Genomic DNA, 48,669 nt, shown 5'->3' on the forward strand with positions numbered 1-48,669 from the left:
AGGAGTCCACCCACGAGCGGACGGCCTGGCCGTACACATGTGAGGGGTCAGGTGCCGGGGCGGACGAGCCGGTTCTCGTAGGCGAAGATCACGGCCTGGATTCTGTCCCGCAGGCAGAGCTTGGCCAGGATGCTGCGGACGTGGGATTTCACCGTGCCCTCAGAGACGAACAGCCGTGTGGCGATCTCGGCGTTGGACCGGCCGAGCGCGAGCTGCTGGAGGATCTCGCGTTCTCTCGGGGTCAGCGCGGCGAACGGGTCGGGGCCCTCGTCGGGCACCGGCAGGTCGGCGGCGACATGGTCGAGCAGGCGCCGGGTGGCCGAGGGCGCGATGACCGCGTCGCCGTGGTGCACGGTGCGGATCGCGGCCAGCAGGTCCTCCGGCGGCGCGTCCTTGACCAGGAAGCCGCTGGCTCCGGCGCGGAGCGCGGCGAAGGCGTACTCGTCCAGGTCGAACGTGGTCAGGACGATCACGCGCGGCCGGTGGCCGGGCTCGGCGAGCAGGCGGCGGGTCGCCTCGATCCCGCTCACGCGCGGCATCCTGACGTCCATCAGGACCACGTCCGCGGTGGTGACCGCCAGCTTCCGCAGCGCCTCGGCGCCGTCACCCGCCTCGCCCACGACCGTCATGTCGGGTTGCGCCTCAACCACCATGACGAATCCGGCGCGGACCATCACCTGGTCGTCGACGAAGAACACCCTGATCACGCCCGCGTCTCCCTTCGCTGACCGGGAGCGTACGGTAGCCGCGCGGACACCAGGAAACCGCCGCCGGTCGTGGGGCCGGCCGTGGCGGCGCCGCCGAACGCGAGGAACCGCTCGCGCATGCCGACCAGGCCGTGCCCGGCCTCCGTCCCACCAGCGTCGTGCCCGTGACCGGGGCCCGCGTGACCAGAGCCGTCATGACTGGGGGAGTCTCGGACGTCCACGGTCAGTTCGGTCTCGCCCCAGCGCAGCAGGACGCGGGCCCGGTGTCCCGCGCCCGCGTGCTTGAGGGTGTTGGTCAGCGACTCCTGAACCATCCGGTAGACCGCGAGCTCGGCCGCCGGACTGAGCCGCCGTTCGACGCCCTCCTGCTCCATGGTGACCTCCAGGCCCGCGGCGCGGGTCCCGTCGATCAGCCTCGGCAACTCGTCCAGCGTCGGCTGGGAGCCGTGGGAGTCGGGTTCGAGCGGCGTCTCCGCGCGCAGCACGCCGAGCAGGCTCCGCATGTCGGTCAGCGCGTGGCGTCCGGCCTCGGCGATCGTGGACAGGATCTCGTGGGCCCTTCCGGGGTCGGATCGAACGGCGTAGGTGCCGCCCTGGGCCTGGCTGATCACCACGGACAGGGAGTGCGACACCACGTCGTGGATCTCACGGGCGATCCGCGCCCGCTCGGCGCTGACCGCGCGCCGCGCGCGCTCCTCCCTGTCGGCCTCCGCGCGCCGCGCCCGTTCCTCGACCGAGGCCAGGTACACGCGCTGCGTCCGCCGCCACACCCCCAGGCTCCATGCCGCCAGGCAGACGGCCAGCAGGAAGAGTGCCACGAAGCCGGGCGGCAGCCCAGCGCTCTGGTGCGGGTTGAGCCAGAACTTCACGCCGATGACCGCGGATCCGAGTACGGCCACGGCCAGCGCCCAGGCGGCGGCCTCCCGGCGGCCGTGGGCGCACACCGAGTACAGCGACCACGGGAAGACGATCATTGAGGGGGGTAGCAGCGCCACGCCGCCGACCGTCAGCATCACCGCGCATCCGGCCGAGACCGCCGCGAACGACCACCACGGCGCCCCGCGGCGTAAACCCATGGCGACATGGGCCATCAGCGCCCCCACCAGAGCGGGGGACACCGCCCCCAGCACGAATCCGGTCCAGACCAGCAGGGGCAGGCCGAACAGCGCGGCGAGGGCGACGTCGAGGAGGGCCCGATGCCCTTGTCCCCACCTGACCAGGTGGTTGATCCGCGACATGCGGCCAAGTCTAGGCACGCTCGCGGCGCCGCCGGCTCTGCCTCGAGAGGGATCAGGTGTGGCCGGCAGGCAGATGTGGCGGCAGGGGCGCGGCCGCAAGGGTGGGAGCACCGAACAGAATCCGGACGGAGTGCTCATGAGGAGAAGGACCACCAGCCTGCTCGCCGCCCTGGCGGTGACCGCGGCCCTCACCGCCGTGTCGCCACCGGCTGTGGCGCGCGCCGCTTCCTGCGCGCAGGCCGCCGAACGCTGCGACGGCACGCTGGAGGTGCCGCTGGACCCGGCGAACCCGCAGGGGGACAAGCTCTCGATCGCCTACACGTGGGTGCCGGCCAAGGACCGGACGCGGCAGGCGACCGGCACCGTTCTCGTCCTTCCCGGTGGGCCCGCGCCCTCGCTGTGGGCGGTCGACAACACCCGCGCCTGGCTCGGGTCCGCCCTCGACCATCAGAACCTGCTCATGCTCGACCAGCGGGGCTGGGGCCGATCGAGCCCGTTGTCGTGCCCGGGGCTCGACGTGACCGACGCCGAGACCGTACGGCGATGCGCCGCCAGGCTCGGAGAGCGCGCCCGCTTCTTCGGGACCGCCTACGCCACGCACGACATCGAGGCGCTGCGCGCCGAGCTCGGCGTGCCCGCGCTGACCGTCTACGGCTACTCGTGGGGCACCCTGATCGGTCAGGCGTATGCCGCCCGGTATCCCGGCAGGGGGACCCGCGCCGTCCTGTTCGACAGCGCGCTGACGGCCGGCCGGGACGGCTACGCGGACATGTCGCTGGCCTCCGCCGCGCGGCGTGCGGCGGCCGATCTCGACGCCGTGTGCCGCCCGTCGGCCGCGTGCGCGAAGCTGCCAGGCACAGCCGCGAGCCGCTGGGCGAAACTCGTCGCGCGGCTGCGATCGCATCCTGACGCCCAGGTGAAGGTCGCGGATCTGGCCCGGCTCAGTGGCAACCTCGCCGATCCCCTCGTCGGCAGGCAGGCCAACGCCGCCGCTGCCGCCTACCTGCGGGGCGATGTCGCGCCGCTACGACGCCTGGTCACCCGGTTCCCCGCCCCTCCGGCGATGCCGAGCGATCCGGCGCTGCTGGCCTACGCCTGCGCCGACGCGGCCCTGCCGTACGGCAGGCAGGCGGGGCTCGATGAGCGCCGCGCCCAGCTCGCCCGCTACCGGGCGGCGCGGCCGGCCCGCCCCTACACCACCGGCGAGGCGCTCGGCGCGGGCGGCGAGGCGGCCGACTGGTGCCTGGAGTGGCCGACCCGCGAAGGCAACCCGCCGCTGCCGGACACCGCCCGCCCCCCGCGGGTGCCCGCGCTGACCATCGGCGGGCAGCTCGACGCCGTGACCCCGCCGGCCAACGCGACACAGGTGGCGCGGAGATTCGGGGGCAGATTCGGGGGCACGGCCGTCACCGTGCCCTTCGGCGCGCACGTCGGGGCCTCCTTCGGGCAGAGCGAGGTCCACACCTGCCTGCGCTCGGCCGTGCGCTCGTTCCTCAGCGCGCCAGGCCCGGTGTCGGACGTCCGGTGCACCGCGGAGAACTACCGCGCGCTCGGCCGCTTCCCGCGCACGTCGCACGACCTGCGGCGGGCCCGCGTGGACGGACTCGACGCGCACCGGCGGCGGCTGCTGGCCGCCGCCTTCGCCGCCGCGGACGACGCGGTGGCCCGCCGCAACCCGAACGGCATGCCGGCCGCCGGTGACCTCTCCGTCGCGGGGCTGCGTGGCGGCCGGATCGACTACGGCGCGGATGCGACGCGGTTGTCCGGGGACCGTTTCGTCGCCGATCTCGCGGTGAGCGGTGAGATCCGGCTCGACGCGGCGGGCCGGGCATCCGCCACCCTCGACCTCACCCGCGGCCGGTCCACGGTCCATGCCGTCATCGAGTGGAAGCCGTTCGAGCCCGCCGACTCCGCCGCCGTCAGCGGCACGCTGGACGGCGTCGCCTTCGATGGGGTCGTGCCCCGCTCCTAACTCAGCGGAACGGCGCCTACCGCACGCGTCCGTGCAGCAGTTCGACCAGCGTGCGGTGGGTCTCGTCGAGCGGGCGTCCGGGGTGCAGCGCCCGCCGTTCGATCGCGACCGTCAGCACCATGCCGAAGATCGCGGTCGCCGCGGTCTCGACGTCGAGGTCGTGCCGTACCGCGCCCTCCGCCACGGCCCTGCGCAGGACGTCGGTGTAGACGCCGAGCACCTGCGAGCGCAGCTTGGCCACCGCCTCCTGCCAGGCGGTGCGCCACATCTCGGCCAGCAGCACCCTGGCGAAGGCGCCGTACTGCTCGAAGAACTCCAGCTGGCCGCGCACCGTCGCGTCGAGCGCGGCCAGGCCCGTGTCGCCGACCGCCGCCTGGCCCAGCGCGTCGGCCAGGCGCTCGATGCTGTGCTCCAGGAGGGCGGTGAACAGCGCCTCCTTGGTGCCGAAGTTGTAGAAGACGGTGCCCTTGGCCACCCCGGCGCGTTCGGCGATCGCGTCGACCGTGGTGGCCGCGTAGCCCTGCTCGGCGATCAGCTCGATCGCCGCGCCGAACACCTTAATGCGCGTCTCCGCCCTGGTCACAGGGACAGCTCCGGGTGCAGGCGGCTGACGGTCCAGGTGCGGCCTTTGTTGACGGCGAGGACCGTCAGCGCGAGGCCGAGGAGGAGGAACAGGGTGAGCACGCCGCCAGCCTGCCACACGACGGTCAGATCGCCGCCGCTGATCAACCGGCGCAGCGCCGACACCAGCCAGCTCATCGGCAGCCACGGCGAGATCGTCTGGAAGAAGCCGGGCGAGGTCTCGATCGGGTAGGTGCCCGCCGCCGAGGTCAGCTGCAGCATCAGCAGGGCCAGCGCGACGACCCTGCCGGGCGCGCCGAGCAGCGCGTTGACCGCCTGGACGATCGCCATGAACGCGCCCGTCGCCAGCAGCAGCAGGCCCGCCACCCCGGCCCAGTGCGCCGCCTCCAAGCCCAGGGCGAACCTCAGGACGGCCAGCAGCACGCCGACCTGTGCCGCGCCCAGCGCGAAGGCGGGGACCCAGCCGGACAGCGCCACCCGCAGCGCGCCTGCCGTACCGGCGAGCAGGCGCGGGTTGAGCGGACGCAGCACCATGTAGGCGATCATCGCGCCCACCCACAGGGCCAGCGGCACGAAGAACGGCGCGAAGCCCGTCCCGTAGTTGGGCACCTCGTTGTCGACGGAGGTGGCCAGCCTGACGGGGTCGCTCATCATGTCCGTGCGCCCGTCGCGCTCGGACGTGCTGTAGTCGGGGATCTGCTCGGCGCCGTCGGACAGCCCGTTCGCGAGGTCCTTGGAGCCGTCGCTGAGCTTGCCCGAGCCGTCGTGCAGCTTGCCGACGCCGGAGTGGAGCTGGTCGGCGCCGTCGTTCAGCTGTCCGACGCCGGTGCGCAGCCGCGTCGCGCCGTCGGTCAGTTTGACCAGCCCGCCGCCGAGCTTGCCGAGCCCGTCGCCGACCTGCTGGGAGCCGTCGGCCAGCTTGCCGACGCCGGTCGTCAGCTTGCCAACGGCGGTGCCGGACTTGGCGATGCCCGCGTTCACCTGGGCCGCGCCGTCGGTGAGCTTGGCCAGGCCCGCGTCGAGCTGGTTGTACTGCTCGCGCAGCGCCTCTACCTGCGGCCCCACCTTGGGCGCCGCCTCGGCCACCTTGCGCGCGTTCGCGGCCAGTTCCCTGGCCTCCCGCCGCAGCTCGGCCAGGCGATCACGGGTGTCGGACCCGGTGTCCTGCCGCTGCCCCGTGGTGGCCGCCCGGTCGACGACCGACTGCGCCGACGAGGCTGCGGCCCTGGCCAGGCGGCGCAGCTCGGGGTCGGCCTCCGGGTGGGCCTCCAGATAGTCCTGTACGGCCTGCGCCCTGCTCGCCGCCTGCTCGGCCGCCCCGCTGACGCGGTCGGGAGCCGGGCCCTGCACCGAGCCGAGCCCGTCGGCGATCGCGTCCAGCCCGTCGGCGAGGCGGTCGGCGGCCTCGCCCACCCGCGGACCCCACTCCTCCAGAACCGGGACGTACTTGTCGGCGGCGGCGTTGACCTTGCCGGAGTTCGCGTGGACCTGGTCGTAGACCTGCTTGTTGCCGTCGGCGACCTTCTGCGCGCCGTCGCCGAGCTTGGTCAGCCCGGTGCCGAGCTTGGTGAGCCCGTCCTGGGCGGTGGCCAGGCCCTTGGTGACCTTGGCCGAGCCCGCCGCGAGCTTGCCCGTGGCGGTGTTCGCGCTGCCCAGGCCCACGGTGAGCTGCTGGGCGCCATCGTGCGTCCTGCCCAGGCCGGCCGAGAGCCGCTGCGTGGCGTCCTCCGTCTTCCCCAGGCCCTTGTCGATCTTGTTGGCGCCCTTGTGCAGCTCGTCGGCGCCGTCGGCGGCCTCCGTCGTCTTGTCGTGCATGTCGCCGATCGAGACGAAGACCTGGTCGAAGTAGTCGCGCACGGCGGTCTGCGCCGCCGCCGCCCTGACCTCGTTGAAGACCGCGTCGGAGATCGAGCTCATGATGTAGGAGCGGCCGGCGTCCACCTCGACGCCGAGCTGGGCGGGAGTGGGCGTGCCGTCCTGGGAGGGCGAGGCCAGGCGCGCGCTGAAGTCGGCGGGGACGCTCAGCGACAGGTAGTAGCTGCCGTCGCGCACGCCGTCGGCCGCCTGCGCGGCGGTGGTCGCGTGCCAGTCGAAGACCTCGCGGTCCTTCAGCTCGTCGGCGAGGTCGCGGCCCGCGTGCAGCGTCCTGCCGTCGGCGTCGGCCGGACGGTCCTCCATCACCAGGGCGACGGGCACCCTGTCGAGGTGGCCCTGCGGATCCCAGAACGACCACAGGTACAGGCCCGCGTACAGCAGGGGCAGCATCACCACACCCGCGATCGCCGCCCTGGTCAGCCGGGACCGTGAGAACCGGCGCAGCTCCTTCATCACAGCTCCACGAGGTGGTCGTAGCGGGCGGGTGGGCTCACGCAGGAGGCGACCACGGCCGTGCGCTGGTCTCTGAGCAGGTTCCACAGCGCGATCTGCCGCTCGTACGGCAGGCCCGCGTCGATGTTGTCGGCGACGATCAGGGCGGGGGAGTCGAGGAGCGCGAGCGCGACGCCGAGCCGTACTCGCTGCTCCCTGTCGAGCTCCCGCACGAGCGTCCGCGGGTCCACGTCGAGGCCCGCCCCCTCAAGGGCCTCGGCGTGGTGCTTGCGGCCGCTGCGGCGCTCGTGCAGGTGCTCGTGGACGGTCAGCGCCTTGTCGAAGTCGGTCACGCCGTCGACCAGCGCCAGCGCGGCGACCTTGCGGATGGCGCGCGGCCTGGCGTGCCCTGCCACGTGCAGGGTGCCCGAGGTCGGCTTCATCCGGCCGGACAGCGCCAGCAGCAGGCTCGTACGGCCGCTGCCGGTCGGGCCCGCGACCACGGTGAGCGTGTTCGCGCCCGCTTCGAGCGAGACGTCGGCGAACACTCCTTCCACCGACAGACCCTTCGCGACGATCACCACGGCTCCTCTTTAGAACTGACCAGTCAGTACAAAAACTAGCGCATGGGACGGCACCGACCCTTACCGGGCCGGTGTGACGATGACCACGACCGCTATGGCAGCAGGATCACGTACGTCAGGAAGCCGGAGTTCTCCGCGACCTGGTCGTAGAGCCGCCGCGCCGTGCCGTTCGACTCGTGGGTGCGCCAGTAGACGCGCCCGCAGCCGCGCCGCCTCGCCTCCTCGGTCACCGCCGCGATCAACTCCCGCGCCACGCCCCTGCCGCGTACGTCAGGGGCGGTGAAGAGGTCCTGCAGGTAGCAGACGTCCGCGTCCGGCGCCGAGGTGCTGGGGTGGAAGAGGAAGTGCGTGATGCCGACCAGCCTGCCGTCCAGTCTTGCGACGAGGGCGTGCATCCGTTCGTCCTTCTCGAACTCCTCCCAGGCCCGCTGGTACATCCGGTCGGGCTCGGTGCGCTGGTAGAAGTCGATGTAGGCGCGGAACAGGGCCTCCCACTGGGGCCTGTCGGACGGGAGCGGCTTGCCGATGCTGATCATGTGACCAACCTACGGACGAGTGGCCTGGCATCCCATGCCCACTTCCGGGCGAAAACGCACGACCACTCGGTCCCCGGCGAAGGTGTGCCGGGGACCGAGTGGTCGAAGGGTCAGACCCCCAGGGCCGAGGGCGAGCCGTACTCCGCCAGGAAGAGGGCCTCGGTGGTGGCCACCCGGCGCAACTCCTCCAGGTTCACCCGCTCGTTCGGGGCGTGGATCGCCGCGTCCTCGTCCTCCGCGCCGAACAGCAGGATCTCGGCCAGCGGGAACTGCTTGAGCAGCGTGTTGACCAGCGGGATCGACCCGCCGGCGCCCACGTCGCGGGGCGCGCGGCCGAAGGCGCGCTCCATGGCCCTGTTGAGCGCCGAGCGCGCCCTGCCGCCCGAGTCGGCCTGGAAGCCCGACCCGAGGACGACGTCGCTGAAGCTCACCTTCACGCCCCAGGGCGCGACCTGCTGCAGGAACTCGGTGACGGCGTCGACCGTCGTCTTGGGGTCGCCCGCCGGAGGGATGCGGACCGTCACCCTGGCGCGGGCGGCCGGCTGGACGGCGTTGATCGCGCCGGAGACCGTGGGGACGTCCATGCCCGTCACGGTGATGGCGTAGGAGGACCACAGCCGGTCGGCGAGCGAGCCCGAGCCGACGAGGGAGACGCCGTCGACCACGCCCGCCGTGTGCCTGAACTCCTCCTCGGAGGGGCCGGTGCCGAGGAAGGAGCCGCGCGGCAGGCCGGGGACGCGGATGTCGCCGTTGTCGTCGTGCAGCGCGGTGAGCATGCGCATGAGCGCGGCCAGCGCGTCGGGGGCGGCGCCGCCGAAGGAGCCGCTGTGGACGGGCTCGCGCAGCGTGCGCGTCTCGATGGTGAAGGCCGCCATGCCGCGCAGCGAGGTCGTGACGGACGGGTCGCCGACGCGCGGGTTGCCGGTGTCGGCGACGATGATCGCGTCGGCGCGGACCAGCTCGGGGTTGCGCTCGACGAAGGCCTCGAGGCGCTCGCCCGCATACTCCTCCTGGCCCTCGATGATCACCTTGATGCCGACGGGGAAGCGGCCGTGGAAGGCGCGCAGCGCGGCGACGTGGGAGATGATGCCCGACTTGTCGTCGGCGGTGCCCCGGCCGTACAGGGCGCCGTCGATCAGGGTGGGCTCGAAGGGCGGGGTGCGCCAGGCCGCGGGGTCGCCGGCGGGCTGCACGTCGTAGTGCGCGTACAGCAGCACCGTGGGGGCGCCGGGGGGAGCGGGGGCCTCGCCGAAGACGGCGGGGAAGCTGCCCTCCACGGGAATCCGCTGCACGCGCGGCAGGCCCACGCTGCGCAGCAGTTCCTCGGTGGCGGCCGCGGCGGCGAGTACGGGTTCCTCTGGGTGGCCGGGGAAGGCCACGGAGGGGATGGACGCCAGCCGCTTCAGGTCCTCGATGGCCTGGGGCATTCCCGCCGCGACGGCGCTCTCTAGCTGGTCAGGAGTCACGGGTTGTCCCCCGGAGTCGTTCTGGACAGTACGCCTCATTGCACCACAGAAGGTTCCACATGGTGGAAACGGGTCTGGCGTGGCGTGCGGATTTCGTCGATATTACATAGACGGACTGCGGATCTCGGGTTTCTTGCACACTGTTGCCACGTTTTCGCTTGGCAACACCCCATGTGACCATGCACACTGTGGGGAGTTCAGACACGAGGGAAGATACCGATGACGCAGCCCGAAAACGACGTTCTCAAGGCCGCTCAAGACAACCTGTGGTTGCATTTCACCCGTCACAGCTCCTACAAGGAGCAGGAGATCCCCACGATCGTGCGGGGTGAAGGTGCCTATATCTACGACATCCACGGCAAGCGCTACCTCGACGGACTGGCAGGCCTCTTCGTCGTCCAGGTCGGCCACGGCCGCCAGGAGCTCGCCGAGGCGGCCGCCAAGCAGGCGCAGGAGCTGGCCTTCTTCCCCCTGTGGTCCTACGCCCACCCGAAGGCGGCCGAGCTCGCGCACCGGCTGGCCCAGGAGGCGCCAGGCGACCTCAACCGCGTGTTCTTCACCACCGGCGGTGGCGAGGCCGTGGAGACGGCGTGGAAGCTGGCCAAGCAGTACTACAAGGTCACCGGCAAGCCGCTCAAGCACAAGGTCATCAGCCGCCAGATCGCCTACCACGGCACCCCGCAGGGCGCCCTGTCGATCACCGGCATCCCGGCCTTCAAGCAGATGTTCGAGCCGCTCGTGCCCGGCTCCATCCGCGTGCCGAACACCAACTATTACCGCGCCGAAGAGATCTCCGGCGTCAAGGGCATGACGCCCGAGCAGTACGGCCTGTGGGCCGCCGACCGCGTCGCCCAGGCCATCGAGTTCGAGGGCCCCGACACCGTCGCCGCCGTCTTCGTCGAGCCGGTGCAGAACGCCGGCGGCTGTTTCCCGCCGCCGCCCGGATACTTCCAGCGGCTGCGCGAGATCTGCGACGAGTACGACGTGCTGCTGGTCTCCGACGAGGTCATCTGCGCGTACGGCAGGCTCGGCACGATGTTCGGCGGCCAGAAGTTCGACTACACGCCCGACATCATCACCTCGGCCAAGGGCCTGACCTCCGGCTACTCCCCGCTCGGCGCGATGATCGCGCACGACAGGCTGTTCGAGCCGTTCAAGAACGGCGAGGAGATGTTCGCCCACGGCTACACCTTCGGCGGGCACCCGGTCAGTGCCGCGGTCGCGCTGGCCAACCTCGACATCTTCGAGAAGGAAGACCTGCTCGGCCACGTCTCCCGCAACGAGGGCGCGTTCAAGAGCACCCTGGAGAAGCTGAAGGACCTGCCGATCGTCGGCGACGTGCGCGGCTCCGGCTACTTCTGGGGCATCGAGCTGGTCAAGGACAAGGCGACGAAGGAGACCTTCAACGCCGAGGAGTCCGAGCGGCTCATCCGCGGCTACCTGTCCAACGCCCTCTACTCCAACGGCCTTTACTGCCGCGCCGACGACCGCGGCGACCCGGTCATCCAGCTCGCTCCGCCGCTCATCGCCGGGCAGAAGGAGTTCGACGAGATCGAGTCGGTCATCCGCAACGTGCTGACCGAAGGCCTGAACCTCCTCTAAGCACACCCTCACCCAAGAAAGGACCAACCCATGAAGATCGGCGTTCCCGCCGAGGTGAAGAACCACGAGTACCGCGTCGCGGCCACCCCGGCCGGCGTGCACGAGCTGGTTCGGGGCGGCCACGACGTTCACGTCCAGCGGGGCGCCGGTCTCGGCTCGCACATCACGGACGAGGAGTACCTGGCCGCCGGGGCCAAGATCCTCGACACCGCCGACGCGGTGTGGGGCGAGTCGGAGATGGTGCTCAAGGTCAAGGAGCCCATCGCCGAGGAGTACCACCGCATGCGCGACGACCTGGTGCTCTTCACCTACCTGCACCTGGCCGCCGGCAAGGAGTGCGCCGACGCGCTGCTCAAGGCCGGCACCACCGGCATCGCCTACGAAACCGTCCAGGTCGGCAACACCCTGCCGCTGCTGGCCCCCATGTCCGAGGTCGCGGGCCGCCTCGCCCCGCAGGTCGGCGCCTACAACCTCATGCGCTTCAACGGCGGGCGCGGCGTGCTGCCCGGCGGCGTCCCCGGCGTCGCCCCCGCGAAGGTCGTCGTCATCGGCGGCGGCGTCTCCGGCCTGAACGCGGCCCAGATCGCCGTCGGCATGGGCGCGGACGTCACCGTCCTCGACACCAACATCGACCGCCTGCGCTTCATCGACGCCATCTACCAGGGCAGGCTGAAGACGCTCGTGTCCAACGCCTACGCGCTGGAGCAGGAGGTCCTCAAGGCCGACCTGGTCATCGGCGCCGTCCTCATCCCGGGCGCCAAGGCGCCGACGCTGGTCTCCAACGACCTGGTGTCGCGGATGAAGCCCGGCTCCGTGCTCGTCGACATCGCGATCGACCAGGGCGGCTGCTTCGAGGACTCCCGCCCCACCACGCACGCCGAGCCCACCTACCCGGTGCACAACTCGGTCTTCTACTGCGTGGCGAACATGCCGGGCTCGGTGGCCAACACCTCCACGTACGCGCTGACCAACGCGACGCTGCCGTACGCGGTCAAGCTGGCCAACCTCGGGTGGAAGGAGGCGCTGAAGGCGGACGACGCGCTCGCCCTCGGCCTCAACACCCACGCCGGTCAGGTCACCAACGGGCCGGTCGCCGAGGCGCTCGGCCTGCCGTACGTGCCGGTGGCCGACGTCCTGGCCGCCTGACAGCCACCCCTCACGACGACGCCCGCCGGATCGCCCCCGGCGGGCGTCGCCATCTCCAGCACCGCAGCCCCAGGCGTGGCGGGCCGGTGTTCTCCAGGCGTCTCCCAAAAGGCCCCGTGCTCTCCCGCGCGATCGCGGCCCTGGTGCGTGGGTGCGGGGCTGGGTTCTTTGAGGGATGGGGGCAGGCCCGGCGTTCCGCGGCCCCGGAGTTCCCCCCGGGCGTCTCCCAAAAAGACCTCAACCCCGTGCTCTCCCGCACGATCGCGGCCCCGGTGCGTGGGTGCGGGGCTGGGGTTCTTTGGGGGATGGGGACAGGCCCGGCGTTCCGCGGCCCCGGAGTTCCCCCCGGGCGTCTCCCAAAAGACCTCAACCCCGTGCCCTCCCGCGCGTTCGCGGCCCCGGTGCGTGGGTGCGGGGCTGGGGTTGAAAGATGGGGCTCAGCGGGCGCCCAGGCGGAGGCGGAGGTCGCGGGCCGTGGCCAGGACGTGCTCCACCTCCGAAGGCGTCGGCCACGGCGACGTCCCCGGCAGCACGATCGTGGTCCACACCGACGCCAGGTGCTCCACCGCCGACGGCCGCAGCCCGCTGCGCTCGGCCAGCCACGCCACCACGTCGGCGTGCTCGCGCAGCAGCCGGGTGATCAGGTCCCACGTGCCGAGGATCTCCGTCAGGTCCCGCACCCGCATCATCACGCCGCCCCTGCGCCCCGTCGCCGCGGCGGCCAGCTCGGCCCTGGCCGCCAGCTCGGGCTCGGTGAGCCGGTCCCAGGTGGGCGGCGGCGGGTCGGCCAGCCACCGCTCCGCCTCCTGCGTGTTGCCGGTGGCCGACAGCAGCCCGCCGAGCTCCAGCGCCGCCCGGTGGTGCCCGGCCACCGCCGCCTGCCTGAACCAGTGCTGCCCGCCCTGCAGGTCGCCGAGCTCGGCGATGAGCAGCAGCCCGAAGTTGAACGCCGACTCCGCGTCGCCGCTGGCCGCCGCCCTGCCGAACCAGTGGCTGGCCCCCTGCGAGTCGGACAGCTCCACGCAGACGAACCCCGCCATCCGCTGGTCCTCCAGCCGCCCCGCCTGCGCGGCCCGCTCGAACCACGCGCGGGCCGTACGGAGGTCTCCGCGCGACAGCGCGATGCCGCCGAGCTGGGAGGCCGCGCCCGGGTGCTCGCTCTTGGCGGCCAGCCTGAAGTACGCCTCGGCGCCCTCGGGGTCGCGGGTGGCCTGCAGGAACAGCCCGAGGTGGTAGGCCGCCTCGGCGTGGCCGCCCCGCGCGGCGTACTCCCAGCAGCGGACCGTCTCCTCCTGCTCGCCCGCCTGGTAGGACAGGAACCCGAGGTCGTGGGCGGAGGCGACGTCGCCGTCGGCGGCCGCCCTGCGGTGCCATTCGCGGGCCGGCGGCAGCTCGCCCGCGTCCTCGCAGATCAGTGCCAGCCGCCTGGCCGCGGGCCTGGATCCAGCGTGGGCGGCGCTCTCGAACCATCGGCGGGCGGCGTCGAGGTCGCCGCGCTGCTCCATGAGGAGGGTCGCCAGGTTGACCGCGGCCTCGGCGTCGCCGGTGCCCGCCGCCAGCTCGTACCAGCGGATGGCCTCGTCGAGTGTGCCGTGCTTCTCGTGCCAGACGCCGAGGTTGTAGGCGCTGTCGATGTTGCCGCCCGCCGCGGCGCGTTCCCACCAGTGCCTGGCGGCCGAGCGGTCGCCCCGCTGGGCGTAGAGCTTGCCCAGCCGGTGCGCGGCCAGGGGGTCGCCGTGCTGGGCGGCGGCGAGGAGGTCGGGATCGTCTCCTGAGCGGGGCGCCGGTACCGGTGGGGGCGTCTCGACTCCGTGTCCGGCCGCGGCCCCCACCTGCTGCTCGTTCTGCCACCACGTCATTGCGCCAGAGTGACACGTGGCGGCTTGGTCGCGGAGTGTAATCGAGGAGAACGCCAGGGCGGCTAACCGGAGGAGGCGACGAATCTGATGAAGGCCGGGTACATGCCCATCGCGCACGAGTAGCGCAGGGTCCCCGGTTCCTGCGGCGGCAGCCGTACGGTCGCCGGGAGCGCCACGTCCTTCCCGGCGATCGTCACCGTCCTCGCGCACCCGGCGGTGTTCGTGCGGAAGACCAGCGTGACGGGGGTGCGGGCGGGCAGGGTCACGATCCCTGGCCGGTAGCCGTCGTTCGTGGCCCAGACGGTGACCGTGCTCCCCAGGCCGCTCCCCGGGCCGCCCCCCGGGCCGCGTAGGCCGGCCGCAGCCGTGGCAGGGGCGGCGCGGGGCAGCCAGCCGCCCAGGCTCAGCCCCGAGCCGATCGTCCAGAGCCCGACGGCCGCCGCGACGGCCGCGCCGAGCACGGCGAGCCTGGTGCGCGAGATCCGGCGCAGGACGAGCCCCAGCAGGGCCAGGGCGGGCGAGGTGCCGAGCACGAACCCCGTCAGCACCGCGACGCCGCCGATGGCCGAGCCGCTGGAGACGGCCACCACCTCCATAGCCAGCGTCACCCCGCACGGCAGCAGGATGGTCGCGGCGCCGAGCAGCGGCGCGCTGAGCGGCCTGCCGGGCGGTGGGGAAGCGCAGCGGCCGTGGCGGAGCGACCTGACGGCGAAGAGGATCACCGCGATGCCCGCCGCGACCAGCAGCGCCGCGCGGACCTGGGCGGGCAGCCTGATCGCCGAGCCGAGGGCGCCGAGCAGGCCACCGGCCACGGCGTGGACGGCCAGACGGCCCGTGAGGAACTGCCCGATCGTCCACGGGGACGCCCCCGTCAGGCCGAAGAGCAGGCCGCCCTGCATCGCCGTACACGAGGCGGTGCCCGCCACCAGCCCGGCGGCGAGCCCGCTGACGAACAGGGCGACAGGATCCACGATCAGCCCCCGATCGCCGGGCCGTCAGGGCCGCGCAACCGGGCGATCGACCTCCTCACGCTCGAAACCGTAACGTCACGCCCCGGACGCGGCCAGTAACAGTTGTTTCACCCGCGGGCGCGTTTCACAGCCAGCCCGGCTTGACCAGGCCCGACTCGTAGGCGATGACGACGAGCTGCGCCCTGTCGCGGGCGTGGAGCTTCATCATCGCCCTGCTCACGTGGGTCTTGGCCGTGGCGGGCGACATGAACAGCCTGGTCGCGATCTCGTCGTTCGTCATTCCCGTGCCGACCAGCGACAGCACCTCGCGCTCCCGCTCGGTCAGCAGGTCGAGCCCGTCGGCCACGACCGGCTCCTTGGCTCTGCTCGCGTACTCCGCGATCAGCCGCCTGGTCACACTCGGCGACAGCAGCGCCTCGCCGGCCGACACGACCCGCACCGCCTGGATGAGCTCGGCCGGCTCGGTGTCCTTGACCAGGAAGCCGCTGGCCCCGCCGCGCAACGCCTCGAAGACGTACTCGTCCAGCTCGAAGGTGGTCAGGATGATGATCCGCGGCCCCTCGGGCATCTGCCTGGTCGCGGTCAGGCCGTCGGTGCCCGGCATGCGGATGTCCATGAGCACCACGTCGGGCGCGTGCTCCCGCGACAGCCGTACCGCCTCGGCCCCGTCGGCGGCCTCGGCGATGACGCTCATGTCGGGCTGGGCGTCCAGCAGCGCCCTGAAGCCCGCCCGCACCAGCGCCTGGTCGTCGGCGAGCAGCACCTTGATCATTGTGTTTCCTCCGGTAGGGGCAGCCTGGCCTCGACCCGGAACCCGGTGCCCGCGGGCCTGGCCACCAGGGTCCCACCGAGCGCGGCCGCCCGCTCCCGCATACCCGGGATGCCGTTGCCGCTGCCCTCCTCGGCCAGTACGGCAGGCATCGACGAGCCCGTGTCGGCAACCGTGATGACCAGCTCGGCGGGCAGGTAGTCGAGCCGCACCGACACCCGCGACCCCGGCGCGTGGCGGGCGGCGTTGGTGAGCGACTCCTGCACGATCCGGTAGGCGGCCCGCTCGACCTGGGCGGGCAGTGCCCGCGCGTCGGCCTGTTCGAGCGACACGTCCAGCCCCGACCGTTCGACCAGGTCGGTGAGCCGGTCCAGCCCGGCGGTCGGGGAGCGGGGCGCGCCCTCACGCAGCACGTTCAGCACCGAGCGCAGCTCGCCGAGCACCTCCTTGGAGGCGCTCTTGATCGTGGTGAGCGCAGAGCGGGCCTGCGAGGGGTCGTCGTCCATCAGGTGAAGGGCGGTGGAGGCCTGCACGTGGATGAGCGAGATGTTGTGCGCGAGCACGTCGTGCAGCTCCTGCGCCATCGTCAGGCGCTCCTCGCTGGCCTGCCGCCTGGACTCCTCCTCGGCGACCCTGGCCCGCTCGGCCCGCCCCTCGCGCCGGTAGCGGGCCAGCTCGCCCGCCGCGAGGATGAGCGCCATGACCGCGACGATCGCCAGGACGTGCCACAGGCCGGACGAAGGCGGAGGAGAGACCAGCCAGGTCGAGTAGACCAGGAAGAAGATCGTGGTCAGCCCCGCGGCGACCAGCGCGAGTTTCCTGCGCCCCTCGGCCACGGCCTGGAAGAGCAGGATGATCGGGCTGGTGAACACCGGCCCGTAGGGGTAGCCGCCGAGCAGGTAGAGGCAGGTCGCCACGAGCGTGACGCCCAGCGTCGTGGCGGGGAAGCGACGCCTGAAGAGCATCATCGCCGGGCCGACGAGCAGCAGCAGGCTCGCCACCGCGTCGACCTTCGCCCGGTCAGGCTGTGGCAGGCTCGCCCCGTGCGAGGCGATCACCTGGAACGCGGCGACCACCAGGGCGAGATATGGGGTCCTGTTCACCCGTCCACGCTAGACGACCCCGTTCGGCCAAGACATCCTCCCGATGTCGCAGGGGGCCCTACCACCACCGGCGTACCTGGTCCATTGTTGGGATCATGCGCCGACACATCCTCGCACTCGTCGCCGTCACCCCCTTCCTCGTCGCCGCGCCCGCAGTCGCGCGGCCGGCCGATCACGAGCCGGCGCCCGCCATCGCCGGGCCGGCCGATCACAAGCCGCCGCCCGGGCAGAAGCAGCCCGTCGCCGAGGGCTACGGCGGGGCCGTGGCAACCGTCGACCTCGAGGCCAGCAAGGCCGCGATAGCCGTACTGAAGAAGGGCGGCAACGCGATGGACGCCGCGGTGGCGGCGGGCGCCGTGCTCGGCGTGACCGAACCGTACTCCGCGGGCCTGGCCGGCGGCGGGTTCATGGTCTACTACGACGCCAGACGGGGCAGGGTCTACTCGATCGACGGGCGCGAGGCGGCGCCCGCCGCGATGACGTCGACCTCGCTGGAGGGCATCCCGTTCGAGGAGGCCGTCACCAGCGGCCTGTCGGCGGGCGTGCCGGGCGCGGTCGCGCAGTGGGATCTGGCGCTGCGCAGGTTCGGCACGATCAGCTTGCGTCAGGCGTTGAAGCCCGCGATCGAGGTGGCGTCCGAGGGCTTCGTCGTCGACCAGACCTTCCACGACCAGACCGCCGCCAACGCCGCCAGGTTCAAGGACATCGCCTCCACCGCCAAGCTCTACCTGCCGAACGGCGCGCCGCCGCCCGTCGGGTCGGTGTTCAAGAACCCCGAGCTCGCCCACACCTACCGCGAGCTGGGCAGGCGCGGCCCCGAATGGCTGTACGGCGGGCGGCTCGGCCAGGAGATCGTCAGGACCGTCAAGAACCCGCCGATCACTCCCGGCGCGACCCGCAAGGTGCGTCCCGGCCTGATGGAGGTCGCCGACCTGGCCTCCTACCGGGCACTGATGCGGGAGCCGACGCGCGTCGACTACAACGGCATGCAGGTGTACGGCATGGCGATCCCCTCCTCGGGCGGCTCGACCGTCGGTGAGGCCCTCAACATCCTGAAGGTGCTGCCCAGCGTCGGCCTCCACGAGTACCTGGAGGCGTCGAGGCTGTCGTTCGCCGACCGCGGCAAGTACGTCGGCGACATCCCGAACGTCCCGCTGGCCGAACTGCTCAGCGACGGCTTCGCCAAGGAGCGCTCCTGCCTGGTGGGTGAGCGCGCGATGGCTCACCCGGCCGCCCCCGGCACGCCCGATGGCACCTACACCGGCTGTGGCGAGCCGCTCGACGAGGCCGGCACCCCGCCCGCGGAGGAAGGCCCGGAGACCACCCACCTGGTCGTCGCCGACCGGTGGGGCAACGTCGTCGCCTACAACCTCACCATCGAGTCGACCGGCGGCAACGGCATCGTGGTGCCGGGACGCGGGGTCCTGCTCAACAACGAGCTGACCGACTTCAGCTTCGGCCCCGCCCCCGGCGACCCGAACCTGCCCGCGCCCGGCAAGCGCCCCCGCTCGTCGATGGCCCCGACGATCGTGCTCGACGAGGGCAGGCCGGTGCTGGCGGTCGGCTCGCCCGGCGGCTCGACGATCATCACGACCGTGCTGCAGATCATCCTCAACCGCTACGAGTTCGGCATGAACCTGCCCGACGCGCTCGCCGCGCCGCGGGCCACCCAGCGCAACACCGCGCAGACCCAGGCGGAGCAGGGCTTCCTCGACCGCTACCGGGCCGAGCTCGAGGCCAAGGGTCACACCTTCACGCTGAACCCGGAGATCGGCGCGGCGACCGCACTGGAGTTCACCGGAAGGGGGAAGATCCAGGCCGTGGCCGAGCCCGTACGGCGGGGCGGCGGCAGCGCGATGGTGGTTCGTAGCACATCGTGATCGGCCGATGACGTAATGTGCTGGGGTTCGCATCTCCTCACGGGAGGAACCCCCCATGCGCCTGCTGACCGTTTCCGCCCTCCTCGCCGGTGCCCTGGCCCTGCCGGGGCCACCGGCCGAGGCCGCCGCGCGGCCCTCGTGCCGGGCGGACGTGTGCCTGTGGACGGGAGCCGACTACACCGGTGAGGTCTTCACCTGGCGGGTGGCCGACGGCAACGTCCACATCGGCGCCGAGCACGCCGACCGGGTGGGCTCGTTCGTGGCCGACGTCGAGGTCTGCTTCGTCGACACGGCCGACTCCGAGTGGAGCTGGACCGAGCGGCGCAGGGCGGGGGAGGGCGACTACAGCCCCAACTACTACCGGCGCTTCGGCCACCGGATGGACCGCCTCGCCCCCGCCCGCCACTGCTAGCTAGTAGATCAGCTCGAAGGCGTCGGGCTTCATCCTCCTGGTGCGCGCCCAGTACTCGAAGGTGAAGCCCGGCCAGGTCGTCCGGTTGACTCCGTGCTCGTCCAGATACCAGGACCGGCAGCCGCCCTCGGTCCACACGAGGCGGTTGAGGCGTTCCTGCAGCCGCTCGTTGAAGGCCCGCTGCCGCTCGGGCCTGACGTCGATCGCCCTGGCCTGCGTCCTGGACAGCAGGCGCAGGCAGTCCATGACGTACCTGACCTGCGACTCGATCATGAAGACCACCGAGTTGTGGCCGAGCCCCGTGTTGGGCCCGAGCAGGAAGAACAGGTTGGGGAAGCCCGAGGTCGTGATGCCGTAGTAGGCCTCGATGCCGTCCTGCCACGCGTCCTGGATCTTGACGCCGTCCCGGCCGACGATCCGCTGCTCCTGCAGCGCGTCGGTCACCTTGAAGCCGGTGCCGTAGACGACGACGTCGGCCGCGTGCTCCCTGCCGGTGACGTCGACCACCGCGTGGCCGCGCAGCTCGGCGATGGCGTCGGTGACCAGGGAGACGTTCGGCCTGCTCAGCGCGGGATAGTAGTCGCTGGAGATGAGGATGCGCTTGCAGCCGATGGTGTAGTCGGGGGTGAGCTTGCGGCGCAGCTCGGGGTCGGGGACCTGCCGTTCGAGGTGCCGTACGGCCAGGCGCTCGTGGACGGCCATCAGCCTGGGGTCGACGGCGAAGCCGAGCGCCCTGCTCTCCAGTGCCCAGTAGATGCCGTTGCGCATGGCGCGGGCGGCGCCCGGCAGCTTGAGCAGCCGCTGCATCCGGTCGGGGATGGCGAAGTCGGGCTTGGGGTGGATCCACGGGGGCGTGCGCTGGAAGACGGTGAGCTGGGCGGCTGCCTCGGCGGCGAGCCGGGGGACGAACTGGATGGCGGAGGCGCCGGTGCCGATGACGGCCACGCGCTTGCCCTTGAGATCGACGCTGTGGTCCCACTCGGCGGAGTGGAAGGCGGGCCCCGCGAACTCACCCCCAAACTCCGGAAATTTCGGGACATGGAGGGCGCCGACGGCGGAGATCACCGCGTTGGCCCGCATCGTGTGGCCGTCCGAGGTGACGATCTCCCATTCCCTGCCGGTGTATTCGAGGCTCACCACCTGCTTGCCGTACTGGATATGCGGGTCGATGCCGTACTTCCACACGCACGCCCGCATGTACTCCCGGATCTCCTCCTGCGGGGAGAACATCCGCGACCAGCCGGGGTTGAGCTCGAAGGAGAAGGAATACATGTGGGACGGCACGTCGCACGCGCAGCCCGGATAGGTGTTGTCGCGCCAGGTTCCGCCGAGGTCGTCGGCCTTCTCCAGGATGACGAAGTCGTGGAACCCCGCCTCCTTCAACTTGATCGCCATCCCGATCCCGGCGAAACCCGAACCGATGATGACGATTCCCAGCTTGTCACTGGATTCCACGGGACCTCCCAGCGTGGCTCTATTGGACAACAAGTCCAATGTAATTGGACAGGTGTGGGAGGTCCAGAGGCGGTGACCCTGCGAAAGAGTGAAGGAACCGGGCGTCACGGTGTCCCGGAACGACAAGAACCCGCCGCGACCTCGTCGAACGGCGGGTGGGAAACCTCCTGGTCGTTAGACCAGGAGCAGGTAGGCGATCACGCCCACGATCGCGACGGCGAGCACCACCGCGATGATCGGCAGGGCCGCGGAACGCTTGGGCGCGGCCGCCGACTCCTGCTCGGCCCGCTGGGCGAACGCGCGGAACTGCTGGGTGTTGCCCGCGGGGTCGATGTGCTGGTCAGACATGCGTTGCACTCTAGCGGGATCAGCTGGTGGATTTGCACCGTTTGGCCGGACTCGGTGAGGGGCACTCGATTATCGGACCGCCGGTAAGGCCGGATAGCGTGGACGCATGCTCAGAACCCTGCTCGCACCCCGCATGCTCGGGTTGCACCTGCTCGCGATCGGGGTTCTCGTCGGCTTCATCCTGCTCGGCCGCTGGCAGCTCGGTGTGTTCGAGGACTCGGGCAAGCCCGCGGCCTCCTCCGACCCCGCGCCCGTCGGCGTCGAAACGCTCAGCCAGGTCGGCGCCCACATCGACGGCGCCTCCGTGGGGCGGCGCGTCACCGTCTCCGGCGCCTACGACGCCGGACGCCAGTTGCTCGTCGCCGACCGCAGACCCGACGTGTCCGCGCCGGGCGGCAACGTCGCGAGAGACGAGGGCTACTGGGTGCTCACCCCGATCACGCTGAACGACGGCACGCTGATGCCGGTCGTGCGCGGCTGGGTGGCCAAGGCGGACGACCCCGGCGTGGCCGTGCCGTCCGGCCAGGTGGCGGCGAGCGGGCGGCTGCGCGCGCCGCAGAACACCGACAGCGTCCAGCGGCGGCCCGAGGGCGTGCCCGCCGGACAGGTGCAGACGGTCTCGACGGCCGAGCTGATCAACCTGTGGCGGGGGGAGAAGGTGCGCAACGGTTTCGTGGTCGCCCAGACCCCCGGCCTGACCCCCGTCAAGGTGCCGCCCCCGTCCACCGGCGGCACGCTGACCTGGCGCAACCTGGCCTACGCGGCCAACTGGTGGATCTTCGCGGGGTTCGCGGTGTTCATGTGGTTCCACTTCGTCCGCGACGCCGTACGCGCCTCCAAGTCCCCCTCGTCTGAAGTCGTTCTAGAAGGTTGATGATCGTGGAGTCCGCACTCAAGCCCTTCCGGGTCCTCGCGTACATCGTCGGCGCCATGCTGCTCGTGCTCTGCACGGCCATCGTGCTGAGGTACGGTTTCGACATCCCGGAACCCTCCAAGATCGTCTCGCCGATCCATGGATTCCTCTACATGCTCTACCTGGTCGCGGTCATGAACCTCGGCATGAAGGCGCGCTGGAGCTGGAGTTACATGCTGGGCGTCATGCTCGCGGGCACCGTACCCCTGCTGTCGTTCTACATCGAGCGCCGGGTGACCGCCAGAGTGCAGGAGGCCATCGCCTGACGGCCCCCTTGCATTCTTGTTGATCGTCAGTTGCCGATCCCGCGCCTGCGGGCCCTCTTGAGCCGCTCGCGCTGCGACGGGTCGAGCATCATGTAGCCGACCACCGGCGCGGCGACCACGCCGAGCACCACGAGCAGGGTGAGCCAGCCGGGCAGGAACATCCACGACAGCAGGACGGCGATACCGGCGCCAATGGCGTACTTCTGGACGGGCGACATCCTCAACATCCCTCCGAACGCGGAGCCCGCGCCCCGCCTCTCCACATTCTGCGTCGTCCATTCAACGCCCGCGCCCGGCGAGTGGTTCCATCCGCGATATATCTTATTTTTTCTTGTACGGCTCCGCACGGGAGGGCGCCTCCGCGGTCACCGCTGACCGCCCGTCCAGGGGACGCTCCTCGTGCCCGCCCCCTCCCGCCGTAACGGCGCCCCTTTGGCCGCCCCCTTCGGAACACCCCCACCGCCTCCCACCGCCGCGGCACCCGCCCCCGCCGCCAGGGCTCCCCACAGGGAGAGGCTCGCTGCCTCCCATCGCCACCGCGTCTCCTCGGCCCGCCCCTTCGAGGAGACGCTCGCCGTCTCCCCCACGCCGCCGCGCCCTCTCGGCGCCGCCCCTTCGAGAGACGCCCGACCCCCCGTCGGGCGCATCCTTTGGGAGAGGATGCCGTCTTCCGTCGCCACCGCGCCCCTCGGTCGCCAGTTCGGGAGACGTCCGTGGTTCTGCATCGTCACGGCATCCTGGCGGTCACCTCGTCGGCGGCGGACGTTTCTTGCGTTCCGGGCGGGTCACGGTTGGGGGGAGGTGGGCACCGCGGCGATCGCCTGTAGGTCGAGGCGCAGTTCGTCGGCCGTGAGCCGCTGGCGGGGCGCCCCCGACAGCAGACGGAACAGCACGGGGGCGAGCACTCCCGCCCTCGTCAGCGGCGCACCGGGTGCGGGCGCGCGCCCCTCGACGGCCGTGAACAGCGTCGCGCCGAGCGACCACAGATCGGCGGCGGGGCCCACGTTCCCTTCGGGAGCGGTGTAGGGGGACATCCCCTGCGCGGGCGCGGGATCGGCCAGCGTCACCTGCCCGCCGCCGCCCACCAGGATGGTCTCCGGCCTCAGGTCGCCGTGGTAGTGGCCCGCGTCGTGGAGCGGGGCCAGCAGGTCGAGTACGCCCAGGCCGACCGCGGCCGCCTCCTCGGGAGCCAGCGGGCCCGCCGCGTGGAGGATGTGCTCGAGGGGACGCGGCGGTTGCTCAGGGACTGCCTCGGGTCGGCTCGGCTTACCCTGCGGCTCGTCGGTCAGCACCAGCGGACCCGTGAACGTCGGCCGCCTGAACGGAGCCGTCGTCTCGACAATCGGCACGGGCTCGGGCTCGGGTTCGCCGGGCATCGCGGCGAGCACCGGCGGGGCGGCGTCGTCGGTGACCCCCCAGCCCAGGGAGGCGCGAGGCGGTTGCCCCTCGGCCGGATTCCCACCCGGCGGAGGTCCGTTTTCGCCAGGGGGAGCCCACTGCCCAGGTCCGTTCCCGCCGGGCGGCCCCCACCCTGCGGGGGCGTGGCCGGGCGGCCCCCATGGCCCGGGACCGTTCTCGCCAGGCGGTCCCCATGGCCCAGGTTCGTTCCCGCCGTGGGGACCCCATGGTCCAGGTCCGTTCCCGTTGGTCGGACCCCATCCCGCGGGGGCGTGGCCGGGCGGTCCCGATGGTCCAGGTCCGTTCCCCTCGAGAGGTCCCCATCCTGCGGGGGCGTGGGCGGGCGGTCCCCATGGTCCAGCGCCGTTCCCCTCGGTCAGACCCGATCCTGCGGGGGTGTGGCCGGGCGGTCCCCATGGGCCAGTGCCGTTCCCGTCGGACGGACCCGATCCTGCGGGGGTGTGGCCGGGCGGTCCCCATGGGCCGGGTGCGGCGTTGGGCTGCGGACCCCACCCTTCGGGCCCCGGCGCTGGACCCCATGAGCCAGGGACACCGCCAGGGTGAGGGGAGGGCTGCTCCGGCCCTGCCTGTCCCGGCTGGGCGGCCTGGGCTGGGTGGGAGCCGATGGCCGCGGGGTCAACGGGTCCTTGCGAGGCGCCCCACGGGGCGTCGGCGGGAGGCGGGCCACCTACGACGGGAGGGGCCGAGGGCACCGGCCCCCATCCGGCTGGCTGCGGGGGAGCGGTCTTGTTGTCCTTGGGACCGCGCCGCAGCACCCTCCGGAGCAGCGAAGGCTTTTCTGACGGTGCCGCGGCAGGCCCGGCACCCGCGGGAGGGAACGGCTGACCGGGACCGGGCGGCATGCCACCGGGACCCGGAGGAGGGCTTCCAGGGGCTGGCGCCCACGCCGGAAGCGGCGCCGCCACGGGGTCCGCCGGGTGTGCCGCCGGACCTCCCAGGACACCGTCGGGCCCTATCGCGTCGAACACCGCACCCTCGGGCTCCCCCTGCGGCGCAGCCGGGCCGAGCCCTCCCCCCTGGGACGCCTGCTCAGGTCCAAGGGGGCCGTAGCCGGGGTCCTGGGGTGCTCCTTCGGCTCCCATCGGGCCGGACCCTCCTGCCTGGGACGCCTGCTCCGGCCCCACTGGACCGAAGCCGGGGCCGCGGGACGCGCCGTCCGGTCCCGCTGGTCCGAACCCCGGACCTTCGGGTGCGCCCTCGGGTACCGCTGGGCTGAAGCCGGGGCCCTGCGATGCTCCCTCGGGTCCCATAGGGCCGAACCCCGGACCTTCGGGTGCGCTTTCGATGGGGCCGGAACCCTGGGGTGTGGCCTGGCCGCTCGTGGGGTCGGCGGGAAACGCGTGGGGCATCGCCTGCGGACCGGAGGGTGCGGCGCCCGGAGCGGCGGTTTCGGTCTGGTGGGCGGGCCGGGTGGCCTCCAGCGCGTCGAACTGGAGGGCCTCGTGGCGCATCGCGGGGCGGGTTACCTCCAGCGGGTCCCGCTGAGTGTTCTCCAGGGGACGCGACGGCTGGACGATCTCGACCCTTGTCGTCTGCTCGGCGTCCTCGTCGACCGGACGCAGCGACCACGGGCCCGACGCGGGGGTGGCCACCGGGTGCGCAGGGGTGAACGGTGGCGGCGCGTCGTCGGTGGAGAGGTCTGAGGCGGGCGTGGCGGGATCCGGGTCCGGGGATGGCGAAAGAGGCGCGGGCTCAGGGGCGGAAAGCGGCAGGGCGGAGGGCAGCGGGGCGGAGGGCAGCGGGGCGGAGGGCGATGCGTTAGAGGGGGGCGGCGCGGAGGGCGAGGCGGTGGAAGGCGACGCGGTGGAAGGCGGCGGGGCGGAGAGCGGCGGAGCGGAGGGCGACGCTGCGGAGGGTGGTGGGGCGGGAAGCGGCGGGGTGGGGGGTGGCAGGGCGGGTGACGGGGGCGCGGTGCCTGCGAGGTCGGCGAAGGCGGCGGCCACCGTCTCGGCCGTCGGGCGGGCGGCCGGGTCCGGGTTGAGCATGTCGGTCAGCAGGGGACCGAGCGCCCCGCCGATTGGCTGGCCAGGCTGGGGAGGGCGGCCCTCCAGGCCGAAGTGGAGGGTCGCGGCCAGCGACCACAGGTCCGCCGCGGGCCCGACCCCCTGGGGACGGAACGGGGTGGCGACGCCGAAGCCCGTCAGCACCGCCCTGCCCGTCGGCGTGAGCACGATCGTGGACGGCTGGATGTCGCCGTGGACGACCCCGACACCGTGGACGGCCCGCAGCGCCGCCACCAGATGCACGCCGATCCTGGCGACCTGGACGGGCGGGAGCGGGTGCCGTTCGAGGACCGTCTGTTCGAGTGTGCGTCCCTGGGGCAGGTCGACGACCAGCCACGGCGTGCCGTCCTCGACGATCACCTCGTGGACGGCCTCGATGGAGGCGTGTCCGAGTCCGGTGACGAGCCCGACCTCGCGTCCGACCATGCCGCACAGCTCCCTGCGGGCCGAGGGGTCGGGCGGGAGCCGTACCTCTCTGATCCCGACGTCGCGGCGCATGAGGTCGTCGGCGGCGAGCCAGAGGGACCCGGCGCCCAGGGGGTTCAGCAGCCGATAGCGTCCGGCCAGCCGGCGTTGGCCGTTCATGGTGATCTCTCCGTCCAAACGCGTGCAGCGACACAGCACGATATCGGTTTGTCGGGAAATGCCACCATCACAGCCGGCGGGTGAACGCGGCCCGGTAGGCGGTCGGCGTGAGTCCGGCCCTGGCGGTGAGGTGCTTGCGAAGGGAGTCCGCGCTGCCCAGGCCGCTGCGGGCGGCGACCTGGTCCATGGGCAGGTCGGTGGTTTCGAGAAGCTCGCGGGCGCGGTCGAGGCGTTGGTGGAGCAGCCACTGCAGGGGGCTGAGTCCTGTCTCGGCGTGGAAGCGGCGGGTGAGCGTGCGGACGCTGGTGTTGGCGTGGGCGGCGAGGTCCTTGAGCGTGAGGGGCCGGTCGAGCATGGTCAGCGCCCACGCTCGGGTGTCGGCGAGGGAGGTGCCGCGTTCGGGTGGCAGCGGGGTCTCGATGAACTGGGCCTGGCCGCCGGGCCGGACAGGGGAGACGACGGCGAGGCGGGCGACCGCGTTGGCGGTGGCGGCGCCGAAGTCGAGCCTGACCAGGTGGAGGCAGAGGTCGATGGCGGCGGCCGCGCCCGCGGAGGTGAAGACGCCGCCGTCCTCGACGTAGAGGACGTCGGGGCGGACGTCGACGGACGGGAACCGGGCGGCCAGGTCACCGGCCAGCCCCCAGTGGGTGGTGGCGGCGCGCCCGTCGAGCAGCCCCGCCTGCGCGAGCACGAACGCCCCGGTGCACAGCGAGGCGATGCGCGCCCCGGCGGCGTGCGCGGCGCGGAGAGCGTCGAGCGTGTCGGGGTGGGCCTCCTCGCCGCCGCTGCCGACGGCGATCACCGTGTCGGCGTCCTTGACCACCTCGAGGCCGTCGGGGACGTGGATCCGCGGGCCGCCGATGGTGGCCATCATGCCCGGTACGGCGGTGCAGACCTGGATCTCGTACCCGGCCGCGTCGCCGAAGACCATGTGCGGGATCGACACGTCGAAGCTCATCACGGGCGGGGTGATGACGACGGCTATCCGATGCATGGTCAGCTGCATGGCCCGATCCTCCGGATGGTTGGCATTCCGGCCACTATCGCATGACCTGTCCTGTCGCGAGGGTGGAGGCATGCGGAAACTTCATGTGATCACCGGTGCGGGCGCGACGGCGGCCCGTACGGCAAGGCTCCTGGCGGACGACGACGAGCGGGTGCGGCTGGTCAGCCGCAGCGGAACGGGCCCCGAGCACCCGCTGATCGAGCGGGTGGCGGCCGACGCCACCGACACCGGGCGGCTCGTCGAGCTGCTCGACGGCGCCGACACACTGATCAACTGCGCGGCCCCGGCCTACCACCGGTGGGTGGAGGAGTTCCCCGCGCTCGCGTCGTCGCTGGTGGAGGCGGCCGGGCGGACCGGCACGCCGTACGTGATGCTGGGCAACCTGTACGGCTACGGCCTCGTCGACGGCCCGATCGGGCCGGACCTGCCGCTGCTGGCGCAGGGCCCCAAGGGCAGGGTGCGCGCGGCCATGTGGGAGCAGGCCGCGGCCTCGGGCGCGCAGGTGACCGAGATCCGGGCCGCCCAGTTCTACGGCGCGGGCGCGGTGTCGGTGTTCAGCCTGATGGTGCAGTCGCAGGTGCTGGCCGGGTCGCCGGCCGTCGTGCCCCAGGAACTCGACGTGCCGCACAGCTACTCGGCCATCGGCGACACCGCCCGCACCCTGGTCGCCGCGACCAGGGACGAGCGGGTGTGGGGCCAGGCCTGGCACGTGCCCACGGTGACGTTGTCGGTGCGCGAGCTGGCCACCAGGCTGGCCGAGCTGGCGGGCGTGGCCGCGCCCAGGCTCGACCTGATGACCGACAGGGACATCGCGCTGCTGTCGCTGACCAACCCGTTCTGGAGTGCGCTGAACGAGGTGCTGGAAAAGCCCGGACGCCCCTACGTCGTGGACTACTCCGAGACGGAGGAGGTGCTGGGCGTCAAGCCGTCATCGGTCGACGACGTGCTCGCCGAGGCGATCCAGGCCTCGTGAGCCGTGACCAGCCTGCCCCAGAGCAGCGATCGGTCGCCGGGGGGCAGGGCGATGCCGAAGACGTCCGCCAGGGCGGCGAAGTAGTCGGTCTCGCTCTCCAGCGTCGTCGAGGTGGTGTCGTCGCCGACCCTGGTCAGCACGAGGCCGCGCAGGATGTCGACACCTGAGGCATCCCGCCGGTTGAGCGTCGCCGTTCTGACGAAGCCCGAGGTCGGCGAGGTGGACAGGTGCTCGTGCATCGCCTCGAACTCCGCCATCTCCGCCGGCTTCATGCCGAAGTCCATGCCCGCGAACGAACCGCGAGGATCGTGGTCGAAGCGCCATCCGCCCGGCGCGACCTCCGAGGGCCGCATGCCGTACTCGAAGGGGCCCTGCCGGTAGCGGCCCTCGGCCAGCGGTAGCGGTTCGTGCAGCGCGTCGCCGAGCCCCGCGTCCACCAGCCACTCCTCAGGACCCTCTGAGGAGGGCAGCCGCACGGTCAGCACCAGATGGTTGCCGGTGACGCCGGGCTCGGCGCCGTGGTTCTGCACGCCGCCGACGTGCCTGGTCACCTCGTAGCCGAGCGCGGTGAGCAGCGCGGACAGCGCGCCGTTGAGGTGGTAGCAGTAGCCGCCGCGCCCGCTCAGGATCCGCGCCGCCGACTCGGCCGGATCGATCGTGGTCGGCCGGTCGAGCCAGATCTCCAGCACCTCGTACGGCACGCGCTCCACGTGCGCGGCGTGCAGCGCGCGAAGACTGTCCAGGGTGGGAGGGGCGCTCTCCAGTCCGAGCCTGCGCAGATAAGCGGTGATGTCCACGACCGACAAGTCTGCACGGGATGTGCACATCTTGGGGAGTGTCGTCTGCACACGTCCCTTCTACGCTGCTGTCCGTGGCAGACCAGCGACGCATCCTCGTGGTCGAGGATGACGAGACGATCGCGCTGGCCGTACGCAACCGGCTGGCCGCGGAGGGCTTCGACGTGCGCGTCGCGAGCGACGGCGAGGCGGCACTCACCGCGTACGGCAGAGCGGAACCCGACCTGGTGATCCTCGACCGGCTGCTGCCGGGACTGGACGGCCTGGAGGTGTGCCGCAGGATGCAGGCCGCGCGGCCGGTGCCGGTGCTCATGCTGACCGCACTCGGCGAGGAGACCGACGTGCTCGTCGGCCTCGGCGTGGGCGCCGACGACTACCTCGCCAAGCCGTTCAGCATGCGCGAGCTGGTGGCCAGGATCCACGCGCTGCTGCGCAGGGTCGAGCGGGCCGCCCAGCTGGCGATCGAGGACACCGTGATCAGGGTGGGCGAGGTGGAGATCGACACCGCGGCCCGCAGGGTGTTCGTGCGCGGCACGGAGGCGCAGCTCACCCGCACGGAGTTCGACCTGCTGCGCCGGCTGGCCGAGCGTCCCGGGCAGGTCTTCGAGCGCGACCGGCTGCTCTCGGACGTCTGGGGCTTCTCCGAGGCGGCCGCCACCAGGACCGTCGACAGCCACGTGCGCGCCCTGCGGCGCAAGCTCGGCTCCGACGTCGTGCGCACCGTCCACGGCGTCGGCTACGCCCTGGTACGCCGATGAGGCCCCTCGACTTCCTCGGCCGCATCAAGGTGAAGCTGGGCATCGTCATCGTCCTGGCGGTGGGCACGGCGTTCGTGGTCAACGAGGTCGGGCTGAACGCGGGCGCCTCCCGCGAGGTCAGGATCGCCGTCGCCAGCATCCTCGCGCTGATCATGGTGCAGGTGCTCGCGCACGGCATGACCAAGCCGCTGCGTCAGCTCGCCTCCGCGGCCCAGACGATCGCCAAGGGCCACTACACGCTGCGCGTCCGTGCCACCTCGCGGGACGAGGTGGGCGAGCTGGCCAGGGCGTTCAACGCGATGGCCGCCGACCTCGGCGAGGTCGACAGGCAGCGGCGGGAGCTGGTCGCCAACGTCTCCCACGAGCTGCGCACGCCGATCACGGGCCTGCGCGCGGTCCTGGAGAACGTGGTCGACGGCGTCTCGGCCGCCGACCCCGTCACGATGGGCACGGCGCTGGCCGCGACCGAACGGCTGGGTCGCCTGGTCGCCCAGCTCCTCGACCTGTCACGGCTCGACTCGGGCGTGCGCCTGCTGGAGGCCGAGCCGGTCGCGCTGGAGCCCCTGCTCGACCAGGCGGCCCGCGAGGCCGCGATGGCGCGCGACGACGTCACGATCAGGCCAGTCTGCGCGCCCGGCCTGGTGGCGCGGGCCGACCCCGACCTGCTGGCGCAGGTGCTGGCCAACCTCCTCGACAACGCGGTACGGCACAGCCCGCCCTCGGGCCTGGTCACGCTGTCGGCGCACGGCCACGGCTCAGGGGTGCGGCTCCTGGTGGCCGACCGGGGTCCGGGGATTCCGGAGGCGGCGCGGACCAGGGTGTTCGAGCGCTTCTCCAGGCTCGACACGGCGAGGGCGGCCGACGCGGGCGGCTCGGGGCTCGGCCTGGCGATCGTGCAGGAGATCGTCGAACTGCACGGAGGATCCATCCGCATCGACGACGGCGCGGGGTGCCGCATGGTCGTCGACCTTCCAGAGAGGATCACAGTGGAACCCGACATGGCGCGACTGGGGATCACCCGCGCGACCGAGGACGTCCAGGAACCGGAAATCGGCCACGCGGCCGACGTCCAGGAGAGCGAGCCCGCCCCGGCACAGGAGGCCGCCGAGGTGAAGGAGCCGGTGGAACCCGTGACCTGGCCGGTCCCGGTCCCTGCGCAGCCGCCGCCGCCCAGACCGGCGGGCGGGGTGGGGGGCATCATGCTGTGGACCGTGGTCGGCCTGGGAGGCGGCGTCCTCATCGGCCTGTTCCTGGCGGTCTTCATCGGCATGGTCTTCGGGACCATCGCGGCCATCCTGGTGATGATGGTGGTCAGCGCGACGGGGGCGGCCGTCGGCTCGGCGATCGGGTCGGCCAGGGGGCAGGCGCCGCCGTACCCCGCGATGAACCACCAGCCGCCTGCGCACCCGGGGGCCGCTCCCGCCGGTCCTGCGGTGGAAGGCGCCCCGGCGGCTGGCCCACCGCCGCAGGCGCCGCCGCCACAGGGGCCGCCGCCGCACGGGCTGCAGCCGCAGGGGCCGAGGCCCCCGGCGCCGCCTTATGTGCCGCCGCCGCTCTTCCCCCGGCCCGAGCTTCCCGACACGCCGCGCTGGCTGCTGCCCGCCGCGGCGGGGGTGGGCGTGTTCGCCGCCGTCGCGCTGCCGTACGCCAGGGCGGGGCTGGGCATCGCGCTGGTCGCGCTCGTGCTCGGCGCGGCCGCGCTGCCCGCCGTCCTGCGCAGGCTCACCCCGTGGACCGCCGCCTTCGGGCTCATCGCCTACGCGCTCGTCTCGATGGTCGCCGTCAGGGACGCCGACTGGCTGGTCCTGCCGCTGCTGGCGGCCGCCTTCGGGCTCGGCGCGATCGCCGTCTCAGGGCCTGGCCGCGGCTGGCTGGCGCTGATCAGGGGCGGCATCTCGGTGGCGTTGGCCGTCTTCCCCGTGCCGTGGTTCCTCGCGGGCCCGCTGAAGACGCTGACCGTACGGCGGCGCATCCTGCCGCTGGTGGCGGGGCTCGGCATCACCGCCGTCCTGCTGGTCGTCTTCGGCCTGCTGTTCGCCTCGGCCGACAAGGTCTTCGCCTCCTTCCTCAACCGGCTGTTCGTCGCGCCCGAGTGGGCGGACACGCTGCCGTTGCGCGTGTTCGTCTTCGCGGTGTTCGCCGTGCTGATGGCCGCCGCCGTCCTTGTGGCGATGCGCCCGGTCGCAGACCCGGTCAGCCCCTCGTTCAGGATCAGGCTGAACCGCAGCCTGTGGGTGGTGCCACTCACCGGGCTCAACCTGCTGTTCGCCGCGTTCGTCGCCGTCCAGGTCACCGCGCTGTTCGGCAGCAACGCCTGGCTGCTGCGCACCACGGGCCTGACCTACGCCGACTACGCCCGCCAGGGCTTCTTCCAGCTCATGGTCGTCAGCGTCTTCGTGCTCGCGATCGTCGCCGTGGCCGGCAGCGTGGTGCGGACCGAGCGCGGCGACCGCGTGGCGCTGGCGATGCTGCTGGGCGTGCTGTGCGCGTTCACGATGGTCATCCTGGTCTCCGCGCTGCACCGCCTCGACCTGTACACCGACGCCTACGGTCTGTCGCGGCTGCGCGCCTCGGTCGCGGCGACGATCTGGTGGCTCGGCGCGGTGTTCGCGGTCGTCCTCGTGGCCGGTGCCGTACGGCTGGCGGGCCGCGGCTCGGCGTGGCTGCCGAGGACCCTCGTCCTGATCACCGGGGTCGGCCTGCTGACGTTCGCCGTCTGGAACCCCGACCTCCAGGTCGCCAGGACCCAGGTCGACATCAGGGGAGTGGAGCGCATCGACCAGGACTACGTCGGCGACCTCGGCGCGGAGGCCGTCCCCGAGCTGGACCGGCTCCCCGAGCCGTTGCGCAGCTGCGTCCTGGCCGACGTCATCCGCGCCAACGGCCTGGACGAGCCCGACCCGTGGAACGGCTGGAACCTCGCCAGGGCCGAGGCCCGCGCCCTGCTGGCCGAGCACCCGGTCGTGCAGAACACGACCTGCGCCCCGCGCTCGCGTGAAACCCCTTGAGTAAAGGGAGCCGCATTTCTTCCGGGAAACGCGGCGCGAGAAAAGCAGCAAATCAGAGTAATGGTTGAATCTTCGTGTGACGTTCGACGTGGTCATCAGTGGCGGGCGGGTGCTCGACGGCACCGGCGCTCCGGCTTTCAGGGCGGACATCGGGATCACCGGCGAGCGGATCACCGCCGTCGGGCGGCTCGACCCGGCCACGGCAGGCCAGGTGATCGACGCGACGGGCCGCCTGGTCATGCCCGGGTTCGTCGACTGCCACGCTCACGGTGACGCGCTCGTCTTCGACCCCCAGGTGCAGCTGGCGGCGCTGCGTCAGGGGGTGACGACGTTCGTCCTCGGCCAGGACGGCCTGTCCTACGCGCCGGGCTCGGCCGCCACCGTCGGCTACGCCACCCGCTACTTCGCCGCCGTCAACGGGGTGCACCCCTTTCTCGACGACTTTCCCGATGGCGCGGCGAGCGTGGCCGACCTGCTGGCCGGATACGACAGGGCGACCGCGCTCAACACCGCCTACCTGCTGCCGCACGGCACCATCCGCTACGACGTGATGGGCGCCGCCCCTGGCGAGCCGTCACCCGAGCAGCTCGCCCGGATGCTCGCCCACGTCGAACGCGGGCTCGCCGAGGGCGCGGTCGGGCTGTCGAGCGGCCTGGAGTACCTGCCGGGCCGCAACGCCTCCTCCGCCGAGCTCGCCGCGCTCTGCCGTCCGCTGGGCGCGCTGCCATACGTCACCCACATGCGCGCCTACGGCGCGGGCGCAGGCGTCGGCATGGCCGAGGTGGTCGAGATCGCCGGAGCATCGGGCGCGCCGGTGCACGTCTCCCACCTGCACGGCCCCGCCGACGTGCTGCTGCCGCTCGTGCAGGGCGCGCTCGACCGCGAGGTCGACCTCACCTTCGACACCTACCCCTACCTGCGCGGCAGCACGATCCTCGCGATGATCGTGCTGCCGCCCCAGGTGCCGGCCGCCGAGGTGGACAGGGCGCTCGACGTGCTCGAATCGTCCTCGCTCGCGGACTGGTGGCCGACGCTCGACGGCCTGTGGCCGCGGCTGACGGTGTCGCACGCGCCCGGCGAGGAGTGGGCCGAGGGGCTGACCATCGTGGAGGCGGCCGGCCGCAAGGGGGTCGCGCCCGCGGAGTTCTGCCGCAGGCTGCTGGTCGACACGCGCCTCGAGGCGGGCTGCGTGGTGGCCAGGCCCGACGAGGGGCCCGAGGGGGAGGAGTCGGTACGGCGGATGCTGCGCCACCCCGCGCACACCGGCGGCTCCGACGGGATCTACGTGGGCGGGCACCCGCACCCGCGCGGCTGGGGGGCGTTCGCCCGCTTCCTCGGCGTGCACGTGAGAGAGCTGGGCGACTGGACGTGGGAGCAGGCCGCGGTGCACCTGGCGGCGCATCCGGCGCGCCGGTTCGGGCTGCTGGACAGGGGGCTGCTGCGGCCAGGGATGGTGGCCGACGTGGTCGTGGTCGACCCGGCGACGGTGGCGGACCTGGCGACGTACGCCGCACCGCGGACTCCGGCGACGGGGATCTCGGAGGTGCTGGTCTCCGGGACGCGGGTGCTCTCGCACGGCGCCCTGACCGGCCACACCCCAGGCCGCGCCCTACGCCCCACCGCGTGACTTTCGCGTACGGCCGCGGCCCGGGGGACGGTGTCGGGTTCAGGTGCGCCGTTGCGGCGCCCGGCCATGCGCGCCCGAGGAGCGTCCCTTCGACAGACCCGCGCCGGTGACCACGGAGGCGCGTGGAACGGCTTGCCGTACCGAATGAAGATCACGCCGAGAGGCGGGATAGGGTCTGGGCGATGAAAGGGATTCGGTCGGAGTGCCTGGGGGAAGGCGTGTTCGGCGGGGCGTTCACCTTCCCGCTGATGGTCGTCAAGCGCGCCGCCCTCGAACACAACGTCGCCACCATGGCCGCCTTCACCCGCGACCACGGCATGTTGTTCGCGCCCCACGCGAAGACCCACATGTCACCCGAGATCGCCCGCATGCAGCTCGACGCCGGCGCGTGGGGCCTGACGGTCGCCACCCCCAGCCAGGCGATGACCGTGCGCGGCTTCGGCGTGTCCCGGATCATGGTCGCCAACCAGGTCGTCGACCCCGCGGGGCTGTCCTGGGCCGCCGCCGAGCTGGACGCCGACCCCTCCTTCGAGTTCGTGAGCTTCGTCGACTCCCGGGCAGGGGTGGACCTGCTGGCCGGGCACGCAGGCACGCGCCCCTTCCAGGTGCTGGTCGAGATGGGGCACCACGGCGGCCGGGCCGGCTGCAGGAAGCTCGACGACCTGCTCGACCTGGCCGCCTACGTGCGCGCGACCGACGGCGTCGAGCTCGCGGGCGTGGCCGGGTACGAGGGGGCGCTGAAGACCGCCGACGAGGTCAGGAAGTATCTGGCGATCCTGCAGAACGCCGTCGAATACCTCAGGGCGCCGATGCTCAGCGTCGGCGGCAGCCAGTGGTTCGACGTGATCGGCCGCGAGCTCGTCACCGCCCAGACCGCGATCGTCCTGCGGGCGGGCGCCTACGTCACCCACGACGACGGCTACTACCGCGAGCGCACCCCCTTCAACCGCGTCGAGGGCAGCCTGGAGCCGGCCTTCGAGATCTGGGCGCACGTGCTGTCCACCCCCGAACCCGACCTGGCGATCATCGGCATGGGCAAGCGCGACGCCCCCTACGACGAAGGCCTGCCCGTCCCGCGCAGACCGGACCTGACCGTGGTGAAGATGCAGGACCAGCACACCGTCGTCCAGGGCGCGCTGAAGGTGGGCGAACTGGTCGCGTTCGGCATCTCCCACCCCTGCACCGCCTTCGACAAGTGGCGCGTGCTCCCGCTCGTCGACGACGACTACACCGTCGTCGGCACCGTCAACACCCACTTCTAGGGAGATCCGGTGAAGAAGGAACTCAGGACCACCGAAGGCGCCGCTCCCGTCGGCGCCTACTCGCAGGGCCTCGTGGTCGGCGACTTCGTCTACACCTCCGGCATGGGCCCGCTCGACCCGGAGACCGGCGAGATCGTCGGCGACGACATCGAGACCCAGACGCACCAGACCATGAAGAACCTCGGCGCGGTCCTGGCCGCCCACGGCCTCGGCTTCGACGACGTGATCAAGTCGACCGTCCACCTGCAGCACCTGCAGCGCGACTTCCCGGCCTACAACGAGGTCTACAAGTCGTACTTCACCCAGCCGTACCCCGTCAGGACCACGGTCGGCTCCGAGCTGATGAACATCCTCGTGGAGATCGACTTCGTCGCGCACAAGAGCGCGTAAGGTTCGCCTGTGGACAGTTCCGTGTACGTCTTCGCCGAGGATCTGCGCAGCGAGGGCATGGAGAAGGTGCTCGACAGGATCCGCGGATACGGCGTCGGCGGCGCGACCGTCGGCGTCGTCCACCACCGCACCCGCGACGTCACCCCGCACGGACTGTCCAGGCTCACCCTCCGCCAGGACGGAGCGCACTTCCCGTTGTCCGACGACCTGTTCGGCGGGCTGCGCCTGCGTCCCGCCCCCGGCTACCTCGACGTCCTCGACGGGCTGCGCGAGGCGTGCTCCTCGCGCGGTCTGAAGTTCCACGGCTGGACGGTGTTCCTGCGCAACGAGTCGATCGGGGTCAAGCATCCCGACGTGACGGTGCGCAACTGCTTCGGCGACCGCGGCTACCCGACCGACCTGTGTCCCGCCCACCCCGACGTCAGGCTCTACGCCGTCGCGCTGGCCAGGGCCGTGGCCAGGCTGGGCGTCGACAGCGTGGTCGCCGAGTCGCTGCACTACCGCCCGCTCAAGGCCGAACGCTCGTTCGTCCCGCTCGGGCCCATGGACGCCTACCTCATGTCGCTGTGCTTCTGCGACTTCTGCATGCGCAGGGCGAGCGACCTGGGCGTCGACGTCGAGACGGCCCGCGACGAGTGCTCACGCGTCGTTGGCGCGGTCCTGGACGGCGAGCCGCCCGCGCAGGGCGAGGTGACCAGGGCGGCGCTGACCGCCTACGCCGGGCCCGACGTCGTCAACTACGCCCGCGCCCGCTCCGAGACCGTCACCTCGCTGGTGTCCGAGGTGTCGGCCGCGGTCGCCGCCGAGGGGTCGCAGCTGACGTTCGTCGACGCCACCGGCGCGGTCAAGGGCTACAAGCACGGGCTTCCCTCGCCTGGCCTGGCCGCCCACGACGCGTGGCAGCTCGGCGTCGATCTGGTGGCGCTCGGCGACCTCGTGCCGTCCTTCGGCGTCCTGGCCTACGCCCGCGACGCGGCGAGGGTCGCCGACGACGTGGCCGCCTACCTGCGTTCCGTCGGCAAGGACCGGGAGGTGCGGGCCGTGCTGCGGCCGGGCAACCCCGACAGCGACACCACCGACCGGCTCGTCGCGAAGGTCCGTGGCGCCAAGGCCGCGGGCGCCGCCGCCGTCGACTTCTACGCCTACGGGCTGGTGCCGTACCCGACCCTGGACCGGATCCCCGCCGCGCTCAGCTGAGGCTGTCGAGCAGCATCGGCAGGGCCCGCTCCAGCTCTCTCGTCCAGTACGGCCAGCGGTGCGTGCCCGCGCCGTACAGGTTCACGGTGAGCTCGACGCCCGCCTTCCTCGCCGCCTTGACGAACGCGCGGTTCTCCTGCTCGATGAACGCCTCGCCGCCGTCCTTCGGCGTGTTCCTGCCGTCGAGCGGGCCGGGCCGGCCGTCGCCGCAGGAGACGTAGACGGGGATGCCCTTCAGGTTCTCGGCGAGGGCGGTCGGGTTGTGCGCGGCGAGGTCGTCGCCCCACAGCTTGTCCGGGTCGTCGCCGGAGCGGGCGGTGAGGTGGTCGAGGTCCTGCCTGCTGACGTCGAGCAGGCCGGAGAAGGAGGCGGCCGCCCTGAACATGCCGGGATGCCGGGCCGCGTAGGAGAGCGCGCCGAACCCGCCCATCGACAGTCCCGCGATCGCTCTTCTGGCGGTGGCGCCGTAGCGTCGTTCGACGAGTTCGCGGACCTCGGTGAGGTGGAAGGTCTCCCACTGGGGTCCGTCGAGCCAGTCGCTGTAGAAGCCCGCGTAGCCCGCCTCGGGCATGACCACGATCGCGGCGGCGGCCTCGGTCACCTCGTCGGCGCGGCCGTCGCTCACCCAGGCGTTTCCGGCGTGCCTGCAGCAGCCGTCGAGCAGGTAGAGGACGGGCCAGGTGGTGCCGGGACGCCAGCCGGTGGGAAGCAGGATCTGGACCTCGGCCCGCCGCCCGACGGCGGGCGAGTCGACCTCCATCGTGACGAGGCGGCCTTCCTTCTTCTCACTGACGATCGTGAGCTCGCGCGCCGTGCCCGGTGCGGCGCACCCGGTGGCGGTCAGCACCGCGACGAGGAACGTGGCGAGCAGGCGTCGGAGCACTACGGCTCCTCGCTGGATGCTACGCCGTCGAGCACCGCCGACACGGCGCGCTGAGCGAACCCCGGCTCCACCGGCAGCCCCCTGAACACCGCCCGCACCCACACCGCACCCGCCAGCAGATCGACCACCAGCATCGGATCCGTGTCACCCGCCAGTTCCCCCCGCACCCGCGCGCGCTCGAAGATCTCCTGCTCGCGGGCGAACCGGTCGGCGAAGAACCCGCGCACGTTCAGCTCTGGATGGTGGACGGCGGCGCCGAGCGCGGCCACCGCGACGTCGCTGGACGGCGGGCGGGTAAGCAGCGCGACCATGCTCTCGACGAGGGCCTCGAGGTCGCCGCGCAGGGTGCCGGTGTCGGGCGGGTCGATGGCGAGCGCGTCGGCCTCGATCAGGGCGGCGGCCAGCAGGGCGGGCTTGGACGGCCACCAGCGGTAGATGGTCGTCTTGTTGACGCCGGAGCGCTCGGCCACCCCCTCGATGGTCAGGCTCTCGTAGCCGCGCTCGGCCAGCAGGGTGAGGGTGGCGTCGAAGATCTCCTGCTGCTTGCGCGGTGCCATGTGGGAGATCGTAGCTCCGGGGAGTCAGGCGGCGCGGCGGCCCGTGAACGCGGTCGCGATCCCCAGCCCGATGTACACGATCCCGCTGAAGTAGCGCAGCGCCCGTGCCCGCTTGGCCAGCCGTCCGCTCAACGCCCCCGCCATGAACGCGTACACGATGTCCGACAGCAGCCCGAGCAGCAGCAAGGTCCCGCCGAACAGCACGATCTGCATCGCGGGCGAGCCCGCCGCCGGGTCCACGAACTGCGGCAGCAGCGCCAGGAAGAACAGGATGACCTTGGGGTTCAGCAGGTTGACCAGCACCCCTTCGAGGAACACCTTCCCCAGCGGTTGCGGCTGCGCCGTACGGGCCGTGGGCTCGTCCTTGCCGGTCAGCGTCCGCACCCCCAGATACACCAGGTAGGCCACCCCCGCCCACTTCACCACCCCGAACCACGTCGCCGACTGCGCGATCAGGTACGACAGGCCGCCCGCCGCCGCCGCGATGTGCACCAGCGTTCCCGCCTCCACCCCGAACGCGCTGGCCAGCGCCGCCGCCCTGCCCTGCGAGAGCCCGCGGGCGGCGATGTAGAGATGGTTGGGCCCGGGGATGAGGACCAGCGTGAGCGAGGCGACGAGAAAGAGCAGCATGCGGGTACCGTACGCCGCCTTTGGTCCACGGCCGGAGTCCAATGGAAGCCCGGTTGTCCGGTCCAATCGGAATGTCGGCCGGCCGTGGCATAGTGGCCGGATGAACGGGCTGCTGATCGGGCGATCCGCCGAGCTGGGCGGGCTCGTTCGCGTGCTCGAAAACGCCATGGACGGTAGCGCGGGCGTGGCCCTGCTCGGCGGCGACGCGGGCATCGGCAAGACGCGCCTGGCCACCGAGCTGGTCGCCGAGGCACGCAAGCGCGGCCTCAACGTCCTGGTCGGCCAGTGCGCCGAGCTCGGCGACGCCCTGCCGTACCTGCCGCTGGCCGACGCGCTGCGCGACCCCGCGCTCGCCGACGCCGTCGCCGCCCGCCCCATCCTCGGCCAGCTGCTCGACGACGGCAGCGCCGTGGCCTCCTCCTCTGGGCTGACCCAGCAGCGGCTGTTCGGGTCGCTGCTCGGCCTGCTCGCCGACGTCCAGCCCGTCCTGTTCGTGATCGAGGACCTCCACTGGGCCGACCGCTCCACCCGCGACCTGCTGGTCTTCCTCAGCCGCATGCTGCAGTCCGAGCGCGTCTGCGTCGTCGGCACCTACCGCACCGACGACCTGCACCGCCGCCACCCGCTGCGTCCCGTGCTCGCCGAGCTCAAACGCCTGCCCTCGGTGACCGCCGTGGAGCTGCGCCCGCTCGGCTCCAGCGAGATGTCCGACTATGTGGCGACACTGGGGGAGGTGGGCGCCCGCGGGCTCGGCGAGATCGTCGCCCGCGCCGACGGCAACCCCTTCTACGCCGAGGAGCTGTTCGCCGCCATGGCCGAGGGCGAGGCCCTGCCTGACAGCCTGGCCAGCCTGCTGCTGTCCCGCGTCGAGCTGCTGTCCGAGCCGGGCCAGCGAGTGCTGCGCGCCGCCGCCGTCGCCGGCCGCCGCGTCGAAGACTCCCTGCTGCGCGAGGTCTCGGGGCTGCCCGTCGGCGAGTTCGAGGAGGCAGTCCGCGAGATCGTCTCCCGCGGCCTGCTCCTCGTCGACGGGTACGGCTACGCCTTCCGCCACGCGCTCCTGCAGGAGGCCGTCTACACCGACCTGCTGCCCGGCGAGCGCACCAGGCTCCACAACGCTTTCGCCGCCCGCCTCACCTCGCCCGCCGAGCTCGCCCACCACCACCTCGCGGGCCACGACCTCGCCGGCGCCCTCACCGCCTCCGCCGAGGCGGGCCGCATCGCCGAGCGGCTCGGCGCCCCCGCCGAGGCCCACCGCCACTACGACCAGGTGATCGAGCTGTGGGAGCGGGTCCCCGACGCCGAGCAGCGCGCGGGCGAGTCCAGGCGCGGCATCGCCATGCGCAGCGCCATCGCCGCCGCCGACAGCGGCGACAACCACGGCGCCGTCGCCCGCCTGCGCGCCGTCCCGCCCACCCCCGAGGTCCAGGAGCGCCTGGCCTCCTACCTGTGGGAGATGGACCAGACCGACGAGGCCATCGCCGTCGCCGAGTCCGCCGTCGCCACCGCCACCGAGCCCGTCGTGCTCGCCCGCGCCCTGGCCACCCTCGCCCGCTGCCTGGCCTGGAGCGACCGCCACGCCGAGCTCGAGCCCCTCGCCGAGCGCGCCCTGGCGACCGCCCGCTCGTCCGGCGCCGCCGACGCCGAGGCCAGCGCCCTGGTCACGCTCGCCTCCGCCGCCGAACTCCGCGGCGACTGGGCCCGCGCCGAGAGCCTCTTCCATATGGCTTCCTCCCGCGCCTCGGGCAACCTCGCGATCGACCTGCGCGCCCTGTTCAACCTCTCGCGCGTCCACTACGACCTCGGCCGCCTCGACCAGGCCGCCGAGGTCGCCGACCGCGGCATCGCTCTGGCCGCCGAGGCCGGGCTCAGCTGGAGCACCTACGGCACCGACCTGCGCTTCCTCCGCTTCCTCATCCACTACGTCTCAGGCGAGTGGCACGAGGCCGAGGCCATGGCCGCCCGCTTCCCCACCCGCGTCGGCACCGTCCCCGAGTCCATCCTGTCGTCGTTCGCGCTGTTCATCGAGGTCGCCCGCGGCCTGCCGAAGGTCGGCGAACGCCTGGCCTGGCTCCAGCCGTTCTGGTCCGACCCGCTCGTCACCTACATGTCGCGCGGCATGGCAGCCGAACACGCCCTGTGGAACGGCGACCTCGCCGCCGCCCTCGACCACGTCGAGGCGGTCATGGGCATCCTCACTCCCAACGACCCCGCCACCCTGCGCGTCGCGGCGACCGGGCTGGCGGTGCTGGCAGAGCTGGGCCGTACCAAGGGAGCCGACGAACTGATCGCCCGCGCCCGCTACGCCGCCTCCACCGGACCCGACGGCGAGCGTGGCGAGATGGGCCTCGAAGGCCGCGCCTGGCGGCTGCGCGCCGAGGCGGAATGGTCACGCGCCCACGGCCGCTCCGACCCCGACCGGTGGCGCGAGGTCGTCGAGGCCTTCTCCTACGGGTTCGTCTACGAAGTCGCGCGGTCGCGCTGGCGCCTGTCCGAGGCCCTGCTGGCCACCGGCGACCGGGCGGCCGCCCAGCAAGAATGGACGCTCGCCCGCGAGACGGCCGCCAAACTGGGCGCCGCGCCGTTCGCCGCCGCGCTCGAGGAGTTCGGCAGGCGAGCCAGGTTCGTGGGCGCGACCTCGACCGGCGGGCTCACCGCCCGCGAGGTGGAGGTGCTCGCACTGGTCGCCGAAGGCCTGGGCAACAGGGAGATCGGCGAGCGGCTGTTCATCGCGCAGAAGACGGTGAGCGTCCACGTCTCCAACATCCTGGGTAAACTCGACGCCTCCACCCGCACCCAGGCCGCCGCCATCGCCCGCAAACAGGGCCTGCTGCCCTAGGCTCTCGCCCTCACAGCCAGCTCCCTGACCACCTGGATCAACTCGGCCGGATCGAACGGCTTGGTGAGATAGGCGTCGACCCCGATCCCCAGGCCGCGCCGCCGGTCGGACTCCTGGGCTCTCGCGGTGATGAGGGCCACCTTGATGTGCGCGGTGCCCTCCTCCGCCCGCAACCGCGACGCCGTCTCCCAGCCGTCCAGCCGCGGCATCATCACGTCGAGGGTGATGACATCGGGCATCACGTCCATGACCCGATCCAGACAGTCCTGCCCATCGCTCGCGGTCGCCACCTCGAACCCCTCCAAGGTCAGGTTGACCGCGATGAGCTGCCGGATGACCTCGTCATCGTCTACTACCAGTACCCTGCCCAGATCCTCGCCCACGGCCGCCAAGGTAACCCGTCGAGAGGGGGTCACGTGCGGTTTTCGATGGATGTGGGCTGGGAGCTTCGGAGTGGTGCAGAGTGGTGGGCAGATGCTGGTAACGTTGTCAGTCGTCGAGCCCCCTTAGCTCAGGGGATAGAGCACCGGCCTCCGGAGCCGGGTGCGCAGGTTCGAATCCTGCAGGGGGCACTCGATCTTGACCAGCGAAAACTAGGCGCTGACCAGGACAAAGAGCATACGAGCGGGCGGGTCTCCAGTCTCATGGAGTCCCGCCCGTTCTCATTGGCGCTCGCTGGTTGTGGACCAGTTGTGGACCAGCTTTCACAGGGTCAGAGCGGCCTCTATCCGGCGGTTGTTCTGGTCCTGTCGGCCGTCCAGGCACTTGGCGTAGCGCTTGAGGAGCACTTTCACGCTGTTGCCCGCGCGAGCGGCCACCTCGGTGGCGTCCACTCCAGAGTTGAGCCAGGTAGACAGGGCTGCGTGCCGCAGGTCGTAGGGCCGTCCGGCCAAAGGGGAGGCCACCTGTTGAGGGGTGAAAGCGAGGCGGCGCGCCTCCTCCCACGCTCGCGAGTAGGTAGAAGCGCCGAGGACACCGCCGCGCTCATTGCGGAACAGGCGGCCATCCGGGGCCGTGCCGAACTCCTCCAGGTGGGCGCGGAGGGTGGTCACCAGCTCGGGCGGGATGGGGACCTCTCGGACGGCGCTCGTGTCGCGCTGCTTCAAGCCGCGCAGATCATGGACGGTGCCGGTATCCGTCCACTGCTTTCCGCTGCTGGGGCGGGTCTTGGCCAGGGTGAGCAGGCCCCATCCTTCCCCGGGTAGGTCGCAGTCGTCTCGCTGCAGCCCTACGGCCTTGGCGGGCCGAACTCCCGCAAAGTACAGCGTTGCGTAGAAAGCCACCAGGCGGCGCCCTCGGTCGCGGTGCCAGCTCCCGACGTACGACACGGCGGCGAGCAGTTCCCGCGCCTGCTTGGGGTTGACCACCGCGCGCCGGTCTAGGGCAGCATCCTTGGCAATCTTCTTCTGTTTAATCCGCTTGAGTGGGTTCTCCTTGAGTTCGCCGAGGTCAACGCCGTATTCCAGTGCGGTGTTCAACCCTCGGCGGCGTCGCGCCGTGGTGTCCGCAGCGGCGGGAAGCCGATCCAGGGTGAGGCCGAGGGCATCGCTCACGCGGCGCGCGACGATGGGGTCCGCCATGTCGGCGAGCGGGAGCGTGGACCTCTGGAGAATCCGCACGGTCGGTTTCAACTCCGGGGGTGCGGCTTCGCCATCCTCGCGGGGGATCAGCGCCCATTGCATGGCGGCACGAATCTCCTTGCGGGGCAGGGCGACAAGCATCGCGAACGTGGCCACAGCCAAGCAATCCACGATGCTCTCGCGCGTCTTCGCGGCAGCGCCGGGCCAGCGCATGGCGGTGTACTTGGCGGCGAAGTCGTACCAACTCATGGGCGGTGCCTCGGCGTCGGCGGCCAGCATGGAGGCGGGTAGACCGGTCTCCGTGTCGAAGAGTTCGCCCTTCTTTGGTACGGCAGGCGGCCAGCAGCCGTACGCGCGCCGAGGTTTGGCCGTTGTCGTCGGCTTCGGCGGTGAGCACCAGGGCGGCGGCGCGGGCGCGTTCGGGCCAGGTGCCGCCCGCGTGGTCGGCGACGATGACGAGGGGTTCCCAGGTGTCGGCGGCGCGGTCTTCGACGGCATGCCGGGTTCTGCCTGTTCCAGGGTGGCCAGGTCGGCGCGTAGCCACTGTTCCAGGTGGGCGGCGAGCTGGCGGAGCGGAGATCGGTCGCGGCGGTGCCGGTAGGGGGCGGCGCTCTCGCCGGGGGCGCGGCGGCGCATCCGGATGACGACGGCGCGGTCTTCGATGGCGTCGGGCATGGCGCCGATTCCGGCCAGGGCTGCCATGGCGAAGGTCGGAATGCTTTCTACGCGGTTGGTGGCGGCGTCGTAGCGTTTGGCGGGCCGGTTGCGCTGGTGTCCTGCGTTGAGCAGGCCGCGCAGGTCTTCGTTGCCGTCTGCCTTGGGGCCGAAGATGGTGTCGGCCTCATCTACGAGCATCGTGGGCGGGTCGTCGGTGATGGAGCGGTAGACGGCGGCGCTGGAGGAGTTGACGGTGATGAACGGCTCGTGACAGGTGGCTTCCACGATGTCTAGCAGCCGGGACTTGCCGCATCGCTTTTCCGGTCCGCGGATGACCAGGCGTGGGGCGTGTGCCCAGGCGGGTTGGGCGTGGCTGGCTGCGATCCACAGCGTGACGGCGTCGGCAGCCTCGGCGCTGGGCAGGATCACGTACCGGGTCAGGGCGGCGCGGAGCCGGTCAAGCAGGTCAGCGCCGTTCGGCTTAGAGCTCATGGTGGATCTCCCTTGGCGGATCTACGCGGTAAGGCGGCGGGGTCGGTGGGAGCCGTGGCGCAGCCCGGAGGTGACGGTTCGGGCCACTTCGCCGAGGGGTAGCCCGAGCGCAACCCCTCCCTGTTCAAGCAGCTCTTTCACCTCCTGCTCGGGGAGAGCGCCGCCTGCGACGAGTTCGCCGAGGGCTGCGGCCGTTCCGAACAGGGTGCGGTTGCGCTGGCTGGGTTGGGCCACGGCCAGGTGCGCAAGTTCACGCTCCAGGGCCGCGCGCAGGTAGGCGGAATGGCGGCTGCCGGGGATGGGGACGTGGACGGGCCGCTTGGGCGGGATCGGTGCGGGCTCAAGCAGCTTGAACAGGGAGGGGGGTAGCGGGGCGGGCGCGGTGAGGTGCTGCACCGTATACGGGCCGACCCCGTCGGGCAGGGACACGATGCTGCCGGGGCCGACGACGTAGCCGCCCCAGGCGCGGGTGTCGATGAGCCACCCCAGGCTGCCGTTCGTGCTGGGCAGGCGGGTGCCGGGCGGGGCGTTGTAGTACAGGTGCGCCGCCGCGCCGGGTGCGGACTTGGAAGGTCTCCAGCTCCAGCGGGATACCGGCGCGCTGGCGGATCAGCGCGAAGACGTCGGCGCCGTCGTGGACGCCGGGCAGATTCCACGGGCGAGGCGGGTGCTGGCCTGGTTTGGGCATGTCCAGGTCGATGACCAGCAGCCGGGCCGGGCCGGTGGCAATACCGATGTTGTAGGGGGCGCGCGTCTCCCAGTCGGTGAGGCCGCGCGGGGGCGCCTTGTCGCCAACGGCTAGCGGGAAGACGGGCCAGCCTTGCGCGGCGGCTCGGAGGGCGGCGGCGGTGGTGTCGGGTTGGTGCGCGGTCATGCGGCGCTTGCCGCCCATCCTGCGATCCCGGTTCGTCCGTCACTCAGCTTCTTGGCGCTGGCGCGTCCGACTGACTTCTTCGGTGGCGGTGATTCGGGCGTTCCTTAACCGCCAAGATGGAACTCGCGACCTGCAGCGGCGAGCACCCCAGGGCTATTGCTGTCCCAGCATTTCCGGGCTAGTTATGAAAGGTCGAGATCATCAGCTGGAGGAGAGCTCACGATGACGCAGCCCTCGCTGTTCGCTCCGGATCCGGATCAGGCCCCCGTGAAACCTGTTGATCCAGGCGCCGAACAGATGCGGCTGCTCATCACAGTGAAAGCGGCACCGAACCCGTCCGCGACATACGGGGAGACCGTGTGCGTCGCCGCTCTTCGACTCGATCTCGGGAAGGAAGGGTGGGTGCGGCTTTACCCGATTAACTATCGGGAGCTCGATCAGCCGAACAAGTTCAAGAAATACGACATCATCACCCTCGACGCGCGACCGACTCGCACCGATCGACGCCCGGAAAGCTGGCGACCTCTTGTCGCAACGGTCACCAAGCAGAGTCACCTGCCGACGTGGAAGAGGCGACTGCCCTACGTGCGAGAGCATATTCGAGGGACGATGTGCGGCCTCTTGGAGAAGGTCCGCACGAGGCCTCCAGGCCAGTCATTGGCAGCCATCCGTCCGCGCGAGGTCACCGGTTTCGACATTGAACCGCATCCGGGATGGACTCCTGATGAACAGGCGAAGATCGAGACGTACGTCAGCCAGCTCGACCTGTTCGAGTCGGCTCCGCGCACGGCGCTCCAGGCTCCGCGATTCAAGGCGTGGTATCGGTATCGGTGCCACGAGGCGCGTTGCTCGGGCCATCGGCAGGGACTCCTGGACTGGGAACTGGTGGCGCTGCAGCGCAAGCTGACCAGTCTCGACGACCGAGAGGCCATGGAAGCCCTGCGGCAACGGTGGCTTAGCGAAATCTGTGCTCCCAGCAATGACGTGGTGTTCTACGTTGGAAACCAGGCCAAGCGTGAGCACGTCTTCAGTGTGCTCGGCGTCTTCTATCCCCGCCGATAGCCGATGCCGGCCAGGACGCTCGTGCCAGACCTGAGCCGGTCCAGCAGAACGTGCCGATGGCAGCGGAACTCGTCGGCCTCGAAGCACAACAAAGCCACGATGCCCTCGTTGGCCGCGGCGGCGATCTCATCGAGTCGAGCATCGGCATCAGCGCTGTCGATGGTCTTCTCATACGTCGTGCGAGCCGCCATCAGTTCATCGTGAGGACCGGCGAACCCTGGCCGATTCCACTTCGGGTTGCCAAGTTCACGTGCGTGGACGTAAGCCACTCCAACATCGGCTAGCGCGTTGCCCAGCGCGGTCTTGCTAAAGCCGCGCTTCCGCGAGATGGGATTGAGGCGCACATCGACGACGGTTGCGACGTCGTGCGCCTGAACACGTCGCAGGAACGATGCCATGTCCTCAACGCCCTCGTACCCCATGCCGATCAAGCCGCGCGGTCTCATGTTCATGCTGTCCACCCTTACATAGCGATCTTCGCTGTCAATCGCGATCGACCCACAAGGCGATCACGTTTGCCCCGTACGCACTGATATGCCCCGACTCCTGCGTGCAGGTCTTCTCGACCACCCGTGGTGGCTGAGCGTCGACAACGAGTTGGACGCACAGAAGCAGCTGCGGTCAGCTGCCCGCTCATGAGTAGCAAAGGACGCTCTCGTCCGTCTCAGGCGAGGGCGTCTGGATCAGGCTGGTCCGCGGCGCAGCCACTCTCCGTAGGCGGCGAGGGACCGTTCGCGCACCATTTCTGGCTGGGACTCGTCCACTAGGCTGGGTAGGTCACACGCACTCGTCGATGGGCCGCAGCGTGTGTGCTTGGATCTCGGCTTCAGGGACGCCGATGGTCATTTCCGACCAGGTGGCGGCGTCGATTGGCTTGGCTGGCCCACCCATGGTGGTGACTGACCACTGTTGCTTGTCCAGTGGGTTGTAGAACGAGCCGAAGATAGCGACGTTGGCATCGGCTGGGGGTATCACTCCCAGGCTTAGGGCGTAGTCGATCTCCGTGCACGAGGGTATGGCGGCCATGTAGAGCTGGCTTTTCCAGACGTCGTCGAAGTGCATGACGGTGAAGGTGGTTCTCACCGTGATGCTGTTTCCGTTGCTGATGGTCACGGTCCGGTGCTGTAGGAACTGCTGCTTCCTGGCTGGGTAGTCGCCCATGACGACTCGCTGTGCAAATAGCTGTCGTGTGTCGTCATGCTGCTGTTTGCTGACGCTGAGTGCCTTTGTGGAGATGACGAGCGCGGGTACGGCGATGAGTCCGGCAAGGACGGTACCGATTGTGGTCCACCACTGAAGTAGCCGCCCTTCCAATCCCCGTGTCCGGTTGGCCCGGTCACGTCGGAGCTGGGCCCGTTTGGCGGCCAGGCGGGTGATCTTCGACGACGAGGCGGGGTGCTTCAGGTGTACGCGGGCGGGAGTTCGTATGGCGCGTCGCGGCTCTGGCTTCGGTTCGGGCTGTCCGAGCAGGCGCAGGAGTAGCTGGGGGAGAAATCGACGGACGCGCGACATGCTACCCATAATGCAGTGGCCAACCTGCAACCGCAGGAAGAGATGCTGATGCAGTTGGTTGCGCGTGCGCGTGTTGACTGTGGTGGTCGGGGATCCCCGTGGCGCTGCGCCCTCCGTTCCAGTACTACGGAGCCAAGGGAAGACTCGGCCCCTTCCTGGCCAGCCTGCTCGGGCAGCACAAGAACTGCGAACCGTTCGCGGGCAGCGCAGTGTAGGCGGCCCTTCGAGCCCGTTGCGAGCCAGACCTACGGACTTGCCATGGAAGACGCAGGTAGAACTGTGATCGTGGAGAGGCCTCCGGAGCCGGGTGCGCAGGTTCGAATCCTGCATGTGAGCGGACAGGGAGTTCTGGCTCTGTCTCACTCCACGGGGTAGCGGTTACAGCATGTGAGTTCTGGTGCGATTGGTGTTGGTCGCGGTCCTGTAACACGCTGCGCATGGGAAC

42 protein-coding genes, 1 tRNA gene and 1 pseudogene are annotated in these 48,669 nt (G+C 71.5%); 17 read left to right on the forward strand and 27 right to left on the reverse strand.

Features of this window, described 5'->3' with window-relative positions:
• Positions 1 to 47: 47 nt before the first annotated feature.
• Both ACFXJ8_RS31300 and ACFXJ8_RS31305 read right to left on the reverse strand, forming a co-directional pair.
• Positions 48 to 707 (reverse strand): response regulator, encoded by a 660-nt coding sequence (locus tag ACFXJ8_RS31300; RefSeq protein ID WP_379647577.1) that lies wholly within the window; start codon positions 705 to 707, stop codon positions 48 to 50.
• A complete protein-coding gene (locus ACFXJ8_RS31305) occupies positions 704 to 1,945 on the reverse strand; it encodes a sensor histidine kinase (protein WP_379647578.1) in 1,242 nt (413 codons plus the stop codon). Before ACFXJ8_RS31305 ends, ACFXJ8_RS31300 begins: the two co-directional genes overlap by 4 nt.
• A gap of 136 nt (positions 1,946 to 2,081) precedes the next feature.
• Between ACFXJ8_RS31305 and ACFXJ8_RS31310 the strand changes: the two genes are divergently transcribed.
• The gene (locus ACFXJ8_RS31310; RefSeq protein WP_379647579.1) at positions 2,082 to 3,917 is read left to right on the forward strand and encodes an alpha/beta fold hydrolase; all 1,836 of its coding nucleotides are present in this window, start codon (positions 2,082 to 2,084) and stop codon (positions 3,915 to 3,917) included.
• A 16-nt stretch (positions 3,918 to 3,933) separates the two neighbouring features.
• Here the strand turns inward: ACFXJ8_RS31310 and ACFXJ8_RS31315 are convergent, their stop codons facing one another.
• The 5 genes from ACFXJ8_RS31315 to ACFXJ8_RS31335 form a co-directional block, all read right to left on the reverse strand.
• Positions 3,934 to 4,500, reverse strand: coding sequence for a TetR/AcrR family transcriptional regulator (locus ACFXJ8_RS31315; protein WP_379647580.1), 567 nt, complete (start codon positions 4,498 to 4,500; stop codon positions 3,934 to 3,936).
• On the reverse strand, positions 4,497 to 6,827 hold the full coding sequence (locus ACFXJ8_RS31320) for a YhgE/Pip family protein (protein WP_379647581.1): 2,331 nt from the start codon (positions 6,825 to 6,827) through the stop codon (positions 4,497 to 4,499). The genes ACFXJ8_RS31315 and ACFXJ8_RS31320 overlap by 4 nt, the downstream gene beginning before the upstream one ends.
• Positions 6,827 to 7,387, reverse strand: a complete 561-nt coding sequence (locus ACFXJ8_RS31325) for an ATP-binding cassette domain-containing protein (RefSeq protein WP_379647582.1) — start codon at positions 7,385 to 7,387, stop codon at positions 6,827 to 6,829. The genes ACFXJ8_RS31320 and ACFXJ8_RS31325 overlap by 1 nt, the downstream gene beginning before the upstream one ends.
• Before the next feature lie 95 nt (positions 7,388 to 7,482).
• On the reverse strand, positions 7,483 to 7,926 hold the full coding sequence (locus tag ACFXJ8_RS31330) for a GNAT family N-acetyltransferase (RefSeq protein WP_379647583.1): 444 nt from the start codon (positions 7,924 to 7,926) through the stop codon (positions 7,483 to 7,485).
• Positions 7,927 to 8,036: 110 nt separating this feature from the next.
• A complete protein-coding gene (locus tag ACFXJ8_RS31335) occupies positions 8,037 to 9,392 on the reverse strand; it encodes a M20/M25/M40 family metallo-hydrolase (RefSeq protein ID WP_379647584.1) in 1,356 nt (451 codons plus the stop codon).
• Positions 9,393 to 9,611: 219 nt separating this feature from the next.
• Here ACFXJ8_RS31335 and ACFXJ8_RS31340 point away from each other — a divergent pair, with 219 nt between their 5' ends.
• Together ACFXJ8_RS31340 and ald are read left to right on the forward strand one after the other, a co-directional pair.
• Complete coding sequence (locus tag ACFXJ8_RS31340) at positions 9,612 to 10,994, forward strand: aspartate aminotransferase family protein (RefSeq protein WP_379647585.1); 1,383 nt, start codon at positions 9,612 to 9,614, stop codon at positions 10,992 to 10,994.
• 30 nt (positions 10,995 to 11,024) lie between these two features.
• Positions 11,025 to 12,140 carry an alanine dehydrogenase gene (gene ald / locus ACFXJ8_RS31345; protein ID WP_379647586.1) on the forward strand — a complete coding sequence of 372 codons (1,116 nt, stop codon included), beginning with the start codon at positions 11,025 to 11,027 and terminating at the stop codon, positions 12,138 to 12,140.
• Between the two features lie 437 nt (positions 12,141 to 12,577).
• Here the strand turns inward: ald and ACFXJ8_RS31350 are convergent, their stop codons facing one another.
• The 4 genes from ACFXJ8_RS31350 to ACFXJ8_RS31365 form a co-directional block, all read right to left on the reverse strand.
• Positions 12,578 to 13,999, reverse strand: a complete 1,422-nt coding sequence (locus tag ACFXJ8_RS31350; RefSeq protein ID WP_379647587.1) for a tetratricopeptide repeat protein — start codon at positions 13,997 to 13,999, stop codon at positions 12,578 to 12,580.
• A 62-nt stretch (positions 14,000 to 14,061) separates the two neighbouring features.
• Positions 14,062 to 14,970, reverse strand: a complete 909-nt coding sequence (locus ACFXJ8_RS31355; RefSeq protein ID WP_379647588.1) for a sulfite exporter TauE/SafE family protein — start codon at positions 14,968 to 14,970, stop codon at positions 14,062 to 14,064.
• Positions 14,971 to 15,094: 124 nt separating this feature from the next.
• Entirely contained in the window at positions 15,095 to 15,742 is a 648-nt protein-coding gene (locus tag ACFXJ8_RS31360) for a response regulator (RefSeq protein WP_379647589.1), read from the reverse strand.
• Entirely contained in the window at positions 15,739 to 16,842 is a 1,104-nt protein-coding gene (locus ACFXJ8_RS31365) for a sensor histidine kinase (protein ID WP_379647590.1), read from the reverse strand. Before ACFXJ8_RS31365 ends, ACFXJ8_RS31360 begins: the two co-directional genes overlap by 4 nt.
• Before the next feature lie 95 nt (positions 16,843 to 16,937).
• Between ACFXJ8_RS31365 and ggt the strand changes: the two genes are divergently transcribed.
• Entirely contained in the window at positions 16,938 to 18,722 is a 1,785-nt protein-coding gene (ggt, locus tag ACFXJ8_RS31370) for a gamma-glutamyltransferase (RefSeq protein WP_379647591.1), read from the forward strand.
• A gap of 55 nt (positions 18,723 to 18,777) precedes the next feature.
• A complete protein-coding gene (locus ACFXJ8_RS31375; protein ID WP_379647592.1) occupies positions 18,778 to 19,134 on the forward strand; it encodes a peptidase inhibitor family I36 protein in 357 nt (118 codons plus the stop codon).
• On the opposite strand, the gene ACFXJ8_RS31380 is transcribed toward ACFXJ8_RS31375, so the two are convergent.
• Both ACFXJ8_RS31380 and ACFXJ8_RS31385 read right to left on the reverse strand, forming a co-directional pair.
• Positions 19,135 to 20,529 (reverse strand): flavin-containing monooxygenase, encoded by a 1,395-nt coding sequence (locus ACFXJ8_RS31380; RefSeq protein ID WP_379647619.1) that lies wholly within the window; start codon positions 20,527 to 20,529, stop codon positions 19,135 to 19,137.
• A 234-nt stretch (positions 20,530 to 20,763) separates the two neighbouring features.
• Positions 20,764 to 20,937 (reverse strand): hypothetical protein, encoded by a 174-nt coding sequence (locus tag ACFXJ8_RS31385; protein ID WP_379647593.1) that lies wholly within the window; start codon positions 20,935 to 20,937, stop codon positions 20,764 to 20,766.
• A 106-nt stretch (positions 20,938 to 21,043) separates the two neighbouring features.
• Here ACFXJ8_RS31385 and ACFXJ8_RS31390 point away from each other — a divergent pair, with 106 nt between their 5' ends.
• Both ACFXJ8_RS31390 and ACFXJ8_RS31395 read left to right on the forward strand, forming a co-directional pair.
• A complete protein-coding gene (locus tag ACFXJ8_RS31390; protein WP_379647594.1) occupies positions 21,044 to 21,811 on the forward strand; it encodes an SURF1 family protein in 768 nt (255 codons plus the stop codon).
• Positions 21,812 to 21,816: 5 nt separating this feature from the next.
• A complete protein-coding gene (locus ACFXJ8_RS31395) occupies positions 21,817 to 22,116 on the forward strand; it encodes a DUF3817 domain-containing protein (protein ID WP_379647595.1) in 300 nt (99 codons plus the stop codon).
• A gap of 26 nt (positions 22,117 to 22,142) precedes the next feature.
• On the opposite strand, the gene ACFXJ8_RS31400 is transcribed toward ACFXJ8_RS31395, so the two are convergent.
• The 3 genes from ACFXJ8_RS31400 to ACFXJ8_RS31410 form a co-directional block, all read right to left on the reverse strand.
• Positions 22,143 to 22,334 (reverse strand): hypothetical protein, encoded by a 192-nt coding sequence (locus ACFXJ8_RS31400; protein WP_379647596.1) that lies wholly within the window; start codon positions 22,332 to 22,334, stop codon positions 22,143 to 22,145.
• Positions 22,335 to 22,901: 567 nt separating this feature from the next.
• Positions 22,902 to 26,123 (reverse strand): hypothetical protein, encoded by a 3,222-nt coding sequence (locus ACFXJ8_RS31405; RefSeq protein ID WP_379647597.1) that lies wholly within the window; start codon positions 26,121 to 26,123, stop codon positions 22,902 to 22,904.
• A gap of 67 nt (positions 26,124 to 26,190) precedes the next feature.
• On the reverse strand, positions 26,191 to 27,129 hold the full coding sequence (locus tag ACFXJ8_RS31410; protein WP_379647598.1) for a GlxA family transcriptional regulator: 939 nt from the start codon (positions 27,127 to 27,129) through the stop codon (positions 26,191 to 26,193).
• A 70-nt stretch (positions 27,130 to 27,199) separates the two neighbouring features.
• Between ACFXJ8_RS31410 and ACFXJ8_RS31415 the strand changes: the two genes are divergently transcribed.
• Positions 27,200 to 28,102, forward strand: coding sequence for an NAD-dependent epimerase (locus tag ACFXJ8_RS31415; protein ID WP_379647599.1), 903 nt, complete (start codon positions 27,200 to 27,202; stop codon positions 28,100 to 28,102).
• Here the strand turns inward: ACFXJ8_RS31415 and ACFXJ8_RS31420 are convergent.
• Positions 28,021 to 28,899 (reverse strand): arylamine N-acetyltransferase, encoded by an 879-nt coding sequence (locus tag ACFXJ8_RS31420; RefSeq protein ID WP_379647600.1) that lies wholly within the window; start codon positions 28,897 to 28,899, stop codon positions 28,021 to 28,023. The genes ACFXJ8_RS31415 and ACFXJ8_RS31420 overlap by 82 nt on opposite strands.
• A gap of 74 nt (positions 28,900 to 28,973) precedes the next feature.
• Here ACFXJ8_RS31420 and ACFXJ8_RS31425 point away from each other — a divergent pair, with 74 nt between their 5' ends.
• From ACFXJ8_RS31425 to ACFXJ8_RS31450, 6 genes are all read left to right on the forward strand, one after another.
• Positions 28,974 to 29,657, forward strand: a complete 684-nt coding sequence (locus ACFXJ8_RS31425; protein ID WP_379647601.1) for a response regulator transcription factor — start codon at positions 28,974 to 28,976, stop codon at positions 29,655 to 29,657.
• Complete coding sequence (locus ACFXJ8_RS31430; protein WP_379647602.1) at positions 29,654 to 32,665, forward strand: DUF4153 domain-containing protein; 3,012 nt, start codon at positions 29,654 to 29,656, stop codon at positions 32,663 to 32,665. The genes ACFXJ8_RS31425 and ACFXJ8_RS31430 overlap by 4 nt, the downstream gene beginning before the upstream one ends.
• A 76-nt stretch (positions 32,666 to 32,741) precedes the next feature.
• Positions 32,742 to 34,292: an amidohydrolase family protein gene (locus ACFXJ8_RS31435; protein ID WP_379647603.1), complete on the forward strand. Its 1,551-nt coding sequence runs from the start codon at positions 32,742 to 32,744 to the stop codon at positions 34,290 to 34,292.
• Between the two features lie 182 nt (positions 34,293 to 34,474).
• Entirely contained in the window at positions 34,475 to 35,554 is a 1,080-nt protein-coding gene (locus tag ACFXJ8_RS31440) for an alanine racemase (protein WP_379647604.1), read from the forward strand.
• A gap of 9 nt (positions 35,555 to 35,563) precedes the next feature.
• Positions 35,564 to 35,944: a RidA family protein gene (locus tag ACFXJ8_RS31445; RefSeq protein WP_379647605.1), complete on the forward strand. Its 381-nt coding sequence runs from the start codon at positions 35,564 to 35,566 to the stop codon at positions 35,942 to 35,944.
• Positions 35,945 to 35,953: 9 nt separating this feature from the next.
• Entirely contained in the window at positions 35,954 to 37,141 is a 1,188-nt protein-coding gene (locus ACFXJ8_RS31450) for a hypothetical protein (RefSeq protein ID WP_379647606.1), read from the forward strand.
• Here the strand turns inward: ACFXJ8_RS31450 and ACFXJ8_RS31455 are convergent.
• Genes ACFXJ8_RS31455 through ACFXJ8_RS31465 form a run of 3 tightly spaced genes read right to left on the reverse strand, consistent with a single transcriptional unit; the run spans position 37,134 to position 39,211 of the window.
• Positions 37,134 to 38,024, reverse strand: a complete 891-nt coding sequence (locus tag ACFXJ8_RS31455; RefSeq protein ID WP_379647607.1) for an alpha/beta hydrolase — start codon at positions 38,022 to 38,024, stop codon at positions 37,134 to 37,136. The two genes, ACFXJ8_RS31450 and ACFXJ8_RS31455, sit on opposite strands and share 8 nt — an antisense overlap.
• Complete coding sequence (locus tag ACFXJ8_RS31460; protein WP_379647608.1) at positions 38,024 to 38,581, reverse strand: TetR/AcrR family transcriptional regulator; 558 nt, start codon at positions 38,579 to 38,581, stop codon at positions 38,024 to 38,026. The genes ACFXJ8_RS31455 and ACFXJ8_RS31460 overlap by 1 nt, the downstream gene beginning before the upstream one ends.
• Positions 38,582 to 38,605: 24 nt before the next feature.
• Positions 38,606 to 39,211, reverse strand: coding sequence for a LysE family translocator (locus ACFXJ8_RS31465; RefSeq protein ID WP_379647609.1), 606 nt, complete (start codon positions 39,209 to 39,211; stop codon positions 38,606 to 38,608).
• A gap of 100 nt (positions 39,212 to 39,311) precedes the next feature.
• On the opposite strand from ACFXJ8_RS31465, the gene ACFXJ8_RS31470 reads away from it, so the two are divergent.
• Positions 39,312 to 42,047, forward strand: a complete 2,736-nt coding sequence (locus ACFXJ8_RS31470) for a helix-turn-helix transcriptional regulator (protein ID WP_379647610.1) — start codon at positions 39,312 to 39,314, stop codon at positions 42,045 to 42,047.
• On the opposite strand, the gene ACFXJ8_RS31475 is transcribed toward ACFXJ8_RS31470, so the two are convergent.
• Positions 42,044 to 42,430 (reverse strand): response regulator transcription factor, encoded by a 387-nt coding sequence (locus ACFXJ8_RS31475; RefSeq protein ID WP_379647611.1) that lies wholly within the window; start codon positions 42,428 to 42,430, stop codon positions 42,044 to 42,046. The genes ACFXJ8_RS31470 and ACFXJ8_RS31475 overlap by 4 nt on opposite strands.
• Positions 42,431 to 42,547: 117 nt before the next feature.
• Between ACFXJ8_RS31475 and ACFXJ8_RS31480 the strand changes: the two genes are divergently transcribed.
• Positions 42,548 to 42,619 (forward strand) — tRNA-Arg (locus tag ACFXJ8_RS31480).
• Between the two features lie 132 nt (positions 42,620 to 42,751).
• Here the strand turns inward: ACFXJ8_RS31480 and ACFXJ8_RS31485 are convergent.
• The 4 genes and pseudogenes from ACFXJ8_RS31485 to ACFXJ8_RS31500 form a co-directional block, all read right to left on the reverse strand.
• On the reverse strand, positions 42,752 to 43,525 hold the full coding sequence (locus ACFXJ8_RS31485) for a tyrosine-type recombinase/integrase (protein WP_379647612.1): 774 nt from the start codon (positions 43,523 to 43,525) through the stop codon (positions 42,752 to 42,754).
• Positions 43,497 to 44,776: pseudogene (locus ACFXJ8_RS31490) on the reverse strand (DUF3631 domain-containing protein). Before ACFXJ8_RS31490 ends, ACFXJ8_RS31485 begins: the two are co-directional and overlap by 29 nt.
• A 21-nt stretch (positions 44,777 to 44,797) precedes the next feature.
• Positions 44,798 to 45,205, reverse strand: coding sequence for a hypothetical protein (locus tag ACFXJ8_RS31495; RefSeq protein WP_379647613.1), 408 nt, complete (start codon positions 45,203 to 45,205; stop codon positions 44,798 to 44,800).
• Positions 45,117 to 45,668: a bifunctional DNA primase/polymerase gene (locus ACFXJ8_RS31500; protein ID WP_379647614.1), complete on the reverse strand. Its 552-nt coding sequence runs from the start codon at positions 45,666 to 45,668 to the stop codon at positions 45,117 to 45,119. Before ACFXJ8_RS31500 ends, ACFXJ8_RS31495 begins: the two co-directional genes overlap by 89 nt.
• Positions 45,669 to 45,872: 204 nt before the next feature.
• Between ACFXJ8_RS31500 and ACFXJ8_RS31505 the strand changes: the two genes are divergently transcribed.
• The gene (locus ACFXJ8_RS31505; protein WP_379647615.1) at positions 45,873 to 46,712 is read left to right on the forward strand and encodes a hypothetical protein; all 840 of its coding nucleotides are present in this window, start codon (positions 45,873 to 45,875) and stop codon (positions 46,710 to 46,712) included.
• Here ACFXJ8_RS31505 and ACFXJ8_RS31510 read toward each other — a convergent pair.
• Together ACFXJ8_RS31510 and ACFXJ8_RS31515 are read right to left on the reverse strand one after the other, a co-directional pair.
• The gene (locus ACFXJ8_RS31510; protein WP_379647616.1) at positions 46,697 to 47,164 is read right to left on the reverse strand and encodes a DUF488 family protein; all 468 of its coding nucleotides are present in this window, start codon (positions 47,162 to 47,164) and stop codon (positions 46,697 to 46,699) included. The genes ACFXJ8_RS31505 and ACFXJ8_RS31510 overlap by 16 nt on opposite strands.
• 325 nt (positions 47,165 to 47,489) lie before the next feature.
• Positions 47,490 to 48,224, reverse strand: a complete 735-nt coding sequence (locus tag ACFXJ8_RS31515; RefSeq protein WP_379647617.1) for a hypothetical protein — start codon at positions 48,222 to 48,224, stop codon at positions 47,490 to 47,492.
• Between the last annotated feature and the right edge of the window lie 445 nt (positions 48,225 to 48,669).

This window comes from Nonomuraea sp. NPDC059194, from assembly GCF_042754765.1.
Lineage (GTDB): Bacteria > Actinomycetota > Actinomycetes > Streptosporangiales > Streptosporangiaceae > Nonomuraea.

Bases quoted from the DNA above. Each gene is read 5' to 3' on its own strand.
- ACFXJ8_RS31305 (WP_379647578.1), bottom strand. From the start codon at position 1,945: ATGTCGCGGATCAACCACCTGGTCAGGTGGGGACAAGGGCATCGGGCC.
- ACFXJ8_RS31310 (WP_379647579.1), top strand. From the start codon at position 2,082: ATGAGGAGAAGGACCACCAGCCTGCTCGCCGCCCTGGCGGTGACCGCG.
- ACFXJ8_RS31320 (WP_379647581.1), bottom strand. From the start codon at position 6,827: ATGAAGGAGCTGCGCCGGTTCTCACGGTCCCGGCTGACCAGGGCGGCG.
- ACFXJ8_RS31330 (WP_379647583.1), bottom strand. From the start codon at position 7,926: ATGATCAGCATCGGCAAGCCGCTCCCGTCCGACAGGCCCCAGTGGGAG.
- ACFXJ8_RS31340 (WP_379647585.1), top strand. From the start codon at position 9,612: ATGACGCAGCCCGAAAACGACGTTCTCAAGGCCGCTCAAGACAACCTG.
- ald (WP_379647586.1), top strand. From the start codon at position 11,025: ATGAAGATCGGCGTTCCCGCCGAGGTGAAGAACCACGAGTACCGCGTC.
- ACFXJ8_RS31350 (WP_379647587.1), bottom strand. From the start codon at position 13,999: ATGACGTGGTGGCAGAACGAGCAGCAGGTGGGGGCCGCGGCCGGACAC.
- ACFXJ8_RS31360 (WP_379647589.1), bottom strand. From the start codon at position 15,742: ATGATCAAGGTGCTGCTCGCCGACGACCAGGCGCTGGTGCGGGCGGGC.
- ggt (WP_379647591.1), top strand. From the start codon at position 16,938: ATGCGCCGACACATCCTCGCACTCGTCGCCGTCACCCCCTTCCTCGTC.
- ACFXJ8_RS31375 (WP_379647592.1), top strand. From the start codon at position 18,778: ATGCGCCTGCTGACCGTTTCCGCCCTCCTCGCCGGTGCCCTGGCCCTG.
- ACFXJ8_RS31380 (WP_379647619.1), bottom strand. From the start codon at position 20,529: ATGGCGATCAAGTTGAAGGAGGCGGGGTTCCACGACTTCGTCATCCTG.
- ACFXJ8_RS31385 (WP_379647593.1), bottom strand. From the start codon at position 20,937: ATGTCTGACCAGCACATCGACCCCGCGGGCAACACCCAGCAGTTCCGC.
- ACFXJ8_RS31390 (WP_379647594.1), top strand. From the start codon at position 21,044: ATGCTCAGAACCCTGCTCGCACCCCGCATGCTCGGGTTGCACCTGCTC.
- ACFXJ8_RS31400 (WP_379647596.1), bottom strand. From the start codon at position 22,334: ATGTCGCCCGTCCAGAAGTACGCCATTGGCGCCGGTATCGCCGTCCTG.
- ACFXJ8_RS31405 (WP_379647597.1), bottom strand. From the start codon at position 26,123: ATGAACGGCCAACGCCGGCTGGCCGGACGCTATCGGCTGCTGAACCCC.
- ACFXJ8_RS31410 (WP_379647598.1), bottom strand. From the start codon at position 27,129: ATGCAGCTGACCATGCATCGGATAGCCGTCGTCATCACCCCGCCCGTG.
- ACFXJ8_RS31415 (WP_379647599.1), top strand. From the start codon at position 27,200: ATGCGGAAACTTCATGTGATCACCGGTGCGGGCGCGACGGCGGCCCGT.
- ACFXJ8_RS31430 (WP_379647602.1), top strand. From the start codon at position 29,654: ATGAGGCCCCTCGACTTCCTCGGCCGCATCAAGGTGAAGCTGGGCATC.
- ACFXJ8_RS31440 (WP_379647604.1), top strand. From the start codon at position 34,475: ATGAAAGGGATTCGGTCGGAGTGCCTGGGGGAAGGCGTGTTCGGCGGG.
- ACFXJ8_RS31460 (WP_379647608.1), bottom strand. From the start codon at position 38,581: ATGGCACCGCGCAAGCAGCAGGAGATCTTCGACGCCACCCTCACCCTG.
- ACFXJ8_RS31465 (WP_379647609.1), bottom strand. From the start codon at position 39,211: ATGCTGCTCTTTCTCGTCGCCTCGCTCACGCTGGTCCTCATCCCCGGG.
- ACFXJ8_RS31470 (WP_379647610.1), top strand. From the start codon at position 39,312: ATGAACGGGCTGCTGATCGGGCGATCCGCCGAGCTGGGCGGGCTCGTT.
- ACFXJ8_RS31500 (WP_379647614.1), bottom strand. From the start codon at position 45,668: ATGGGCGGCAAGCGCCGCATGACCGCGCACCAACCCGACACCACCGCC.
- ACFXJ8_RS31505 (WP_379647615.1), top strand. From the start codon at position 45,873: ATGACGCAGCCCTCGCTGTTCGCTCCGGATCCGGATCAGGCCCCCGTG.
- ACFXJ8_RS31510 (WP_379647616.1), bottom strand. From the start codon at position 47,164: ATGAACATGAGACCGCGCGGCTTGATCGGCATGGGGTACGAGGGCGTT.
- ACFXJ8_RS31515 (WP_379647617.1), bottom strand. From the start codon at position 48,224: ATGTCGCGCGTCCGTCGATTTCTCCCCCAGCTACTCCTGCGCCTGCTC.